We start from the raw sequence: 55,949 nt of genomic DNA on the forward strand, positions 1-55,949 counted from the left end.
CCACATCGCCATCACGGTAAGAAGAGCATAGCCAAGCCTGGCTGCTGAATTCGTGGAGATTTCCTCGTTACGCTCACGTTTTTCGGCGCTATGCTTAACGACAGGCTTTTTGATGCCATCACAAGGAGTGGATCCATGTCTGTTTTGATGACTTCCGATAATAAAACGCTGATAAACGAACTCTCTCGCCACGTTGGCTCGCACCATGTTTTAACCGACCCGGCCAAAACGGCCCGCTACCGCAAAGGCTTCCGTTCCGGCCAGGGGGAAGCGCTGGCCGTGGTCTTCCCCGGCTCTCTGCTGGAGCTGTGGCGCGTATTAAGCGCCTGCGTCGCGGCGGATAAAATCATTATTATGCAGGCCGCTAATACCGGCCTGACCGAAGGCTCGACGCCCAGCGGCAGCGATTACGATCGCGATATTGTGATTATCAGCACGCTGCGCCTCGACAAGCTGCATCTGCTGGATAAGGGCGAGCAGGTGCTAGCCTACCCTGGCACCACGCTTTACTCGCTGGAAAAAGCGCTGAAACCACTCGGGCGCGAGCCGCACTCGGTGATTGGATCATCCTGTATTGGCGCTTCGGTAATCGGCGGGATTTGCAACAACTCCGGCGGGTCGCTGGTGCAGCGCGGCCCGGCATATACAGAGATGTCTCTTTTCGCGCGCATTGATGAAAGCGGCAAGCTGCAGTTGGTAAACCATCTGGGGATTAACCTTGGCACCACGCCGGAACAAATTCTTGGCGCGCTCGACGATGAGCGCGTGAAAGACAGCGACGTGCAGCACGATGGCCGCCACGCTCACGACCACGATTATGTCACCCGCGTGCGCGACGTGGAGGCCGACACGCCCGCGCGTTATAACGCAGATCCGGACCGCCTGTTTGAATCTTCCGGCTGCGCGGGCAAGCTGGCGGTCTTCGCCGTCCGCCTCGACACCTTCCCGGCAGAAAAGCGCCAGCAAGTGTTTTACATCGGCACCGACCAACCTCGCGTGCTGAGCGAAATTCGCCGCCATATTCTGGCCAACTTCGAAAATCTGCCGGTTGCCGGGGAATATATGCACCGCGATATTTACGACATCGCGGAGAAGTACGGCAAAGACACGTTCCTGATGATCGACAAGCTCGGCACCGACAAAATGCCGTTTTTCTTCACCATGAAGGGGCGTACCGACGCGATGCTCGACAAAGTGTCGCTGTTTAAGCCGCACTTTACCGACCGCTTTATGCAGAAACTCGGCGGCGTCTTCCCGGCGCACCTGCCGGAACGGATGAAAACCTGGCGGGATAAATATCCTCACCACCTGCTGCTAAAAATGGCCGGGGACGGGATCGATGAAGCCAAAGCGTGGCTGAGCGAATATTTTAAAACCGCCGAAGGTGACTTCTTCGTTTGTACTGCGGAAGAAGGCAGCAAAGCCTTCCTGCACCGCTTTGCCGCCGCCGGGGCCGCCATCCGCTATCACGCCGTGCATGCGGATGAAGTGGAAGATATTCTGGCGCTGGATATCGCGCTGCGCCGCAACGACGAAGACTGGTTCGAAGAGCTGCCGCCGGAGATCGGCGATAAGCTGATCCACCGTCTCTATTACGGCCACTTTATGTGCCATGTCTTCCACCAGGATTACATCGTCAAAAAAGGCGTGGACGTGCACGAACTGAAAGAGCAGATGCTAGCCCTGTTGCACGAACGCGGGGCGCAGTATCCCGCCGAGCATAACGTCGGCCATCTCTACAAAGCGCCGGAAACGCTGAAGCAGTTCTACAAGGCCAACGATCCGACCAACAGCATGAACCCGGGGATTGGTAAAACAACCCGGCGTAAAGGCTGGGCCGAAGACAACAGCGCGCAGGAGCACGGCTGACGGAGATAAGTTTCTCCTATGACGGGCAAACTATGTTTCGCGCTTTTTTGGGCATAGATTAATGAAGCAGGGTGGAGGCCATCTTCACCCTTTTTCTGCCCAAGGAGCGAAAGATGTCCGCAGTAGAAACTCTGCCTTTCCCTGCCGTACTCATCAGGGAAGCCACCCCCGACGATATCCCCGCTATGACAACGATTTATGCCTGGCACGTGCTGCACGGCAAAGGATCGTTTGAAGAAACCCCGCCTGATAAAAAACAGATGGCCGAGCGACTGGCGGCGGTTCGCGCTCATGGCCTGCCGTGGCTGGTCGCGGTGATTGATAATCAAGTGGTGGGTTACTGCTACGCCACGCTGTACCGCCCTCGCCCCGGCTACCGCTACACGGTTGAGGATTCGGTATATATCGACGCTGCTATGACCGGGCGTGGAATAGGCAAAGCCCTGTTGAGCCAGCTCATCGCGCTGTGTGAAAAAGGGCCCTGGCGGCAGATGATTGCGGTGATTGGCGACGGGGAAAATAATACCGGATCGTGCAAATTACACCGCCAGCAGGGGTTTGAAACCGTCGGATGTTTGCGAAGCGTTGGCTTTAAGCTGGGTGACTGGCGAGACACGGTGATGATGCAGCGCCCCCTCAACGGTGGAGACGGGACGCTGCCGGACTGATTACTCTTCTTCTGAACCTGCTGGGGTGTTGTTCGCCATTTGCGCCGCTTTAGAGCGCTTGTAGCTTAACGCCGCCGCCGGAACCGGGGTCACTTTGCCGGTTTCCATCCAGTTTCGCAGGCGGTTGGCGTCGGCGAAGTGGGTGTATTTCCCGAACGCGTCCAGCACCACCAGCGCCACAGGGCGGCCGTTGATGACCGTGCGCATCACCAGGCAGTGGCCCGCGTTATTGGTAAAACCGGTCTTAGTCAGCTGAATATTCCAGTTTTCGCGGTACACCAGATGGTTGGTGTTGCGGAACGGCAGCGTATAAGCCGGGTTGCGGAAGGTGGCCATATCTTCATGCGTGGTGCTGAGCTGGCCCAGCAGCGGGTATTTCTGTGTGGCCACCAGCAGTTTGGTCAGGTCGCTCGCGGTTGAGACGTTCTCAATGGACAGGCCGGTCGGCTCCACATAACGGGTGTGGGTCATGCCAAGGGACTTCGCCTTCGCATTCATCGCGCGAATAAACGCGTCGTAGCCGCCAGGGTAGTGATGTGCCAGGCTCGCCGCCGCGCGGTTTTCTGACGACATCAGCGCCAGCAGCATCATGTTTTTGCGGCTGATTTCGCTGTTCAGGCGAACGCGAGAGTAAACGCCCTTCATTTCAGGCGTGTGGCTGATGTCCACTTTCAGCATTTCATCCATCGGCAGGTGGGCGTCCAGCACTACCATCGCGGTCATCAGCTTGGTGATGGAGGCAATAGGACGAACCAGATCCGGATGGCTGGAATAGAGAATCTTGTTAGTTTGCAGATCGACAATCATGGCGCTGCCGGAGGCAATCTCCTGACCGGCGCTGGCCGCGTGGGTGGCGACCTTACTGGCCTCTGCCTGCGGGGCAAAAGGCACAGTCATCATCAGCGCAAGGCTGAACAACGATAAACGGATTTTTGTCGGCATGGTGACACTTCTGTAATGATTCCGGAAAAGTAGAGGCTCACCGCTAAGCGTCATCGGGATGACATAAACGTGCGGGGCGCCGGAATCATACTCCGCCGCCCCGCTTGACTGCCAGTTAAGAATCGTAACGTTATATCAAAACTTTCTGTTAATTCGCCCCGTCAGAACAAACGGTAGCCATAACCCCACAGAATCACCGCGACGGCCAGCAGTACTTCCAGCACCAGCACGCCAATGGCCAGGGTTGAGCTGGAAAAACTCATCCCCTCTTCTTTGTCGATGCCGAGGAAGTCCGGCACGCCAACGTAGAGCAAATAGCCGGTGTAGACCAGCGCCAGGGCGCCTACCGCCACGCACAGCCAGACCAGCGGATAAAGTGCCACAATCCCGCTTAAGAACAGCGGCGTGGCCACGTACCCTGCGAAAACCATACAGCGGGCAAGCGACGGACGCTGCGGATAGTTACGCGCCATCCACCAGATAACCCGGCCCATCACCGCGACGCCGCCCAGCATCAGAGCGTAGAAAAGAATGCCCAGATACAGGCCGGTAAACATAGAGAGCTGAACGTAGGTGCCGTCCCCGAAGTTCCAGCCGATTTGCGTGGTGCCGATAAACGCGCAGATGACGGGAATGGCCGCCATCAACAGCACATGGTGAGTGTAGTGATGCGAGACGGATTCGTTCTCGCGCTTAATTTCCTGCATTTCCCGATTAGGATGGGAAAACAATCCCCAGACATGGCTCATACAACCTCCGGACCTGCGGCGCAAATGCTTGCGATACTCCAAGTATAATTCACCTTCAGGTTATTATTTAACCAGACGAAAAATATCTCCGATTCTGTACAAGCCCGGCGGCGATGAGTTGTATGCTTTAGGTAAGTATTTTACATGGAGGAGAGTCCAGCTTAATGGATATCAATGGCTTAATAGAACAGTATGGCTACGCCGCGCTAATTATCGGCAGTATGGCAGAGGGGGAAACCATTACCCTGCTAGGCGGTGTGGCCGCGCATCAGGGGCTTTTAACCTTCCCATTAGTCGTCCTGTCTGTCGCCCTGGGCGGCATGATTGGCGATCAGGTGCTGTTCCTGGTCGGCAGGCATTTCGGCAGCGCCCTGCTGGCTCGCTTTAAGAAGCATCAAAAGAAAGTGGCCAAGGCGCAGGCGCTGATCAACCGCCATCCCTATTTGTTCGTGATTGGCAGCCGCTTTATGTACGGGTTTCGCATCGTCGGGCCGATTATCATCGGCGCCAGCAAGCTGCCGCCAAAGCTATTTATCCCGCTGAATATCTGCGGGGCTATCTTGTGGGCCACGCTGTTTACGACGCTCGGCTATCTCGGCGGTGAAGTCGTCGGCCCGTGGCTGCACAGCCTGGATACGCACCTGCGCCACTGGATTTGGCTTATTGTTGCCGTGGTGCTGGTCGTGGCCGCCCGCCTGTGGTTCAAGCACCGGCAAAAAGAGGATTAACCCTCTGCTGCGGGCAGCAGCGCCAGCCATGCCCGCAGCAGCAGAAGCGCCTCTTCACCGCGGCCATCGCGCTGGGCTTTGACTATCGCCCCGTCAATCACCAGCGCCAGCATTGTTGCCTGCTGCCTGCCTTCGGCATTATCGGGCAAATAACCCGCCAGACATTCCACCATCGCCTGCTTATGGGCCCGGGCAATCGGCAGCGTGTCCGGCAGAGCCTCGGCCATTTCCACCGCCGAGTTGATAAACGCACAGCCGCGAAATGCCTCGTCGTCAAACCAGTTTTGCAAGGTGGCCGCTAACGCTTCCATCACCCCTTTCCCTTCTCCGGTTTGCGCTTCCAGCGTGCGGCTAAACCACGTCATCCAGCGCTGATGGCGGTAGTCCAGAAAGGCACGGATCAGGTCGTCTTTGGCCGGAAAATGCCGGTAGAAGGTCACTTTGGTGACGCTGGCTTCTTTGATGATTCGGTCTATGCCGGTGGCACGAATACCGTCGCGGTAAAACAAGTCGTGCGCGGTGTGCAAAATACGGTCACGGGCGCCGGGGGTCGCAGCAGTAGGCATGATTTCTCCTGTTAAAAATCTATCATGACGTATGTAGACAAATCTGTCTACCCAGGATAGCTTAGAAGAGTAGACAGACCTGTCTACATTTCACAGGAGCAGACCATGACAGTAAAACCCCCGGTTCCCCCGTTTACGCTCGAGACGGCAAAACAAAAAGTTCGCCTGGCGGAGGACGCCTGGAACAGCCGCGATCCTGAACGCGTCTCGCAGGTTTACGCCCTGAATACCCACTGGCGCAACCGCGCCGAGTTTGTTGCTGGCCGTGAAGCCGTCGTCGGTTTTTTAACCCGCAAATGGCAGCGGGAGCTGGACTACCGGCTGATCAAAGAGATCTGGGCACACGACGGGAACCGCATTGCGGTGCGCTTCGCCTACGAATGGCACGATGATTCCGGCAACTGGTTCCGCAGCTTTGGCAACGAAAACTGGGAATTTGATGAACAGGGCCTGATGATTAACCGCCACGCCTGTATCAACGACACGCCAATCAAAGAGAGCGAGCGAGCCTTTTTCTGGCCGCTGGGCCGCCGCCCGGACGATCATCCAGAGCTCAGTTACTTCGGTTTTTAACGGTTTTGCCGCCGGAGCCGGTTTTCTTTCCGGCGGCGTCGCGTCTAAAATTCCTGCTGGCCAATGATGGCCTCAGTAATTAAGAGGATTTATGACGCAAAATATCTATGACGATCCGGCCTTTTTTGCCGGCTATGCCACGCTGGACCGCTCTGTTAAAGGTCTGGATGGCGCGCCTGAATGGGCAAAAGTTCAGGCGATGCTGCCGCCACTGGCGGGCAAGCAGGTGCTGGATTTAGGCTGCGGCTACGGCTGGTTTTGCCGCTATGCAAGAGATGCTGGCGCGGCAAAAACAGTCGGGCTGGATGTATCGACGCTCATGCTCGCCAAAGCCCGTGAAATGACCGATGGCCCCGGGATCGAATATCGCCAGGAAGATCTTTCCGCCCTGCAACTGCCGGCAAACAGTCTCGATCTGGCCTACAGTTCGCTGGCGCTTCACTACCTGGAAGACATTCGCCCGCTGTTTACCACGCTTGAACAGGCGCTGGTGCCGGGCGGCAAGCTGGTCTTTACCGCCGAGCACCCGATCTATACCGCCCCCGCAACGCAGGCCTGGCTGCAGGATCGGGCCGGGCAACGCAGCTGGCCGGTGAATCATTATCAGCAGGAAGGCGAGCGTCTCAGCAACTGGTTTGCCGAAGGCGTGAAAAAGCAGCACCGCAAGCTGGCCACCTGGATTAATGCCCTGATTGAAAGCGGCTTTGTGATTGAAAAGCTCGACGAATGGGGCCCGGAAGCCGAACAAATTGCCCTCAACCCCGGGCTGGCAGAAGAGGCCGAACGACCAATGATCTTCCTGCTCGCGGCAGGTAAACCCCAACGCTAAAGCGCAGTGGTACCTTTTTTTCGATTATTCCGTCTACGGGGAGGCAACTCCCCCGTCTTCGTATCCTTGCCTATACTCAAAAAGAGCCAACTAAAAGGTAAGGAGCGCTAATGAAAATTATTTTATGGGCCATTCTGATTATCTTCCTCATCGGGCTGCTGGTGGTGACCGGCGTATTCAAAATGATCTTTTAAAAACGCGTGGCGCCACGTTGTTGTGGCGCCTTTAGTTATCAATCCGATCGGCTGCTGTAGTTTACCGGCACCCAGCGCCAGGCTTTGCCTTCTTGTTTCACATGACCAATTCCCGGGAAAGCAATGTGCGCCGCCGCGACCCAGTCGCCTTCCTGAGCCGCCAGTTTTAACACCTTCTCACGCGTGGCAACCGCCTGCTGCTGGTTAACATCGAAATGAATCGCCACTTCGGGATCGGGCATCTGCACCGCTTTGGCATGAATAATATCGCCCCACATCAGCATGTTTTGGCCGCCACGGCTAACACGATAAATCACGCTGCCCGGCGTGTGGCCTGCGGCAGGAATGGCTTCGATGCCCGGAAGGATTTCAGCCGGGGCATGAAAAGTGGTGAGCTTACCGGCGTCAATTACCGGACGCAGCGAACGTTCAGATTCAGCAAAGGTATGCCGCTGGCCCGGCTCAACGTCGCTGAGGTGAGCGGGGTTGAGCCAGAAATCGACATCTTTCTGCTCCACGCGAACCGTCGCGTTGGGGAAAGCAGGCTTGCCACGGTATTCCACCCCACCGGAATGATCGGCATGAATATGGGTTAGCAACACCAGAGAAATATCTTCAGGGGCAATACCTGCCGCCCGTAAATTCTCCAGCAGGTGCCCACCCGCAGAGCCAAATAATTCCCCGGCTCCCGTATCAACCAGAATCAGCTCGCGCCCCGTATTGATAACAAAGGCATTGATCGACGTTTCTGCGGCGGGCGTCATCGCGTCCTCCGCCATACGCTGGCGTAACTTCTGCGGCGTGATATGCGTCAGCAATTTATCCAGCGGTACGACTACCGTGCCGTCCGACACCGCCGTAATTTGCCAGTCTCCCAGCATCATGCGGTAATATCCAGGCGATTGCTGCTGCGTTATAGCCTGCGGCGTGGCAAGGACAGAAACGGATATTGTGCCGCCTAAAAGCGTTAGCAGCATGAGGAAAGTTTTCATTTCATTCTCCAGGCAGGTGTTCAGCTTGCCGCCAGTATCCCGTCGGGCGTATCATCACGCCAATTGATTGGAGAAATGATGACTATCAAAGAAAATGATTTCCGAAAAATCGATCTCAACCTGCTGATCGCTTTTGCCGTGCTGTTCCGCGAGCAAAGCGTCTCGCTGGCGGCCGACAAGCTGCACCTCGGGCAGCCTGCGGTCAGCGGCGCGCTGGCAAGATTGCGGGATATGTTCGACGACCCGCTGTTTATTCGCAGCGGCCACCGCATGCAGCCCACCGCGCGCGCAAGCGAACTGCACACCGAGCTGATGCCTCTGCTGGAGCAGCTGCAAAGCGCTCTTTTCCAGCAGGCTGAGTTTTGCCCGGCCAGCGCCAAAGCGACCGTGACCATCGGCATGACCGACTGGGTGGAAATGTGGCTGATGCCAAAACTCATTCCCGCGCTGAAGCAGGACGCGCCGGGGATGCGCATTAACGTTGTCGCCAGTGACCCGTTTACCGACGCCCAAAGGCTGGAAGGCGGCGAGCTGGATATGGCGATCAGCGTGGCGAACCAAAGCGCCCGCTGGCTGGAGCGTGAAGTGTTGACCAGCATGAATTTTGTGACGCTCTGGCACCCGCAGCACATCGAGGCCAGTGCACCGCTGTCGCTGGAAGAATACGTCGCCCATCAGCACGTGCTGGTCAGCTATCGTGAAGCCAACAGCAGCCAGATAGACACCCTGCTGGCAAAGCTCGGGCAGACGCGCCACATCAGCTACACCACGCCGCATTTTGCTGCGCTGCCGGGATTGCTGATGCAAATGCCCGCGCTGGCTACCGTGCCGGCAGGATTATCAGCCAGTTGGCAGAAAACCTGGGGTTTGGCTGCAAGCCCGGTTCCGGTAGACGTTCCGCCGTTTGAGGTTGCTTTATTGTGGCATCAGCGCCATAACAGCGATGCCGCGCTGATGTGGCTGCGCGGGTTTATTCAGCGGCTGGTGAATGTGGCGTAATAGAGCAGAAAGGGAAGAGGGAAACGTATTTCCCTCTTTTAGACTGAATGTAAATTTGCTTTATTTCAGTTAGTTAGCGCTTCAGGCTGCCGCCATTCGTGGCAATCACCTCTTTATACCAGTGGAAGCTTTTCTTTCTCGATCGCGCAAGCGTGCCGTGCCCCTGGTCATCGCGATCAACGTAGATAAACCCGTAGCGCTTCGACAGTTCGGCTTTCGACGCACTAACCAGATCGATTGGCCCCCAGCTGGTGTAGCCCATCACGTCTACGCCATCCTCAATCGCCTCGCCCACCTGCACAAGATGATCGTTCAAATAGCTGATGCGGTAATCGTCGTTGATCGTGCCGTCAGCTTCGGGCTTATCTTTCGCCCCCAGGCCGTTTTCGACAATAAACAGCGGTTTCTGGTAGCGATCCCACAGTATATTGAGCAGGATGCGCATGCCGGTCGGGTCAATTTGCCAGCCCCATTCAGACGCTGGCAAATGCGGGTTTGGCACCATGCTGAGAATATTGCTGCGGGATTTCGCGTTAAGCTCCGCATCTGCCGTCACGCAGCCCGTCATGTAATAGCTGAATGAGATAAAATCAACGGTGTTTTTCAGAAGTTCGCGGTCGTTCTCGCTGATTTCAAGCTGAATGCCGTTATCGCGGAAATAGCGCTGCATATAGCCAGGATAGCGGCCCCGACACTGGACGTCGCCGAAGAACAGCCAGCTGCGGTTTTCCTGCAGCGTTTCCAGCACGTCTTCCGGTTTACAGGTGAGCGGGTACATCAGGCCGCCCAGCAGCATATTGCCGATTTTCGCCTCCGGGATGATTTCGTGGCAGGCTTTCACCGCCAGGCTGCTGGCAACCAGCTGATGATGGATAGCCTGATAAATTTCGCCTTTGTTCGGCTCGCCTTCCAGCCCGACGCCGGTCAGCGGCGCATGAAGCGACATGTTGATTTCATTGAAGGTCAGCCACAGCTTCACTTTATGCTGATAGCGGATGAAAACACAGCGGGCGTAACGCTCAAAGTAGTCAATGACTTTGCGATTGCCCCAGCCGCCGTATTGCTTCACCAGCCACCACGGCATTTCGTAGTGAGACAAGGTCACCATCGGCTGAATCCCGTGCTGCGCCAGCTCATCAAACAGTTTGTCGTAATACGCCAGCCCGGCTTCGTTTGGCTCAGACTCGTCGCCCTGCGGAAAAATGCGCGTCCAGGCGATGGAAATACGCAGGCAGCTAAACCCCATTTCGGCAAACAGCGCAATGTCCTGCGGGTAGCGGTGGTAAAAATCGATGGCGATATCTTTAATACCGCTGTCTCCCGGCACGCGCTCCTTCAATGGGCCAAATACCCCCTGCTGCATGACATCCGAGGTAGAAATGCCCTTTCCGCCCTCCTGCCACGCGCCTTCAACCTGGTTTGCGGCGATAGCCCCGCCCCACAGAAATGTCTTCGGAAATGCTGTCATGTCACTCTCCTTTGCTTAACGTTCTACCGTCAGGAACGGCATACCTGAATTGATGCTGGACTGCTGCGTCACGCGGGTGACTTCCCGGTAATCCTCGCTATTGCTGACAATTATCGGCGTAGCGAGGTCGTACCCGGCGGCGAGGATGGCCTCGCGGTCAAACGTAATGAGCAGATCGCCGGGTTTAATTTTGTCTCCCGGCTGGACGTGGGCAGTGAAGTGCTGTCCCTCCAGCTTCACCGTGTCGATGCCAATATGGATTAAGACTTCAATACCGCTGTCGCTCAGCAAGCCAATGGCATGCCGGGTCTGAAATAGCGAGGCGACTTCACCGTAAAACGGCGCGCGGACTTCGTTTGTCAGTGGAATAATGGCCGCGCCCTTACCCAACAACCCCTCTGCAAACGTAGCATCAGGAACCTGGTCCATCGCCAGTACCGTGCCGCTCATCGGTGCCAGAATGTCTTCATCTCCGGCAATGGCCGTGGGTGATGATGAAGCTGGCGCGCTGCGCGGCAGACCAAAAGCCCAGGTCAGTGCACAGGCCAGCAGCAGTGATAACAGAGTACCGATGATGGCCCCCCACACGGTGCTGTCCATGCCGCCCGGTGGAAGCATCTGCGCCAGGCTGAAAATACTCGCCAGCCCGAAGGAATAAAGATGGCTTTGGCTAAAGCCGACAATGGCCCCGCCAATGCCCCCGGCGATGCAGCCAAAAATGAAGGGACGGCGGTTAGGCAGCGTCACGCCATACACCGCTGGTTCAGTGATACCGAAGATCCCCGCGGTCACCGCTGAGCCCGACAGAACTTTGAGCTTTGTATCACGCGTAGAGAGAAAGACCCCCAGCGCGGCACCGACCTGCCCCATTACCGCCGGCAGCAGGAGCGGCATCAGCGTGTCCTGCCCCAGTACGCTGAGGTTGTTGATCATGATGGGGACCAGGCCCCAGTGCAGGCCGAATATGACGCAGACCTGCCAGATAGCCCCCATAACGGTGCCCGCCAGCCACGGCGCAAAGGCATAAATGGCCTGATAGCCATGCGCCAGCATTTGGCTCAGCCAGGTTGCTGCCGGTCCAATAATCAGGAAAGTCAGCGGCACTACGGCGCCCAGGCAAACCAGAGGCGTGAAAAAGTTCTTCATGGCTGCCGGGAATACCTTATTGCAACGTTTTTCCAGCCAGCAACTCACCCAGGCGGCAAAGATAATTGGGATCACCGAGGAGCTGTAGTTGATAAAGGTGACGGGCAGACCAAGAAAACGTTCAGACTGAGAGGCAGATTCGAAAGCCTGCATAATCAGCGGATGCGTAAGTGCTCCCCCAATGGCCATCGTCAAAAACGGGCTGCCACCAAATTTTTTCCCGGCCGTATAACCCAGCACCAACGGGAAGAAGTAAAACAGCGAATCGCTGGCAGCGAACCAGATTGTATAGGTGGCCGATTCGGTATTTAGCCAGCCGCAAACAACGCTGAGCGCCAGCATCCCTTTCAGGATACCCGAGGCGGCCATCACGCCCAGGAAAGGGGTAAAAATTGCCGAAACGATATCGATAAGCCGGTTCAATAAGTTGCTTTTTTCGCCCTGGATTTCTTTTGTTACGGCCTCTTCACTGATGCCCGCCGCAGCACAGACCGCCGTATAAACATCGTGAACGTGGTTGCCAATCACAACCTGGAATTGCCCCCCGCTCTCCACCACCGTGATAACACCCGGGTTGCTCTTCAGCGCCTGAGGCTCTGCGAGCGAGGAATCATTCAGTTTGAAACGCAGCCTGGTCGCACAGTGCACCAGACTGACGATGTTTTCCTTGCCACCGACATGTTTCAGGATAGCCTGCGCCAGCCCTTGATAGTCCATAACCCTGTTCCTTTTACGTCCCGCCCGCGGGCGATGTCTGCTGAGTAAAGTTAAAAAAAAACCTGAGCCAGCCGCCCCGCAGGGAAGCTAACGCTCAGGTTTTGCCTGCCGAAGCAGTCACAATCCGTTTTGTTATTTAAGCCTTGCGGCTCTCTTTGCGCACTCGCTCAATATGGATAGCGAGGAACATAATTTCTTCGTTGGTCAACTCGCGCTGGTAGCTTTTGGCCAGATGCCGCTGAAGTTTCTCTGCACAGCGCCACGCCAACGGGTAGTTATCTTTCACCGCCGCATGCAGAGCTTCATCATCATCCGCCACGGTGGTGCGGTTCAGCATTCTTTGAGCAAAAAACTTCAAATGCGTGACAAAGCGCTGATAGCTCAGACTCTCGGTCTGGTATTCAATTTGCAGCTGGTACTTCACGATATGCAGGATCTCCTGCATTACGCGGGTGATATCCATCACCTCTGGCATTTCGCCTTCAAGCTGGGCTGTCACCAGATGCAGCGCAATAAACCCCGCTTCATCTTCAGCAAGCAGCACGCCGAGACGCCGGTGAATAATGCCAATGGCTTCCAGCCCCAGAGCAAACTCTTTGGGATATAACCGCTTGATTTCCCACAACAGCACGTTGCGTATCGCCATGCCTTTTTTCTGCCGCTCAATCGCGAAGTGACAGTGATCCGTCAGCGAAATATAGAGACTTTCCTGTAGCTTACCGAGGCGTTCGCGCGCCAGTTGAATAATACGATCGCAGGCGGTCATCACCTCCAGCGGGATCTGGTTCAGCAGCTCGCTTAATCTCGCCACCAGCTCATCGCTTTGCAGGGCAAACACTTTTTCTATTTTGCTGCGATCGAGGTCATCTCCGGGCTTTTTTTGGAAGCCCAGCCCCTTCCCCATCACCACCTGTTCGCGCTGGTGCTCGTCGAGAATAACCACTACGTTATTGTTCAGTATCTTGGCGATTTCCATGGTTACCCCAGAAACAAAAAAACCTGACCTCTGGCAGAGCCAGATGATCAGGTTTTGCCTGCTAAGCGCAGTAACAATCCAACATATGCACTCTATCACGGAGGATATATCGCTCAAGCTCGTAGGGCGAAAACCGTGATAGCGATCGCGACACTGCCTGACTAGTTAGCCGCGGTTTCTGCTGCAAACAGTTTGCGATACTGTTCGTCAAACTGCGGCGCATTCCACTCTCCGTCAAAGACGGTCCAGGTAATATATCCACGGTTTAGCCAGCCGGTATCGGTATCAGCGTCCACCGGCGTCAACACTTTCTCACTCATGATTTGCTGCGCTTTACCGTCAGGCAACAGTTTGTAGTAGTGCTGAGGCACCGGATTTTGCTCATTTTCAACAAATTTCATGCCCTTAATGGCCTGCTTTTCTAACGGCGGATAGTTAATGCTTAACCCCGAACCGGCGGGTAGCAGCGGCTGACCCGGTTGCCAGGTTTTCGCGAGCGTATCCACAAGGCCAACCACGTAGTCGACTGAGTCCGGCCAGAATTTATGCGTACTTGGCCACCCGGCCTTCATCTCCTGCTCGTTGAGAATATAGCCAATACTGGCGGCAATCGACGGATAACCATACCGAACCGCGCGGGCTGCGGCACCGATGGTGCCAGAGTTCAGCTGCGCAACGCCGGTATTGGGACCGTCGTTCACGCCGGAGATAACCAGGTCAGGCGGCGTATCTTTCATCACGCCCAGCACGCCGAAGTCAAGGGCGTCGGCGGGGGTGCCAGGGAAGCAGTAGCGCTTGTCGGCCACCTTTTTAACGTCGAATATTTTATTCGGTTTAAAGGTAATGGCCGAACCAATACCACTTTGATTGGTGGACGGTGCCACCATCCAGACGTCATATCCTTTGGCCACCAGCTTCTCCTGCAGTGAGGTTGTCCCAACCGACTCACAGCCATCATCATTGACGACCAGAATACGCATGGGGCGCTCAGCGGCAAAAGCGGAACCTGCAACTAACGTGAGCACCAGCCCGGCGATGATGTTCTTTTTCATATTCACTCCTTATTTATGACGTAATCAAAATAAATTAAACCGATATTCAACGCGTACGCTTCCCCCTACGCCTTTCGCACGGCGGAAACTATGATTGTTTTCGTCCAGGGATGGCATTCTGCCAGACGTTAATTTCCAGCTATAGCTCGGCCCAAACCCGGCGAATACGTTCAGACCTTTAACCTGCGGGCTATGCCAGAGAAAATAACCCCCATACTCCCACTCTTTTAAATCAACACCTTTGTATTGCATGCCAAAACCGTAATTGCCGTAGATGCCCACTAATAATTCAGGCAAGATCTGATACTGGCTGTATAAATACAGCATTTGTTCACCGTCGTTAATGTAGTCATTGCCCTCGCCATCGGCTTTGCTATTAAAGGCACCCCGGGTGTTTTTACCAAAGTGCCAATAAAAATGACCTAAACCATTATCCAGCGGCGCTCGAGTGTATGACCAACCGAGGCCAGATTCCGCTCGCCCGTATTGATAGCCGACAAGGGCAAAAAGATGTTGTGCGCTGCGGCTGAACCCTCGAGCCCCCTCCCAATCGCTGAGGCCCCGAGCATAGTAGTAAGTGCTTCGCGCCAGGAGATTGAAATCTTTACTAAACGGCACTACGGCATTCGCTTCAAGCCCGTGGCGGAGAAGATAGCTATCGCTCTCAGCGGCAATGTAGCTGATTTTGCTACCTTTTGCCGGAGACCAGCTCAGTTCACTGGTCGCAATGTAGTCAATTTGCTTGTTAGTTTTTAGGGTGCGAAAGCGGCGTTTTTCTGGCTCATCGCGCTCAGAAAAGCGGTTCACAACGGCGGCCTTTGCGCCAAAGTCGTCCCATGCAAACTCGGCGCTAACGCCTTCCCAGGTACTGGGGGCGGCACGGCTGCGGGTGACGTTTAACGCGCCGAATTTATAGAGTTGACGCCAGCCAGCCCAAAGAGAGAGATGCCGCTCAGCGTCGCCCCATCGCGCTTTGGCATACAGTTGCCCAAGCTTATTGAAGCCTTGCGCTTTGCCGTTTTTGTCCCGCAACAAGTCTCTACCGTAGAAGGCATCGTTGGCGTACAGCTTCGCTACGCCATACCACGAGGCATCGACCCCAACGTGATCCCACAGCCAGCCGCTTTGCCAGTCCAGATGCACCGCCTGAGCCCAGGCATTTTGGTCACCAATGTCCTGATCTGCCATCGCGTCGGTAGTATTCAGCATCCAGACATTTTTTAAGGTGGCATCGAGATGACTGTCCATTAGCAGGCCGCCGTCAAAGTGAGCATAACTGGCCAACGCATCGGGCATACCTCCCAAGGCAAACAGCAGCATCATGCCACCGGTTATTTTTGTGCGTGAGTACATGATAAACGTCCCTTGTTTTAATAAAAAAGAAGCAAAAAAAAACCTAAATTCACTTCCCGGCACGCGGAGAATGAATTTAGGTTTTGCCTGTTAGACAGTAGCAATCCTGGATGTAATTTATGGGACTATATTGGCATCATGCAGAAACCAGCTCCAGCACTAAATAAAATAAAAATGAAATTTTGTGAACTCTATTCAGGAAATAATGAAAGAAGATAAATTAATTTAGAGAAAATGCCCGCCAATTAAAAGTTCAATTAACGGGTTATCTAAAAGAAATTATTTTAACGCGCCAATAACATTGGCGATTTCACCGGACGTTTTTAACGTGCGAATGAGGGCAAACAGCTCCGTTGCTTCGGCGTATTCTTTACGCAAATAACCAAGCCACTGTTTAATCCTTGCCACGTGATACAGCCCGGTATCGCCCTGCTTTTCGAGACGGCTGTATTTTTGCAACAAGGTAACAACCTCGGCCCATGGCATTCGCGCCTCATTGTATTTGATAACCCGGCTCAGGTTTGGCACATTCAGCGCCCCGCGCCCAATCATCACCGAATCACATCCCGTAGCCGCAAGGCAATCCTGCGCGCTTTGCCAGTCCCAGATTTCGCCGTTAGCGATGACCGGGATCGACAGCCGCTGACGAATCTCACCGATGGCACCCCAGTTGATAAGCTCGGCTTTGTAGCCGTCTTCTTTAGTACGCCCGTGAACCACCAGCTCTGTCGCCCCCGCCTGCTGCACGGCATCAGCAATTTCAAACTGACGCGCACCGCTGTCCCAGCCGAGGCGAATTTTTACCGTGACCGGCAAATGCGCTGGCACAGCCTCACGCATGGCTTTCGCGCCGCGGTAGATGAGCTCGGGATCTTTGAGCAAAGTCGCCCCGCCGCCGCTGCCGTTGACCAGCTTTGACGGGCAGCCGCAGTTTAAGTCCACGCCCCAGGAGCCGAGTTCGACCGCACGAGCTGCGTTCTCAGCCAGCCACTGCGGGTATTGTCCCAGAAGCTGGACGCGAACCAGCGTACCGGATGGCGTGCGGCTGGCATGATCGAGTTCGGGGCAAAGTTTGAGGAAAGATTTAACCGGCAACAGCTGATCGACCACGCGAAGAAATTCGGTGATACAGAGATCGTAGTCGTTAACCTCGGTAAGAAGTTCGCGAACTAACGAGTCGAGAACGCCTTCCATCGGGGCAAGAAGAACACGCATGACGTATCCGAAAATATTAGTATTGTTATCCCCTCACCCCAACTCTCTCCCCAGAGGGGAGAGGCGGAAAACCTGGGATTCCGCTAGTTCCCACCTTCAAAGAAGCAGAAGAAATGCGGGGATCTTTAATCCCCTCTCCCTTTAAGGGAGAGGGTGAGGGTATGAAACTTACTGCGCTGCCGCTGGTTTACGCGGTGGACGACGGCGACGGGTATTGTCCCCTGCCGGCTTCGCAGCACCTTCGCCCTGCGGTTTACCGCTGCGACGCGGGCCGTTGTTACGCTCACCGGAAGCATTTGCGTTCCCGCCGTTGCCACCGCGACGCTGGCCCTGCCCCTGGCTTTGACCACCGCGACCGCCCTGACCGCCACGACCACCGCCGCCACGCTGCTGACGACCGTTGACGATTGGCTCGGCCGGAATGGACGGATCAACATCAAAACCTGGCAATGCGATACGTGGGATCTCGCGCTTCAGCAAACGCTCGATGTCGCGCAGCAGCTTATGCTCGTCCACGCACACCAGAGAAAGTGCTTCACCGGTGGCTGCCGCACGACCGGTACGGCCAATACGGTGCACGTAGTCTTCCGGCACGTTCGGCAACTCATAGTTAACAACGTGCGGCAGTTCTTCAATGTCCAGGCCGCGAGCCGCGATATCGGTCGCCACCAGCACGCGAATACCGCCGCTTTTGAAGTCCGCCAGCGCGCGTGTACGAGCGCCCTGGCTCTTGTTGCCGTGGATTGCCGCCGCGGTGATACCGTCTTTTTGCAGCTGCTCTGCCAGATGGTTAGCGCCGTGTTTGGTGCGGGTGAACACCAGCACTTGCTGCCAGTTGCCTTCGCCAATCATCTGCGACAGCAGTTCCCGCTTGCGCTTTTTGTCCACAAAGTGAACGTGCTGCGTGACCTGCTCAGACGCCGTGTTGCGGCGAGCCACTTCCACTTCTTCCGGGTTGTGCAGCAGCTTCTCAGCCAGCGCTTTAATGTCGTCGGAGAAGGTTGCGGAGAACAGCAGGTTCTGGCGGCGTGCAGGCAGTTTAGCCAGCACGCGACGAATGTCATGAATGAAGCCCATATCCAGCATGCGGTCGGCTTCGTCCAGCACCAGAATCTCGATCTGATCGAGTTTCACCGCATTCTGATGCTCAAGATCCAGCAGACGACCTGGGGTTGCTACCAGCACATCCACGCCGCCGCGCAGCTTCATCATCTGCGGGTTAATGCTCACGCCGCCAAAGACAACCAGCGAGCGGATATTTAAATATTTGCTGTAGTCGCGGACGTTCTCACCAATCTGTGCCGCCAGTTCGCGGGTCGGGGTGAGGATCAGCGCACGCACCGGGCGACGGCCCTTCAGGTGAGGCGCGCTGTCGGTCAGACGCTGTAACAGCGGCAGGGTAAAGCCTGCGGTTTTGCCGGTGCCGGTTTGGGCACTGGCCATCAGGTCACGGCCTGATAAGACTACCGGGATTGCCTGGCGCTGAATTGGGGTAGGCTCACGATAGCCCTGCTCTTCCACCGCACGCAAAATATCGGCATTCAGGCCGAGAGAATCAAAAGACATAGGAACTCCAGAACCGCCCTGACCGCATTGTGCGGTGTAGTTTCCAGGGGGAACATCACGCGCCAGCGCTAAGCTGGCGAAGAGAGGAGGCGCAAACCACGGCGCCGTTCGCGTGCAGTGTAGCAGTTTTTGTGATCTTCCGCATAAATTCTCATTTTCCTCTCCACAAGCAGAATAAAGCCTTGCACTGGACAGGGTTGATAACTTTGCTTACTCTTAATCAATCGATTGATTAACATTTTAAGAGGTCGGTATGACACCTTCGCCGACGCCGGTCACCAGCCGCGGAGAGCAGGCTAAAAATACGCTCATCACCGCCGCCATCGCGCAATTCGCTGAATATGGCATGCACGCCACCACGCGAGATATCGCCGCCCAGGCTGGGCAAAATATTGCCGCGATCACCTACTACTTTGGCTCCAAAGAAGCGCTGTATATGGCTTCCGCTCAGTGGATTGCCGATTTTATCAGCGGTAATTTTCACGAGCATGTTGCCCACGCAGAAGCCCTTCTGTGCCAGCCCGAACCGGACAAAGAGAAAATACGGCATCTTATTCATACCGCGCTCGGGCAAATGATCGCCCTGCTGACCGCCGACGACACGCTCAACCTGAGCAAATTTATCTCCCGCGAACAGCTTTCCCCGACCGCCGCTTATCAGCTTATTCACCAGCAGGTTATCGACCCGATGCACACTCTGCTGACCACGCTGGTGGCGCATTACACCGGGCGAGATCCTTTTGATACCGACACTATTTTGCATACCCACACGCTGCTCGGCCAGGTGCTGGCCTTCCGGCTTGGGCGAGAAACGATTCTGTTGCGCACCGGCTGGCCTCAGTTTGACCAGGCCAAAGTGCAGCAAATAAGCCGCGTGGTGCTGAGCCACGTTGATTTCATCCTGCAGGGATTATCCGTAAACAGAGGAAAAGCTAGTGATGAACAATAAGAAGCCGGTGATTGCCGTCATTGTGATTCTAGTGCTCGTGGCCGCGGCGTTTGGCGGCTGGAAATGGTATCAGAGCCAGCAAAACAGTGAGCTAACACTCTACGGCAACGTGGATATCCGCACCGTTAACCTTAGTTTCCGCGTGGGAGGGCGACTCGCGGCGCTTGAGGTAGATGAAGGCGATGCAATCAAAACCGGTGAACCGCTGGGGCTGATAGATAAAGCACCGTATGAAAATGCTTTGCGCCAGGCCGAAGCCAACGTTGCGGCCGCCCAGGCTAAGTACGATTTGATTATTGCGGGCTACCGCGACGAAGAAATAGCCCAGGCTGCAGCACAGGTTAACCAGGCGCAGGCGGCCTATGATTATGCGCAAAACTTCTACCAGCGCCAGCAGGGATTGTGGGCGACCAAAACCATCTCGGCGAATGATTTAGCCAACGCCCGCTCATCCAGCGACCAGGCAAAAGCCACGCTGAAAGCGGCCCAGGATAAGCTCAGTCAGTACCGCAGCGGCAACCGCCCGCAGGAAATCGCTCAGGCGCAGGCCAGCCTTCAGCAAGCCAAAGCACAGCTGGCTCAGTCGCAGCTAGATCTGCAGGACACCACTCTGATTGCGCCTTCTGACGGCACGTTGCTGACCCGTGCCGTTGAACCCGGCAGCATGCTTAACGCAGGCAGCACGGTACTCACCCTGTCGCTCACTCGCCCGGTGTGGGTTCGCGCCTATATCGACGAAACCAACCTCGGGCAGGCCAAACCCGGCAGCGAACTGCTGATTTACACCGATGGCCGCCCGGACAAGCCATACCACGGCAAAGTGGGATTTGTGTCTCCAACGGCGGAGTTCACGCCAAAAACGGTTGAAACTCCCGATTTGCGCACGGATTTAGTCTACCGCTTACGCATTATCGTGACCGATGCAGATGACGCGCTGCGTCAGGGCATGCCTGTTACGGTGAAATTCAACGGTGGAACTCAGCATGAGCAGCAATGACGCGGTCATTCATCTGCAGGGGCTGGAGAAGCGTTTCCCTGGCCTTGAAAAACCGGCCGTCGCCAGCCTGGATTGCGAAATTCATGCCGGGGCAGTCACCGGCCTGGTCGGCCCGGATGGCGCGGGGAAAACCACGCTAATGAGGATGCTGGCTGGATTGCTGCAGCCAAGCGAAGGCGCAGCCTCGGTGATCGGCCTCGACCCGATTAAAGACGATCGCGCTTTGCACGCTGAACTGGGCTACATGCCGCAGAAATTTGGCCTGTACGAAGATTTGACGGTAATGGAAAACCTGATGCTTTATGCCGACCTGCGCGGCGTGACCGGGGAGCAGCGTAAAAGCACCTTTGCCCGACTGCTGGAATTCACCTCTCTCGGGCCGTTTACCGAGCGGCTGGCGGGCAAACTCTCAGGCGGGATGAAGCAAAAGCTTGGTCTCGCCTGTACGCTCGTCGGCCAGCCGAAAGTCCTTTTGCTGGATGAACCTGGCGTAGGCGTAGACCCCATATCCCGGCGTGAACTGTGGCAAATGGTGCACGAGCTGGCGGGCGAAGGCATGCTGATCCTCTGGAGCACATCGTATCTCGATGAGGCCGAGCAGTGCCGAGAAATCCTGCTGATGAACGAAGGCGAGCTGCTTTATCACGGTGCGCCGAAAGCGCTGACGCAGAAGATGGCCGGGCGTTCACTGCTGGTCAGCCACGATCAGGAGAATAATCGCCAGCTACTTCAGCGCGCGCTGAAGCTGCCGCAGGTCAGCGACGGCGTGATTCAGGGGCGCTCTGTGCGGCTGATCCTTGCCAAAGAGGCGAAAGTGAACGATCTGGCAAATGCCCTGCACGTGCCCGAGTCCAGCCTGAAAGAAACTGACCCGCGCTTTGAAGACGCGTTTATTGATTTACTGGGTGGCGCCGCCGCGAACGAATCGCCGCTGGGCGATATTCTTCATACCGTTGACGGCAAGTCAGGTGAGACGGTGATTCAGGCCGAAGAGCTAACCAAAAAATTCGGCGACTTTGCCGCCACCGACCACGTTAACTTTGCCGTTAAGCGCGGTGAAATCTTCGGGCTGCTTGGCCCTAACGGCGCCGGCAAGTCCACCACCTTCAAGATGATGTGTGGTTTGTTAGTCCCCACTTCGGGCAAAGCCCTGGTGCTGGACATGGATTTGAAAACCAGCTCCGGTAAAGCACGCCAGCACCTGGGCTACATGGCGCAAAAATTCTCCCTCTATGGCAACCTGACGGTGGCACAAAATCTCCGTTTCTTCTCCGGTGTTTATGGCCTTCGCGGGCGCGCTCAGCAGGACAAAATTGCCCGCATGAGCGAGGCGTTTGCGCTGCAGCCTATCGCCAATAGCACGACAGATTCTCTGCCGCTGGGTTTTAAGCAGCGGCTGGCGCTTGCCTGCTCGCTGATGCATGAACCGGATATTCTGTTTCTCGACGAACCAACGTCCGGCGTGGATCCCATTACCCGCCGCGAGTTCTGGCTGCATATCAACAGCATGGTAGAGAAAGGCGTGACGGTGATGGTGACCACTCACTTTATGGATGAGGCCGAATACTGCGACCGCATCGGGCTGGTCTACCGGGGCAAGCTGATTGCCAGCGGCACGCCGGACGACCTAAAACAGCAGATAGCGGATGACGACACGCCCGACCCCACCATGGAGCAGGCGTTTATCGGGCTGATTCACGAGTGGGATAAGGAGCACAGCGATGAACGAACATAGCCAAAGGATATCGTGGCGCCGCGTCCGCGCCCTGTGCGTGAAAGAAACCCGGCAAATCGTGCGCGACCCCAGCAGCTGGTTAATCGCCGTGGTTATCCCGCTTCTGCTGCTGTTTATCTTCGGCTACGGCATTAATCTCGATTCCAGCCGCCTCCACGTCGGCGTGCTGATCGAGCAGCAGAGCGAAGACGCGCTGGATTTCACCCACGCCATCAGCGCCTCGCCGTTTATTGAGCCCACCATCAGCGATAACCGCGAGCAGCTGATTCAGCTCATGCAGGCCGGGAAAATTCGCGGCATGGTGACGATTCCGCCCGACTTTGCGCAGAACATGGCCCGCCCCGGTGCGACCGCCCCGATTCAGGTGATCACCGACGGCAGCGAGCCCAATACGGCTAACTTTGTTCAGGGCTATATGCAGGGGATCTGGCAGCTTTGGCAGCAGCAGCGGGCGGAAGATCGCGGGGAGCACTTTGAGCCCTTAATCGAGGTGCAGCTGCGCTATTGGTTTAACCCTGCGGCCATCAGCCAGCACTTTATTATTCCCGGCGCGGTGACCATCATCATGACGGTCATTGGCGCTATCCTGACCTCTCTGGTCGTGGCCCGGGAATGGGAGCGCGGCACCATGGAGGCTCTGCTTTCCACGCAGGTGACGAAGACCGAACTGCTGCTCTGCAAGCTGGTGCCCTATTATGTTTTGGGGATGTTAGCCATGCTGCTTTGTATGCTGGTGACGGTGTTTATTCTCGGCGTACCGTGGCGCGGCTCGCTGGTACTGCTGTTTCTGATCACCAGCCTGTTTTTACTCAGCACGCTGGGCATGGGGCTGCTTATCTCCACCATTACACGCAACCAGTTTAACGCCGCGCAGGTCGCGCTGAACGCCGCATTTTTACCGTCCATCATGCTGTCCGGCTTTATTTTCCAGATAGACAGCATGCCGGCGATTATCCGGGCGGTGACCTACGTCATCCCCGCGCGCTACTTCGTCAGCACCCTGCAAAGCCTGTTCCTGGCGGGGAATATCACCTCGGTGTTGATCGTCAACACGCTGTTTTTGATTGCCTCGGCGGGGATGTTTATCGGCCTGACGGCGCTGAAAACCAAACGTCGGCTCGATTAAGGGAGAAAGCATGTTTTATCGTTTATGGACGTTGATTCGCAAAGAGCTGCAGTCGCTGCTACGCGAGCCGCAGACCCGCGCCATCCTGATTTTGCCGGTGCTGCTGCAGGTGCTTTTGTTCCCGTTTGCCGCCACGCTTGAGGTCACCAATGCCACCATCGCTATCTATAACGAAGACAACGGCAACCACTCGATTGAGCTAACCCAGCGTTTTGCCCGCGCCAGTGCCTTCAGCCACGTGCTGCTGCTGAAAAGCCCGCAGGAAATACAGCCGACGATAGACAACCAAAAAGCCCTGCTGCTGATTCGTTTCCCGGCAAATTTCTCGCGCGATATTGCCAGTCAGAATCCGGCGAAGCTGCAGATTCTGCTCGACGGGCGTAACTCAAACAGCGCGCAGATTGCCGCGAATTACCTCCAGCAAATCGTCAATAACTATCAGCAAGAGCTGATGACCGGCCTGCCCAAACCCAACAACAGCGAGCTGACTATTCGCAACTGGTATAACCCTAACCTCGATTACAAATGGTTTGTGGTGCCGTCGCTGATTGCGATGATTACCACCATCGGCGTGATGATTGTAACGTCCCTCTCCGTGGCCCGGGAACGCGAGCAAGGCACGCTCGATCAGCTGTTGGTTTCTCCCCTGGCCACCTGGCAAATCTTTATTGGCAAAGCGGTTCCCGCGCAAATTGTCGCGTTGGTGCAGGCCACCATTGTGCTGGCGGTGGGAATTTGGGGCTACCACATTCCCTTCTCCGGCTCGCTGCTGCTGTTTTACTTCACGATGATTATCTACGGGCTGTCGCTGGTGGGGTTCGGGCTGCTGATTTCCGCCCTCTGTTCAACCCAGCAGCAGGCGTTTATTGGCGTGTTTGTCTTTATGATGCCGGCGATCCTGCTCTCCGGCTATGTCTCACCGGTGGAAAACATGCCGGTATGGCTGCAGGATTTGACGTGGATAAACCCGATTCGTCATTTTACCGATATCACCAAGCAGATTTACCTGAAGGATGCGAGCTTTGGGATTGTCTGGCAGAGTTTGTGGCCGCTGCTGGTGATTGCGGCCACAACGGGTTCAGCGGCGTACTGGATGTTTAGGCGTAAGATTGCGTGATTTGTCTTTCGCGAGCAGAGAGAAGATAGCTGGCCCGGCGAGCATTGCCAGGCCGGCGAGCGCCAGAAGAAGGTGACTCTGTACCACTCGAGACAGTAGCCACAGCGCAATCATTGCGTTGCCGAAATACCATGTAGTGGTCAGCTCTTCAAGAAAATCACCGATATCGCGCAGCAAGCCGGTGTGAAAACGCTGGAAGATAAACATCAGCACCACGGTGGCGACATAAAGCAGGCATAGCCCTACGCCCACGGGGATCAGGGTCGCGGTTTTCCAGCCAACGAGCAACGCAGCGACCACCGCAAGATGCAGCATAATCTGCCAGCAACCCAGTCCGGTTCTCACTCTTACACGTTGTTGCCACTTCATGCTTTATCTCCTGGAGTATTTCTTCCTGTTAATCAGAGTACGCAAGTGTACGGAAATTTCCTCAATACGCCCCCTTTTTGTGACAGATATTGCAATTTATTTCCGTTCAGGCAGGTAAAAGTCGCGCGAGGAAAAGCAAAACTGCGGGGAAAACTCCCTCCCCGCGAAGGGGAGGGAATGCGTAGATTAGCGGCGGTTACCGAAGATACGCAGCAGCATCAGGAACAGGTTGATGAAGTCCAGATACAGCGTCAGGGCACCCAGAATTGAGTATTTACGCAGCATTTGCGCGTCGCGGGTATCAATTTGCTCGCCGATGTTTTTCAGTTTCTGTGTGTCGTATGCGGTCAGGCCCACGAACACCACCACGCCGATGTAGGTGATGGCCCACATAAGCGCATCGCTTTTCAGCCAGAAATTAACCAGCGAAGCCAGTACAATGCCGATCAGCGCCATAAACAGCATGTTGCCGAAGCCGCTCAGGTCACGTTTGGTGGTATAGCCATAGAGGCTCATGGCCCCAAACATCCCGCCGGCCACCACAAATGTGCTGGCAATGGACGAATAGGTATAAACCAGGAAAATGCTCGCCATGGTCAACCCGGTCAGCGCCGAGTAAAGCATAAACAGCGACGTCGCCACGCCAGCGCTCAGCTTGTGCACCATGCCGGAGAGCACAAAGACCAGCCCCAGTTGAACGATGATCAGACCAAAGAAAGTGATTTTACTGGAGAAGACAAACTCCATCACCGCCGGGGTATTCGCCGCGTACCACGCGATAAAGGCGGTTAAAAGTAGACCGCAGGTCATCCAGCCGTAAACTTGCGCCATAAAGGTCTGAAGGCCCGTATTGGCACGCTGCACGATAGTCTCATTGGGACGCGGGAATCGGTCCATGATGCTTCCTCTGTGTTGTGAATTAAGCTTCTGACGCGAGCTGTTTGGCTCACCCGCTTTAAGATTAACACATCCCGCAGACCGCGTAGCCTACCAGCGTTTAGCCGCCTGCTTATCGCTGTCCCGGGCTTCGACCCAGCGGTCGCCTTCGGCGGTCGCTTCACGTTTCCAGAACGGGGCACGAGTTTTCAGGTAATCCATGATGAACTGGGCGGCTTCAAACGCTGAGCTGCGGTGCGCGCCCGTCACGCCGACAAAGACAATTTCATCGCCTGGCCACAGTTCGCCGATGCGGTGAATCACCGTCACGCGCTGCAGCGGCCAACGGCTTCTGGCCTCGGCGACAATTTCAGCCAGCGCTTTTTCGGTCATGCCCGGATAATGTTCAAGCGTCAGGGCACTAACGCTGTCGCCAAGGTTGTGATTGCGAACTTTACCGGTGAATGTCACGACCGCACCGTCTTCATCGCACTGAGAAAGCCACTGATACTCTTCGCCGACGTTGAAATTCTCGCGGCCAACAATAATACGGGTGCTGTCCACTTAACCTCCGGTCACCGGTGGGAAAAAGGCCACTTCGTCGCCCTTCGCCAGCGGATGATCAAAGCTTACCAGCGTTTGATTGACCGCGGCCAGCAGCTTGCCGGACTCCAGCGCCAGCGCCCAGCGGCTGCCTCTGTCGGCCAATGCCGCACGCAGTTGCTCCACATCGCCGTAGGCTTCATCCAGCGCCAGGCTGTCGCAGCCGACCAGTTCGCGTACTTGGGCAAAAAACAGAACATTAAGCATCGTTTGCCACCTTAAAATCGCCGGATTTTCCGCCGCTCTTTTCCAGCAGACGGACAGGGCCGATGACCATGTCTTTTTGTACGGCTTTGCACATGTCATAAATGGTCAACGCGGCGACGGAGGCCGCAGTTAATGCCTCCATTTCTACGCCGGTTTTTCCCGTCAGGCGGCACACGGACTCGATGCGAACTCGGTTTTGCTCAGTCTGAGCCTCAAGCTGCACTTCTACTTTGCTCAGTAAAAGCGGATGGCACAGCGGAATCAGTTCCCAGGTGCGTTTAGCGGCCTGGATCCCCGCGATACGTGCAGTGGCAAAAACGTCACCTTTGTGGTGGCTGCCGTCAACAATCATCGCCAGCGTTGTCGGCTGCATGGTCACAAACGCCTCGGCGCGGGCCTCACGAACCGTATCAGCCTTGGCGGACACGTCCACCATATGTGCTTCCCCGGCGGCGTTAATATGGGTCAAATGCGACATAACTTACTTCTTAATATGTGGGTGAAAATTGCACGGGCGCTGACGGGCATCCAGTTGAGGCTGAATGATATTTTCCCAGGCGGTTCGGCAGGCCTTCGTTGAGCCCGGCATGGCGAAAATCAGCGTTTTGTTCGCCATGCCCGCAACGGCGCGTGACTGCAGCGTAGAGGTGCCAATCTCTTCAAAGGAGAGCATACGAAACAGCTCGCCAAAACCTTCAACTTCCCGGTCAAACAGCGGGAGAAGCGCCTCCGGCGTCTGGTCTCCGTCGGTAAATCCGGTGCCGCCGTTGATCAACACCACCTGAACCTGCTCATCGGCAATCCACTGCGAAACTGCGGCCCGGATGGCATAACGGTTTTCTTTGACGATAGCTTTGTCTACCACCTGATGCCCCGCTTCCGTGGCGACTTCACTCAGATAGTGACCCGAAGTGTCGTCATCTTCACCACGACGGCTGGACACCGTCAAAATAGCAATACGTGCCGGGATAAACTCTGCGCTTACCTGACTCATCGATATTCTCCTTGTGGGCAGGCTCTAGCCGCCGATATACGACAGATTTTGGGTGATGCCGGTGTTACCGTCATGCAGGAAATGGGTTTGCTTTTTCTGCGCCAGCGCGGAAGAGATACGCCCCTCAAGTTCGCTTTGCTGGGCGTCATCCGCCAACAGATCCCGCAGCGCAATTCCCTGCTCGCCAAACAGGCAAAGGTGCAGGTTACCGACGGACGAAACTCGCAGCCGGTTGCAGCTGGCACAGAAATCTTTCTCATACGGCATGATGAGCCCGATTTCGCCTTTGTAGTCGGGATGGCAGAACACCTGGGCAGGGCCATCGCTGCGCTGACGCAATTGGTGAACCCAGCCGCGCTCAAGCAGCTGGTCGCGAATGGTTTTACCGGAAATATGGTGTTTGCGGAAAAGCGAGCCGCCGTCGCCGGTTTCCATCAGCTCAATAAAGCGGAGCTGGATGGGGCGCGGTTTGATCCAGGCAAGGAAGGTCTCGAGCTGATTGTGATTTACGTCGCGCATCAGCACGGTGTTCACTTTTACTCGCTCAAACCCCGCGCTGAAAGCCGCGTCAATGCCTTCCATCACCTGCCGAAATTTATCCTGGCCGGTAATGGCATGAAACTGACGAGCGTCCAGGCTGTCGACGCTAACGTTCAGGGCGGTCAGCCCCGCATCACGCCAGGCGTTGACATCCCGAGCCAGGCGATAGCCGTTGGTCGTCACCGCAAGCTGGCGAATTGACGTGTTTTCACGCACCGCGGCGATGATTTCGGTAAAGTCGCGGCGCAAAGAAGGTTCCCCGCCCGTCAGGCGCACCTTTTCGGTACCCAGAGCAGCAAAAGCCCGGGTAACGCGACGGATTTCATCGACGTTGAGGAAGCTTTTATTGGCCACGCCGTGCGGCTTATAGCCATCGGGCAGGCAATAGCTGCAGCGAAAGTTGCAGACGTCGGTAATTGATAAGCGCAAGTAATAGAACTTACGCGCAAAAGCATCGGTAAGCTGGGACACTGAATACACCTTTCCAAATACGGGAGATGCAGTCATTTCTTCCTGCACCCTGGCAACCTCAGGGGCTGCGGCCAGGGCACCTTATCTTGTGACTTAGGTACCAGGGCTTGAGTGTGTGTTACTGCGATAGTAGCGCGACATCTGGCTTCGCGCTATATCAGTTTTCGCTATATAAATCTATATATAACGAGATAATTGCTTAATTTCGCTACAGAGTACTTAAAAAACTAACTTTTACTTTGATATGTATCATTATCCACAGAGCAAGAATCGTCTTTTTGGCGCTTTTACGCTACCTTAAGCGCCTGTATGCCTCTTAAGGATTATCTTTTCTATGCGTAATCGCACGCTTGCAGATCTTGATCGGGTTGTCGCGCTGGGCGGTGGGCACGGCCTGGGTCGCGTCATGTCATCCCTTTCATCCCTCGGCTCACGTTTAACCGGCATCGTCACCACCACCGACAACGGCGGTTCAACCGGGCGTATTCGACGCTCTGAGGGCGGGATTGCCTGGGGAGATATGCGCAACTGCCTGAATCAGCTGATCACTGAACCAAGCGTGGCATCAACAATGTTTGAGTACCGTTTTGGCGGTAACGGCGAACTTTCAGGCCATAACCTCGGAAATCTAATGTTAAAGGCGCTGGATCACCTCAGCGTGCGCCCTCTGGAGGCAATCAATTTAATTCGCAACCTGCTAAAGGTCGATGCGCAGCTGATTCCGATGTCGGAGCATCCGGTCGATTTAATGGCTACCGACGACCAGGGCAACGCCGTGTATGGCGAAGTGAGTATCGACCAGTTGCTCAATCCACCGCAGGATCTGGCGGTCTACCCGAAAGTCCCGGCCACGCGTGAAGCCTTAGAAACCATCGCTGAAGCCGATTTAATTTTGATTGGCCCCGGCAGCTTTTACACCAGCCTGATGCCGATTTTGCTGCTTGAAGAGATGGATCAGGCGCTGCGCCGCACGCCAGCGCCGATGGTGTATATCGGCAACCTCGGCAAAGAGCTAAGCCCTGCCGCAGCCAGCCTTTCCCTGCGCCAAAAGCTTGAGTTGATGGAACAGCATATCGGAAAACGCGTTATCGATGCCGTGCTGGTTGGCCCACAGGTTGACGCCAGCGAAGTGGGCGACAGGTTGGTTATTCAACAGCCGCTGGAAGCCAGTGACATTCGGTATCGCCACGACCGCCAGCTGCTGCGGACAGCCCTTGAACAGGCCGTGCAGCAGCTCGGGTAAACCTCGCCGCTTATGAGGCGGCGATGAAGAGTTCGCGCAGCTTGTGAAGCTGGTCGCGAATCTGCGCCGCCTCTTCAAACTCCAGATTTTGCGCGTGTTCCAGCATCTTCGTTTCAAGCTGATGAATTTTCTGCTGCAGCGCTTTCGGCGTCAGCACAACTTCATCATCTTCAATCACGCTGCGTGCTTTGGTTTTAACTCGCCCTTTGGTCTTCGCCATGCCTTCGCCAAGCTGCAGAACGTCCACGACTCGTTTGTTCAGGCCCTGCGGCGTAATGCCATTTTCTTCGTTGTAGCGCTGCTGCTTCTCACGGCGGCGTTCGGTTTCACCAATCGCTTTGGCCATTGACGGCGTGATTTTATCGCCGTAGAGAATTGCCTTACCGTTAACGTTACGCGCCGCACGGCCAATGGTCTGAATAAGCGAGCGCTCGGAACGCAGAAAACCTTCTTTGTCCGCATCCAGAATGGCAACCAGCGACACTTCCGGCATATCAAGACCTTCTCGCAGCAGGTTGATCCCCACCAGAACGTCAAATTCACCGAGACGCAAATCGCGGATAATTTCCATGCGCTCTACGGTGTCGATATCCGAGTGCAGGTAGCGTACACGTTCACCATGCTCCTCTAAATATTCGGTCAGGTCTTCCGCCATCCGCTTGGTTAATGTCGTCACCAGCACGCGTTCATTGATGGCCACACGTTTACGAATTTCAGAAAGCAAATCGTCTACCTGCGTTGCCACCGGACGCACTTCAATCACCGGATCGAGCAGCCCCGTAGGACGAACAACCTGGTCAACGATGTCCTCGCCAGATTTTTCCAGCTCATAGTTGCCCGGCGTCGCTGAAACGTAGATGGTCTGCGGGGCCAGCGCTTCAAACTCTTCAAATTTTAACGGGCGGTTGTCCAGCGCCGACGGCAGGCGGAAGCCATATTCCACCAGCGTTTCTTTACGGGCGCGGTCGCCGCGATACATGCCGCCAATTTGCGGAATGGTGACGTGGGATTCATCCACCACCAGCAGGCCATCTGCCGGAAGATAGTCAAAAAGCGTTGGGGGCGGTTCGCCAGGCCCTCGCCCGGAGAGGAAGCGCGAGTAGTTTTCAATGCCCGAACAATAACCCAGCTCGTTCATCATCTCGAGATCAAACTGGGTACGCTGGGCAATACGCTGCTCTTCCAGCAGTTTATTATTTTCCAGCAGGAACTTGCGGCGCTCGGCCAGCTCAATTTTGATATCTTCCATCGCCTGCACAATACGCTCGCGCGGCGTAACGTAGTGCGATTTAGGGTAAATAGTAAAACGCTGAATAGTTTGATCGATTTGCCCGGTCAGTGGATCGAACAGCGACAGCCTTTCAACCTCTTCGTCGAACAACTCTACACGCAGCGCAAGATCGTCTGATTCAGCCGGGAAGATATCGACCACCTCCCCTCTTACGCGGAACGTACCGCGCTGGAATGCCTGATCGTTGCGGGTGTATTGTAGCTCCGTAAGACGGCGCAGGATCGCCCGCTGATCGATGATCATACCCTTCGTCAGGTGAAGCATCATCTTCAGGTACAGGTCCGGGTCACCCAGACCGTAGATCGCCGACACGGATGCCACCACGATGACGTCCCGTCGCTCAAGCAACGCTTTGGTCGCCGACAGACGCATCTGCTCAATGTGTTCGTTCACCGACGCATCTTTTTCAATGAAGGTGTCCGAGCTTGGCACATAAGCTTCAGGCTGATAGTAATCATAGTAAGAGACAAAAAACTCAACGGCGTTGTCAGGGAAGAACTCTTTCATTTCACCGTAAAGCTGCGCCGCCAGCGTCTTATTTGGCGCCAGTACCATCGTGGGGCGCTGAAGGTCGGCTATCACGTTTGCTACCGTGAAGGTTTTACCCGATCCCGTTACGCCCAGCAGCGTCTGGTGCGCCAGCCCGTTTTCAAGCCCGTCTTTCAGGCGAAGGATTGCTTCAGGCTGGTCGCCAGAAGGTTTAAATGCGGAATTCAGTTTGAACGCTTTACTCATGAACGGGCTACCTGATGAAGAAACGAGCGGGCCGGAGAGTAATTTTACCCGGCAGCGGGATTTTTGCCAGTATAAAAACTGTATAAAACACCAGTTCTCATTTTTACTACGCCTGCTAACGACTGCTTTTTGCCACTTTGTTTGCCCAGAATTTGCCCCTTCACCAGATAAATCTCCAGCCACGACCGGTTATCCCCAAATTTTTTCGCCTTTTAACATTTGTCAAGGGAGGTAAGGATACCTCCGGCCGAATGTTTGACAGTTTTATTGCAGCTGTTGCTTTTATTTAACAACTTGAATTCAAATGAATATTTCACAAAGACCGGTTTCGCGCCAATTTGGCCGCAGGCCGCGCCCGCTCTCGCTTTCGTCAAGTTTTCTAACTCTAATACACAAGGTTATCCACAGGAATGGTGGATAACTGCAGCAAGCCCTTTTGCTTAGCCACTCGGAAAAATCCCTGATCTTCCTGTGCCAGGGGCGAAAAAAAAATTTCGCTAATTTTTTTGCTTTTATTCATTCGATTTCGCTATACCCGGCCATATTGAGCAAGATCCCGAAATCGAGATATATCCTGAGGTTAAAAGGCATTTTATTGCACCAAATTCGTACTTTTTAGCACCCGTCGAGTGCAGCAAGATCTCATCTTGCACGTCGGCTTTATCCTTTCAGGAAACCGATACTCAGCTTTATCCTGAATAGCGTGATGCTTTCAGGCATTATCACCAAGCTGGCAAGCTAATTGCAGCATATCCAGGAGGGAAACGACTCCCCAACCCAGGAGATGAGCCATGCTTAGCTTACGTGCTGTTAATCAGTTTTACGGTGACCACCACATACTGTGGAACCTCGACCTCGAGCTGACCCCGGGAGAATGCACCTGCGTGCTTGGCGCGCCAGGCCAGGGCAAAACCACGCTCGTAAACTGCATTACCGGCTATTTGCCAGTGCAAAGCGGCAGTATGCTGTGGCAACAGGCGGGACAGCCGCCTGAAGACCTGGTGAATAAACCCGTGGAGCGCAGAACTGCGCTTGGGATCGGCTACGTTCCCCAGGACAGGCGCATCTTCTCCCAGCTTAGCGTTGAGGAAAATCTTCAGATAGCGATGATGGCGGGCCATCATCGACCCCGGGTCATTCCTGCGCTGATTGATGACCTTTTTCCCGAGCTCTATAGCCTGCGGCAGGTAAAAAGCGGCGAACTTAGCGGGGATATGCAGCAACAGTTAGCGCTTGCCCGGGCACTGGTTTTAGAGCCCAGTCTGCTGATACTGGATGAACCCACTCTCGGCGGAGGGCACCGCTTTATCACAGAAATGGGCAACCTCATCCGGCGCTTAAACCGCGACTTCGGCCTGACCATTTTACTGGTCGAACAGCGGCTGCCTTTTATACGCCGGGTTGCAGACAAGTTTTGCCTGTTGCATAAAGGCCGAAATGTCGCGCAAGGGAATGTCTCCCAGCTGGACGACAAGCTCGTGGCGAGCTGGTTAGATCCCTGAAGGCAGTCTCTACTACAAATTTTTCAATTTTTCCTGAAAAACCGGGTTGAGCTCCGTCATCGCCCGATGCAGGTTGCACTGCCGCGTCACTTTCGCGATATCCAGCAAAGGCGAAGGTATGGACTTCACGCCAGAGCTGTTCATCCAGCGTAAAACCGCGTCGAGATTCCATAGTGCAGTTTTCCCGTCATGTACTGGCGCTGGAAACGCCTCCCGGGAAACCATAACTTTGCGAATATACTGCCGGGACACGCCTAGCAGTTCCGCTACGTCACTCAACCCCACTAAATCAGGGGCAGCTTCAACCAATAACGCGCCTTGAATAATGCCTGAAACGTCCTTCAGCGCGCTCAGTAAGGCTTCTTCTGCTGTGTCGGCCTCGCGGATGAAATTCAGCGCAATACGCCCCGTCACACCGATGCCAACAAGGGCATCATCACACCCTCCTGCGCCCAGCGCAGCAACCCACTTCTCCGGATCTTTTTGCCCTTCAGGTAGAGTAAAAACAAGCGTGAATGTATATTCCGCCATGGAGCCTTCTCCTTGTTAATGCAGGACGCTACGTGATGCCCTATTGGCGCATCCATCCACAAGCCTGCGAATTTGTCTGGCATGGTTCTCTGCGTTGCGAGGCGTGCTCCAGACACAGCTGATACAAAACTCGCCGCACCGGCATGTTTTATCGTTCCAGGGGCAATACATTTTTCCCCAGCAATGCGAACCGCCCTCTTTGACCCGCCAACCCTGGCATTCTGCGTAGCTTAGCGCCGCCTCTATCTGTTTTTGCGGGTGCCGTTTTCTGGCCATATATCCTCCGGCTAAAAAAGCATCTCATAACGGTTGTCATGTGACAACTCAAAGTATGAAATACTCTATAGACGTTGCAGCCTGGAAAGAATCTTTGTCTGTGGGGAAAATGTTAAAGCGGGAGCCAGCCCGAGGCTTTGCTGCGGGCCTGGCTTTTGTTGCAGTCGCCTTGCGGCTTAGATCGTAATAACGGAGAGATCGAGGTAGTGACCGAGCTCGGTTTGATCGCTGATACCCTTAAGCCAGGGAATTTCCCCCAGCAGCGGGGCCGGCAGCCGCTGTTTGAGCGTGACAAGATATTCCGCATGCCTTTTTCCTGCGGGTTGAACACCGTTTGCTACCCAGCCCGCCAGCGGTAAACCGGCGGCCAGCACCGCCTGTACCGTGAGCATTGCATGATTAATGCAGCCAAGTTTCACGCCCACCACTAAAATAACCGGCAGTTGCTCGCTGATGGCCCATTCGGCAAATGTCGTGGTGTCAGACAGCGGGGTAAACCAGCCTCCAGCCCCCTCAACCTGAACCCAGTCGGCTTTTCCGGTAAGATTCTTTAGGCCTTCAGACATTACAGAAAAAGTGATGGGGCGCTGCTCTTCAGCACTAATGATGTGCGGGGAGGTCGGCTCAAGAAAAGCCAACGGGTTGATCTCCTCATACGGCAATTTAACCGAACTATTGCGCTGCAGCGCTAACGCATCACTGTTGCGAATGCCTTCAGGGGTCATTTCACTGCCAGAGGCCACAGGCTTATAGCCCACAGAGCGATACCCTGCGGTATTCGCCGCCTGAAGCAGCGCGCAGCTGGCGATGGTCTTCCCAACTTCAGTGTCGGTGCCGGTCACAAACCATTTTTTAATCACGTTCAATTACTCCAAAAATTATCTGCCAGCTAAGAGAGAACTGACCGTCTTGTCGGGGCCACGCTTCGCTCAGCCGCTGCAGTTGCCCACGCGTCAGCAGAGTGTTTTTGCGGCCATCGTGCAGGTGTGTTGCCCCAACGCCTTTTAGCGAACGCATGGCGCTCATGACGTCAGGAAAACGCTGGCTGACGGTGCGGCTGGTTAATACGTAACGCCATGGGCGACACGCCTGGTCAATTTCGGCCAGGGATAAAAACTGGTTGGCATGCGCCCGTTCGTCTACCCCGCGCCAGGCCTCGTGCAGTTCAGGCAGTGAACCTGCCGCAAGCGTGCTGAACGCAATGCACCCACCCGGTTTCGTCACGCGATAAAGCTCGGATAAGCCTTGCTGCAGATCGCTGCACCACTGAACGGCAAGATTACTCCAGGCCAGATCCACCTGGTCATCCGCCAGCGGAATAGACTCGATATCCCCCTCAAGAAAGCGATGCGCCGACTGGGTTTGCTGGCACCGCTCAAGCATCGCTTTCGAGATGTCCAGCGCCAGCACTTCGCTTCCTTTGTCCCGCCAAATTCGGCTGTACCAGCCGGTACCGCAGCCTGCATCCAGCACGCTTACGGCGCGGCGGTTTTCCAGCTCGGCCAGCAGGTTATCACCGCAGATACGCTGCAGCTCGGCGAAACGCTCGTAGCTGCCTGCCGCTCGGCTAAACGCTGCGGCGACGGCGGCTTTATCAACAAGCTGCGTCATAAAGCGCCTCCAGCAATGCGTCTATGTCGCCAGAAGTATGCGCGGCCGTAAGGGTGATGCGCAGGCGGGCGCTGCCGGGGGGAACGGTAGGCGGGCGAATGGCTGTTAACCAGAAGCCCCGCTCTTTCAGGCGGGAGGCGAGATCCAGCGTGCGCTGATTCTCCCCCACAATCAGAGGTTGTATCGCGCTACCTGAATCCGCCAGATTCAGCGAGAGTCGGGCAGCACCCTGCCGAAAACGCAGAATATTTTCAGCAAGCCTTGCTCTGTACTCATCGCCATGCTGAACCACCTTTAACGCGGCCTGAAGCGACACGGCCTGCGCCGGCGGCATCGCGGTGCTGTATATCAAGTGGCGGGCAAACTGCAGCAGGTAAGTTGCAACGTCTTCGTCGCACAATACCGCCGCACCGCTGCCGCCAAACGCTTTGCCAAAGGTAACGACAAGAATATCCGGTTTGATTTTTTGCCGATCGCAACTGCCACGCCCCTCTTTGCCGAGGACACCAATACCGTGCGCGTCGTCGACCATTAACCAACCGTCTGCTTGTCTTGTTGCCTGCGCTATTTCAGCCAGCGGCGCGCTGTCCCCGTCCATGCTGAAGATGCCTTCGGTCAGAACAAGCCGTTCACCTTCATGCGGTTTACCCAGCTGCGTGGCAAGGGCCTGAACGTCGTTGTGATGAAATCTGCGTAGCTGAGCCGGACTTTGCATCGCCGCTTCCATCATTGAGGCATGGCAAAGTTTATCGGCGATAAGCGTGTCCGTTTTTTGCGCCAGCGCGGAGATCACCGCCTGGTTTGCGCTATAGCCGGAGATAAACAACAGCGCTCGCTCAAAGCCGAGCCAATCCGCCAGCTGTTCCTCAAACGCCTGATGTGCACGGCTATACCCCGTGACGTGGCCAGACCCGCCGCTACCAACGCCGAACTGCGTCGCGCCTTTTTGCCAGGCCTCCGTAATCTGCGGGTGATGACTCAGTCCCAGATAATCGTTGCTGGAAAAATTCAAATATTCCCGACCGTTGGCCGAAAAAATACGCCCGTTACCGAGCGTATTGGCCTGTCGGGTGCGAAGGCTGGCGCTGCTCCGCCGTTCGCTTAAAGCCCCGGAGATTCGCTGTGGCCAGCTCATACCGCCGCCGCGTTGTAGTAATTGTCGGTATCGGCGTTCAGGATCTGCCCGGCGAGCTGCTCCTGCTGTTCGTTGTCACCCATTTCGGTGGTGGTTTGCTGCGGATTAAGGCCCAGCTTGCGAAACAGCTGCAGATCTTTGTCCTCTTCTGGGTTCGGCGTCGTCAGCAGTTTGCAGCCGTAGAAAATAGAGTTTGCCCCGGCCATAAAACACATTGCCTGCGTCTGCTCGCTCATCTGCTCACGTCCTGCGGAAAGGCGCACGTAGGAGGTTGGCATCATGATACGGGCCACCGCGATGGTACGAATAAAATCAAAGGCATCCACGTCTTCGTTATCCGCCAGAGGCGTGCCTTTAACTTTCACCAGCATGTTGATAGGGACGCTTTCTGGTGGCGTTGGCAAATTTGCTAATTGCAGCAGCAGTCCGGCGCGGTCGGTGACGGTTTCACCCAGGCCGACAATCCCACCGGAGCAAACTTTGATCCCTGCGTCACGGACTTTATCCAGCGTGTCCAGACGTTCCTGATAGGTTCGGGTCGTAATGATGTTGCCGTAAAATTCCGGGGAGGTATCCAGATTGTGGTTGTAATAGTCCAGCCCAGCGGAGGCCAGGCGCTGCGCCTGTTCATTGGTTAGCGTACCGAGCGTCATACAGGTTTCCAGCCCCATAGCGCGAACGCCCTGCACCATCTGCTCAAGGTAAGGCATATCGCGCTCATGCGGGTTCTTCCAGGCAGCCCCCATACAAAAACGTGTCGAGCCTGCGTTTTTAGCCTTGCGGGCGGAGTCCAGCACCTGCTCAACTTCCATCAGGCGTTCAGACTCCAGGCCTGTTTTATATCTGGCGCTTTGTGGGCAATATTTACAGTCTTCCGGGCAAGCACCGGTTTTTATAGACAGCAAGGTGCTGACCTGTACCTGTCGGGGATCGAAATGCTGGCGATGCGTCTGCTGCGCTTCAAACAACAGATCCAACAAAGGTTTTTGAAATAAAGCAGTGACCTGCGACATTGTCCAGCGTGCGTGGTGAGCCATGGGGCCTCTCCAAAAGGGGTGTTATAGGAAATCGATTGACGTTATACTTGTAAACCTAAATGTTTTTCAAATGGTTTACAAGTCACCCTATGACCCCTGATGATTTAGCGTTCGACCAGCGACATATCTGGCACCCGTACACCTCGATGAGCCAGCCGCTCCCGGTTTATCCCGTTGTGGCCGCGGCGGGCTGTGAGCTGCAGCTGGCTGACGGACGCATGCTCGTCGACGGCATGTCCTCCTGGTGGGCGGCTATTCATGGCTACAACCACCCGCGACTGAATCAGGCCATGAAGCGCCAGATTGATAGCATGTCACACGTGATGTTCGGCGGTATTACGCACCCACCTGCCGTTGAGCTGTGCCGCAAGCTGGTCGCGATGACACCTGCCCCGCTGGAATGTGTGTTTCTGGCGGACTCCGGTTCGGTCGCCGTTGAGGTCGCCATGAAAATGGCGCTGCAGTACTGGCACGCCAGGGGACAGCCTCGCCAGCGTTTTCTGACCTTCCGCAATGGCTATCACGGCGATACGTTTGGTGCGATGTCGGTCTGCGATCCTGATAACTCGATGCACAGCCTGTGGCAGGGCTATTTGCCCGAACATCTTTTTGCCCCTGCTCCGCAGTGCAGATTTGGTGATGAATGGAACGAGATGGATATCGTGCCGTTTGCCCGCCTGATGGCTGCACATCGCGAAGAGATTGCCGCCGTTATTCTGGAGCCTGTCGTCCAGGGCGCGGGGGGCATGCGTTTTTACCACCCTGAATGGCTGCGCCGCCTCCGCCGCATGTGCGACCGGGAGGGGATTCTGCTGATCGCCGACGAGATCGCGACAGGTTTTGGCCGCACCGGGAAACTGTTTGCCTGCGACCACGCGGATATTTCACCGGATATCATGTGTCTCGGCAAAGCGCTAACCGGCGGCACAATGACGCTCTCCGCGACGCTTGCCACCCGCCATGTCGCAGAAACCATCAGCGACGGTGAAGCCGGCTGCTTTATGCACGGCCCAACTTTTATGGGGAACCCGCTCGCCTGCGCGGTTGCCAGTGAAAGCCTGGCGCTCCTGGCGGAAGGAGACTGGCAGCAGCAGGTTCTGGCGATTGAGCAGCAGCTTCGGGAAGGTTTGCTGCCGCTGACGGCGAACGAAAACGTAGCCGGCGTGCGCGTCCTGGGTGCTATTGGCGTGGTGGAAACACGCCGGACTGTAGATATGGCCGCTTTGCAGCGTTTCTTTGTCGAACAGGGCGTGTGGATCCGGCCGTTTGGCCGCCTGATCTACCTGATGCCGCCTTATATCATCGGCCCTGAACAGCTGGATAAATTAATTGTGGCCGTCGCGCAGGCGGTAAAAAATCCTGAGTTTTTCCACTAGTTTCTGTTTCAACCGGGCCGGTATCGCTTGCCGGCCTGGCCTGCCCTTCCGCTAATCGATTTCTGAAATTAATTTACTCAAATAAATCCAGTTAAGTTATTAATCCCTTCCCGTCTCGCTGCCGATTAACCTTTCACCAGATTCACATCACAGAGAGACAGAAATGAAGAGAACCGTTGTACTCAGCTTCTGCCTGATGGCAGGCAGCGCCCTGGCCGATACCGGCTCGCCCCAGCTAAAGGCGGAGACACAGTCAGTGATTCGCCAGGCGGGTTATCAATGCGATACCGTGAACAGCGTGTACCCCGCCGCATTCGGAGGTTCACTTACCGTCTCCTGCGATGATGACCACAAATATATTATTCGCAAAAAGAACGGTCAGTATGAAGTAGAAAAAGAATAACAAATCGCTTTTTCATCGCCGAAAAATACCCTCTCCCCCCTTTCTGAAGCCGATTTGCACAAATCGGCTTCCCGTTTCGCTCAACTTAGTATAAAAAGCAGGTTTTGAAATAACCCTCTATTCCACCGTACAGCAAGGAGCAACCTTGAACACATTATCGGTTTCTCGTCGCGCCGCAGCCCTGGCTTTCGCCGTGGCGCTGAGTGCATGTAGCTCAACCCCACCCCAGGACAAACCGTCTACTCAGGTGGCGCCGGGAACCCAGTCCCGCCCTATCCTGGCGGCTGACGAAGCACAGAATTTTGTGGCAGCGCGCTACTTCACCGCGATGAACCCAAATGAAGCCCCGTGGACGCCGTCCTCAATTCGCACGCCTCAGCAGCCTGATTTTGTGGTTGGCCCTGCCGGTACGCCTGGCGTCACCCACACATCAGTCCAGGCCGCGGTGGACGCTGCTATTATCAAGCACAGCAGCTCTCGCCTGTATATCGCCATTATGCCAGGTCAATATGAAGGTACGGTGTATATTCCTGCGGCTTCCGGTAGCGTGACGCTGTACGGCACCTCCGGCAACGCAGATGATGTCAAAATCGGCCTGACGCTGGACTCTGAAATCGACCCGACAACCTGGCGTCGCACCGTTAACCCGGGCGGGAAATACATGCCAGGGAAACCCGCCTGGTACATGTTCGATAACTGCCAGAGCCGCCGCGGCGCGACCGTGGGCGTGATGTGTTCCGCTGCCGTTTGGTCACAGAATAATGGCCTGCAGCTCCAGAACCTGACCATCCAGAACACCCTGGGTGACAGCGTGGACGCCGGCAATCACCAGGCCGTGGCGCTGCGCAGCGATGGCGATAAAGTACAGCTGAATAACGTTCACCTGCTGGGCCGCCAGAACACCTTCTTCGTCACCAACAGCGATGTTCAGAACCGCATGTTGACCAATCGCCAGCCGCGCACGCTGGTGACCAACAGCTACATTGAAGGCGATGTGGATGTGGTCGCAGGCCGCGGTGCCGTGGTGTTTGATAACACCGATTTCCGCCTGGTGAACAGCCGCACCAAAGAAGGTTCCGTGTTCGCACCAGCCACGCTGCCAAACATCTACTACGGCTTCCTGGCAATCAACAGCCGCTTTACCGCAGCCGGTGACGCTCAGCTGGGTCGCTCATGGGATTTAGGCCAGGCCGCAAATGGCCAGGTTGTGATCCGCGACAGCGTGATCAACGAAGGTTTCAACACGGCTAAACCGTGGGGCGATGCGCTGGAGTCCAAGCGTCCGTTCGCGGGCAACATTGGCACCAAAGACGATAAAGGCGCGATCAAACGCGATCTGAATGACCCGAGCTTCAACCGCATGTGGGAGTTCAATAACCGTGGTGTAGGCAGCCCGGTCGTCGAAGAGAAGTAATTTTTAGTTCAGTAATAAAAAACCTCGCCGCGGCGAGGTTTTTTTATGGCTGACAATCAGTGCGCGTTAATCACAACCCACATTGGGCCCTGCCCGACGGCGTAGCGGCCTTTCTCTTCCAGCAGCCCCTGCTCGCCGTTAATTTTGTACACGGCGGCATGATGGGATTTCTGCCCAACGGCAACCAGGTACTTACCGCTGTGGTCAACGTTGAAGCCGCGAGGCTGCTCTTCCGTAGGCTGGTAGCCTTCGATATTCAGCACGCTGCCATCTTCGGAAACGCTGAAGACGGTAATGATGCTGGCGGTGCGGTCACAGGCATAAAGATGGCGACCGTCCGGGGTGATGTGGATATCGGCAGCCCAGCGGGTACCGGTGAAACCTGGCGGCATAAAGTCCAGCGTCTGCACGCATTCAATTTTGCCGTGCGGGTCGCGCAGTTCCCAGACATCAACGGTGCTGTTCAGCTCGTTCACGCAATACACATACTGCTGGTTCGGGTGAAATGCCATGTGGCGCGGGCCTGCGCCCTCAACCGTCGTGACCTCAGCAGGCGTTTGCGCCACCAGCTTGCCGTCATCGGACAGCGTGAACAGGCAGATACGATCCTGCTTCAGCGCAGGCGTCCAGAGCGTGCGGTTATCCGGGGAAATATTCGCCGAGTGGCAGCCGTCCAGCCCTTCAACCACATCGACGGTTTCGCCCGGCAGGCCATCGTTTTCAAGGCTAATCACCGCCACGTTTGCCGCGTTGTATGACGCGCTGAACAGGAAGCGGCCTTTGCGATCGGTAGAAATGTGGGTTGGGCTGCCCGGCAGAGGTGCCACGCCAGCTTCTGTCAGAGAGCCATCATCCGGCGTAATGCGGTAAGCCACTACGCGAAACTCGGGGCGCACGCCAACGTACAGGAAGCGTTTATCCGGGCTGATAACCATCGGCTGAACTTGCCCTGGGGCATCAACCACCTGCACAAGGGTCATTTCACCGCTGGCATGCAGCGTCCAGACGTGGATCTGCTGGCTTTCCGGGCTGGCGGTATAAACTGTCTGTTTCATGACTTTACTTTCCTCCTGACGTCGTAAGTAAGCATCATAAGGCCGGCTCACGGCGCGAGCTATTTTGCGCTATAGCGTGAGCGGTGTACCATCGGAACGAACCTTATGAATAATGACTGGAACCCTAAATGAGTTATCGCGTAATTGCTCTCGATCTCGATGGCACCCTACTGACCCCGCAAAAAACCATTCTCCCGGAGTCCATTACGGCCCTTCAGCAAGCTCGCGAAGCGGGCGTGAAAGTGGTTATCGTAACGGGTCGCCATCATGTCGCCATACATCCTTTTTATCAGGCACTGGCTTTGGATACACCTGCAATTTGCTGCAATGGCACTTATTTGTATGATTATCATGCAAAAAAGGTTCTGGCGTCCGATCCTCTTCGCCCGGAGCAGGCCGCACAAATGGTGGATTTACTGGCAGCTCACCGGGTACATGGCCTGATGTACGTAGACGATGCGATGCTTTATCTCGAAAGCTCAGAACACGTCAAAGCCCACGTCGCCCGCACCCAAACCTGGGCGCAATCATTACCTGAACAGCAGCGCCCGGTTTTCCGTAGCGTGCCTTCATTCAAAGAGGCGGCTCAGGATGTGGAGGCTATCTGGAAATTCGCCCTGACGGATTCAGATATTCCTAAGCTCAAGCAGTTTACCGTTGAGGTAGAGCGCGAACTGGATCTCTCCTGCGAGTGGTCGTGGCACGATCAGGTTGACGTCGCCCAGCGTGGCAACAGTAAAGGCGCCCGTCTGGCTCAGTGGGTAGCGTCCCAGGGTCTGGCCATGGATCAGGTGATTGCCTTCGGTGACAACTACAACGATCTGAGCATGCTGGAAAGTGCCGGGATGGGTGTAGCTATGGGTAATGCTGATGACGCAATTAAATCCCGTGCCGATATGACTATCGGCACGAATCTGGAAACCGGAATCGCCGAAACGCTCTATAAGTACGTGCTGTAATCAGGTTGCGATCGACACGCTTTTCACTTGCGCATACAGCCACTGGCCGGGTTTTACCGCCAGTTCGTCCCGGGCCCAGGGGCTGATGCGCGCCCACAGCGTGCGGGAGCCCACTTCGAGCTGAACCTCCACCTGCCCTTCGTCATCAAAACATTGAGCAACCTTTGCCCGCAGCACGTTACGAATGCTGCTGTTAACCGGCGGCTGAAGCACCAGCGAGACGTCAGAGGCCTGGATGCGAATGCGCAGCGGGGCCTGCACCGGTTTGTCGATTTTGTTCACCCACAGGTGCTGATCGCCAAGCGCCAGCGCCGTCATAGCGTAATGAGGATGATGCTCGAGCACGGTCACTTTCAGCACGCTGCTTTGCTGCTCTTTAGGCAGCCACGGATGCATCACGCTGCTGCCCCAAACCTCTTCAAGATTGCCAAACGCTTTAACATTTCCCGCATCCAGCACCAACACTTTATCCGCCAGATGTAAGATTTCCTCCAGCGAGTGGCTCACGTACAGCATGGGAATATTGATCTCGCGGGCGAGCCGCTGGAGATAAGGCAACAATTCACGTTTACGGGGAATATCCAGAGAGGCTAGCGGCTCGTCCAGCAGCAGCAGTTCCGGCGCGGTCAGAAGTGCCCGTCCAATGGCAACACGCTGCTTTTCGCCGCCGGAAAGGCTCCAGGGAAAACGCTCCAGCAACTCTTCGATGCCGAGCAATGCCACCAGCTTATCAAACTGGCCGGCCATGCTTTTTGCCATGCCGTATTTTAAATTGCCGCGAACTCGGTAGTGCGGGAACAGGCGCGCATCCTGAAAGACATAGCCCACCCGGCGTTTTTCCGGCGGCAGATAAAGCTGTTTTTCGGCATCACTCAGAACGCGATCGTTCAGCACGATACGCCCCTTCTCCGGCTTAGTCAGGCCGCTAATCGCATTGATTAATGAGGTTTTCCCTGCCCCAGAAACGCCAAAAACAGCCGTGATGCCCTGGCCCGGCAGGGTTTCGTTGATTTCCAGCCGGTGCGTACCCAGCGTCTGAACGAAGTTAAGTTCCAGCATCAGTTTGCCCCCATACGCTTGCGGCTGACTCTCGCCAGCCATTCGGCCACCAGCAGCGAGGCCATCGCCAGGGCGATAGCGATCAGGCACAAACGTGCGGCGGCGCTTTCTCCGCCGGGGGTTTGAATCAGGGTATACATGGCCGAAGGCAGCGTTCGGGTTTCACCGGGAATGTTGGACACAAAAGTAATTGTCGCGCCAAACTCACCCAGCGAGCGGGCAAAGGCCAGTACGGTACCCGCAATAATCCCCGGCAACGTTAACGGCAGAGTAATGGTGCAAAAGACACGCCAGCGCCCTGCGCCCAGCGTTCTGGCGGCCTGCTCAAGACGGAGATCAACCCCTTCCAGCGCAAGGCGGATTGCCCTGACCATCAGCGGGAAAGACATAACCGCCGCCGCCAGCACCGCCCCTCGCCAGCTAAAGGCGAAGGTAATGCCAAACCAGTCATACAGCCAGGCACCAATAAAACCACGGCGGCCAAAAGCCACCAATAGCAAATAGCCCACCACCACCGGCGGCAGGACTAAGGGAAGATGAATCAGGCTATCGAGCAAGGCTTTGCCCGGGAAGCGGCAACGAACCAGCACCCAGGCAAAGAAGATCCCGACAGGAAGGCTGAAGAGTACCGCAATAGATGAGACTTTTAGGCTTAGCAGTACCGCCTGCCACTCGGGATCGCTCAATATCATTGTTTCGTCGTAAATCCGTATTTTTGGAAGACTTTCGCCGCTTCCGGTCCTTTCAGATAGCTATAGAACGCGGTCACTGACGGGTTATCGTGGCCTTTCACAATCGCAATCGGGTATTCCACTTTCTTATGGGAATCTTCCGGGAAGGTCCCCACGACTTTTACGCCTTTTCCAGCGACGGCGTCAGAACCGTAAACGATGCCCAGCGGGGCTTCGTCGCGCTCAACCAGCGCCAGCGCACCACGGACATCTTCCGCCGGAGCAAGTTTACTGGATAAGCTGTCCCATGCGCCCAGCTTTTGCAGCGCCTCTTTGGCGTAAATCCCAGCAGGAACATGATCGGGATCGCCCACGGCCAGACGGCCACCTTTCAGCAGCGATGCCCAGTCGGTTTTCGCATCAATGGTGATGTCGCCCTGCTTGCTGGCGGTCGGCGCGACGACAACCAGGCTGTTACCCAGTAGCGTTTCGCGAGTGTCCGTTTTGATAGTGTCTTTCTCAACAGCATAATCCATCCATTTCTGGTCGGCAGAAATAAACAGATCGGCCGGCGCCCCCGCTTCAATCTGGCGAGCCAGCGTGGAGGAAGAGGCAAAAGAAGAAGCGATCTCAACTTTCTTCTCTTTCTGATATTGCGTGGCAATATCCTGCATCGCATTGGTTAACGACGCCGCCGCAAAGACGGTAATTTTACTACTTTCAGCCAGTGCCTGGCCTGCCAGAGAAACAGATAATGCCGCGCCCAGGGCAAGGCGAACCCAACGTTGTTTCATGTTTTCACTCCGTTTGTTTCGTTATGTAACGTGAAATATAACGATTGCAATGCGGAAGATACAGAATTTATCGGCAGAAAGAAGAAGGGCTTTAAAGTTCTTGACGGAGATCAACGGAAAGAGCGTATGTAGAGGGCGCTAAGGCGGCAGAAAGAGAAAACCCGGCAAATGCCGGGCCTTCAGGGAATCAGTGATGCTGTTTCGGCTGTTGGTCGCGATGACCGACTTTTGAAAAGACGTTAAACACTTCACCCAATCCGTAGATGAGACCGAGGATCACTGCCATCACTACCGGCACCATGACCACGGCAAACACCAGGCTTTTCAATAACTCGAACATAGTTGCCTCCGGCAAAAGCGAGAGTGATTATTCTAGCGTCAGTTGAGAAAAACGCACTCTCCTTTTGTGCCATTTGCCCGCCCGCCCCGGCTTATCCGGCAGACCAGGTATAAGGAGCAGCAATACCGAGCGGTATTTCAAGCCCCCACCATACCAGCAGGAAGAGGCTCCAGCTCACCAGGAAGGCGATAGAATAAGGCATCATCATCGACACCAGCGTGCCCACGCCAGCGCCTTTCACATAGCGCTGGCAGTAAATCACGATCAGCGGGAAGAACACCATCATCGGCGTGATAATGTTTGTGGAAGAATCACCGATGCGGAATGCCGCCTGCGTAAGCTCTGGCGATATTCCAACGGCCATAAGCATCGGCACCATAATAGGCGACAGCAGCGCCCATTTTGCGGAAGCCGAACCAATCAGCAGATTAACCAGCGCCGTCAGCAGCACCATGCCGATGATTGTAGCCTCTCCCGGCAGCGCCATGGCTTTCAGGCCGTCCGCCCCCGCCAGCGCCACCAGCGTACCAATATTCGAATCGCTGAAGGCTTTGATAAACAGCGCACAGAAAAACGCCATCACCATATAAGAACCCATTTTGCTCATTGAGTCGTTCATCGCCCCAATGACGTCTTTCCCCGATTTAAAGGTACCTGCCGCAAAACCATAGACAATGCCCGGCAGGATAAAAATAAGGAAGATAAGCGGCACGATTGACTTCATGATAGGCGCGCCGAAGTCGGTTAACGCGCCTTCAGGGCTGCGCAGCGTTGAGCTTTCAGGCCAGGCGGCAGCGGCAAGCCCCAGTAAACTAAGGAGCATCACCAGCCCCGCACGACGGAATGCCCGGCTCTCTTCTGACGTGACGCTGGACATATCTTCATCATGCTTAAAGTCGCCATCAACCGCCATTTTACTGACCCGGGGCTCAACGATTTTCTCCGTCACCCACCAGCCAACAAGAGTAATCAATATTGTTGAGCCGATCCCGAAGAACAGATTACACAGCGTGTTCACGGTATACGTTGAGTCGAGCAGCTGAGCGGCGGCCTGGGTGAAACCTTGCAGCAGCGCGTCGTTCCCGGTTGGCACCATATTGGCCGCAAAGCCACCGGATACGCCGGAAAATGCCGCCGCGATCCCCACCAAAGGATGGCGCCCGGCAGACATAAAAATAATGGCGCCGAGAGGGATCACCAGCACATATCCCGCATCCGCCGCGACGTGGCTAAACATAGCGACAAAAATCAGCATCGGCGTCAGCAGTTTTTTCGGCGTAACGCGCAGCATTTTTTTCAACGCAACGTTAATAAAGCCGGAGCTTTCGGCAACGCCGACGCCCAGCATCGCCACCAGAACAATGCCTAAAGGAGCAAAGCTGGTAAAAGTGGTCACCATCGTGGAAAGCGTAAGCGTTAGCGCCTCGGCGGAAAGCAGGTTATTGACCTGCACGGCCTGCTGCGTTACCGGATTAACGATGTCAAACTCCAGCTGTGACAGCACGGCGGATAGCCCCATCACAACCAGTAAAAAATAGAAGAAAATCAGCGCGGGTTCCGGCAGTCGGTTACCAGCTTTTTCGATGGCGTTAAGAAAACCGTTCAGTAAGCGGTTCTCTTTTGCCTCACTTCCTTTTGTTGTCGACGTACTCATAGTTGCCCCCAATCCCGACAAATGTCTGTTATGTCATCCAATGTACGGCAGGGATAATAGAGGTAATGACACGATGAAACTATTCTTTTAATGAAATTAATCTCTAAATAAGACCGGGTTAATAAAAATTAAAATCTAATAAACAGATAAAATCTGGTTATTAATTCGATATAATCGAACAGTAACCATGAAATTGCTGTGCTCAATCAGGAACGATTTGTCCCCTGGCGGCGAGCTGATATAATTTTCCCCATGATTACAAAGGGAAACGCTGAGCCGGTTTGCGGCGCGGAGAAACTATGCAGGCTGAAATTTTATTAACGCTGAAACTCCAGCAACGGCTGTTCGCCGACCCGCGACGCATTGCGCTGCTTAAACAAATTCGCCACACGGGCTCCATTAGCCAGGGTGCAAAACTGGCGGGTATCAGCTACAAAAGCGCCTGGGATGCCATTAACGAAATGAACCAGTTGGCAGAATCAAGCCTGGTTGATCGCGCCACCGGCGGCAAAGGCGGCGGCGGTGCCGTCCTGACACGGTACGGCGAGCGCCTTATTCAGCTTTACGATCTGCTCGCGCAAATTCAACAAAAGGCCTTTGATGTTCTGCAGGATGATGCCCTGCCTTTAGACAGTCTGCTCGCCGCAATTTCTCGCTTTTCGCTGCAAACAAGCGCCCGCAATCAGCTGTTTGGTACGGTACTTAAACGCGATGACGAACAGGTTCAGCAGCACGTCGATATTCTGCTGGCTGACGGTGAAACTCGTCTGAAAGCGGCGATTACCCGCCAAAGCGCAGAGCGGCTTGGGCTGGACGAAGGCAAAGAAGTATTGGTGCTTATCAAAGCGCCGTGGATAGACGTCACGACTGATGCTAATGCGGCGGGCAATGCCGATAACCAGTTGCCGGGCAAAATCAGCAGCATTGAGCAGGGCAAAGAACAAAGTGAAGTGCTGGTTCAGTTGGCGGATGGCCAGACGCTGTGCGCCACTCTGCCGAATATCCACGTAGAACAACAGGCGCTGGCAGAAGGTGCTAAGGTCACAGCATATTTCAATGCAGACAGGGTGATTGTCGCGACACTCTGCTAAAAGTCCGCTTCTCATTGACATCAACGCAGACACGCCGTATTTCTGTAGCTTCATCGCTGCAAAAAATGGGATAAAACATGTCTGCGTTGCAAATTTCGCAAGGTACGTTTCACCTTAGCGACATAAAAACCCTTACCCTGAACGACCTTACCCTTCGCGCCGGAGAAAGCTGGGCCTTTGTTGGGGCGAACGGCAGCGGCAAATCCGCTCTTGCCCGTGCGCTGGCCGGTAGCCTGCCCATCATGAAGGGCGAACGCCACTGCGGCTTCACCCGCATTGCTCATCTCTCTTTTGAACAGTTGCAAAAGCTGGTCAGCGACGAATGGCAGCGTAATAACACCGATATGCTAAGCGCCGACGAAGACGATACCGGCCGCACCACCGCAGAAATTATACAGGAAGAGGTGGTCGATGAGGCTCGTTGCGGCGAACTGGCCGCGCTGTTTGGCATTGAACATCTGCTCACTCGCCGCTTTAAATACCTGTCGACGGGGGAAACGCGTAAAACGCTGCTTTGCCAGGCGTTGATGTCAGAGCCAGAACTGCTGATCCTGGATGAGCCGTTCGACGGGCTGGACGTGAAATCCCGTCAGCAGTTGGCAAGCCTTCTCGAGCAGCTTAGCGCCCAGGGCTACACCCTGGTTCTGGTCCTGAACCGATTCGATGAAATCCCGGATTTTGTGCAATTTGCCGGCGTGCTGGCGGACTGCACGCTGACAGAAAGCGGTAAAAAGCAGGCGCTACTTGAGCAGGCGCTCATCGCTCAGTTGGCCCACAGCGAGAAGCTGGCGGGCGTGGCGCTTCCGGAAGCTGACGATCCGTCCGCTCGCTATACGCTGCCGGAAAACCAACCTCGTATTGTGCTTAACGATGGCGTGGTGGAATACAACGATCGCCCTATCCTGCACAAACTTAGCTGGTCAGTGAACCCCGGCGAGCACTGGCAAATTGTCGGCCCTAACGGCGCAGGAAAATCAACGCTACTCAGCCTGATCACTGGCGATCATCCGCAGGGCTACAGCAACGATCTGACGCTGTTTGGCCGCCGCCGGGGCAGCGGCGAGACAATCTGGGATATCAAAAAACACATTGGGTACGTCAGCAGCAGCCTGCATCTGGATTACCGCGTGAGCACCACCGTGCGAAACGTTATTCTGTCCGGCTATTTTGACTCCATTGGGATCTACCAGGCCGTTTCGGATCGTCAACAGAAGCTGACCCGCGAATGGCTGCATATGTTAGGGATGGATAACGCCACCGCCGATGCGCCATTCCATAGTTTATCCTGGGGGCAGCAGCGCCTGGCGTTAATCGCCCGCGCGCTGGTTAAGCACCCCACATTGCTGATCCTCGATGAGCCTTTGCAAGGGCTGGATCCGCTCAACCGGCAGCTGATACGCCGCTTTGTCGATATTTTGATTGGCGAGGGAGAAACGCAGCTGCTGTTTGTGTCCCACCACGCCGAAGATGCGCCGCAGTGCATTACCCATCGGCTGACGTTCATACCCGACGGCGACAAATACGGCTACCAGCTGGAAAAAATTCTTCCCTCATAATCTCGCAACACGCGGCGGCTATTCCTGACCTGACTTTCGGAATAGCCGTACGCTTTTATTCTACCTGTCTGTTTTACAATGCCTTGTATACTGCTTTAGCCGTATTACTGACGCAGTGTAAACGATACCACTAATCTGGTGCATATCACATTTTTCAGCCATCTGTTATGCTATGGTTATCTTAACCCATAGGCTATATGGAGCGAAAAATGAGAGTTTTGGTCACAGGTGGTAGCGGTTACATTGGAAGTCATACCTGCGTACAATTGCTGCAAAACGGTCATGACGTGGTGATCCTCGATAACCTCTGCAACAGCAAACGCAGCGTACTGCCAGAAATTGAACGTCTGGGCGGCAAGCATCCGCTGTTTATCAATGGTGATATTCGCGACGAAGCCCTGCTGGCAGAAATTTTCCACGATCATCGTATTGACGCCGTGATCCATTTTGCCGGTCTGAAAGCCGTCGGCGAATCGGTGAATAAGCCGCTGGAGTATTACGACAACAACGTGACCGGCACCCTGAAGCTTATCGCCGCCATGCGCGCGGCAAATGTCACTAACTTCATATTCAGCTCTTCCGCTACCGTTTACGGTGACCAGCCTCAAATCCCTTATGTAGAAAGTTTCCCTACCGGTAAACCCGCCAGCCCTTACGGCCAAAGCAAGCTGATGGTTGAGCAAATTCTTACCGACCTGCAAAAAGCCCAGCCAAACTGGAGCGTTGCGCTGCTGCGCTACTTCAACCCGGTTGGCGCCCATCCGTCGGGTGATATGGGCGAAGATCCTCAGGGCATCCCAAATAACCTGATGCCGTACATCGCGCAGGTTGCCGTAGGCCGCCGTGACTCGCTGGCTATCTTTGGTAACGATTACCCAACCGAAGATGGCACCGGCGTGCGTGATTACATCCACGTGATGGATCTCGCCGACGGTCACGTGGCCGCTATGCAGGCACTGAACGGTAAACCAGGCGTCCATATTTACAACCTGGGCGCAGGCGTCGGCAGCAGCGTGCTCGACGTGGTGAACGCCTTCAGCAAAGCCTGCGGTAAACCGGTGAACTACCACTTTGCCCCTCGTCGTGATGGCGATCTGCCGGCCTACTGGGCCGACGCCACCAAAGCCGACAAAGAACTCAACTGGCGTGTCAGCCGTTCGCTGCAGGAAATGGCAGACGATACCTGGCGCTGGCAGTCACGCCATCCCCAAGGTTATGAAGATTAAGGATATGTGATGGAGCAGTTTAACCCGGTCGATCACCCGCATCGCCGCTATAACCCGCTAACGGGTCAATGGATTTTAGTTTCGCCACATCGGGCGAAACGCCCCTGGCAGGGCGCGCAGGAAACTCCTGCACAAGAAAAACTTCCGGCACACGATCCGGACTGTTTTCTTTGCCCAGGGAATACGCGCGTTACCGGGGATAAAAATCCCGAGTACACCGGCACTTTCGTTTTTACCAACGATTTTGCGGCGCTGATGACGAACACGCCCGATGCCCCAGCGAACCAGGATCCCTTGATGCGTTGCGAAAGCGCGCGCGGAACCAGCCGGGTTATCTGCTTCTCTCCCGATCACAGTAAAACATTGCCAGAGCTTACGCTTCCCGCTCTGGAAGAAGTCGTACAAACCTGGCAACAGCAGACCACTGAGCTGGGGCAGACATACCCGTGGGTTCAGGTATTTGAAAACAAAGGTGCGGCCATGGGCTGCTCCAACCCACATCCTCACGGACAGGTTTGGGCCAACAGCTTTTTGCCTAATGAAGTTGCCCGTGAAGATACCCTACAGCGTGAATATTTCGCCCACCAGGGCACCCCAATGCTGCTGGACTACGTGCAGCGTGAACGGGCGGACGGTAGTCGCACCGTGGTTGAAACCGAACACTGGCTGGCCGTCGTCCCTTACTGGGCAGCCTGGCCGTTCGAAACGCTGCTGCTGCCCAAAACCCACGTCCTGCGTATCACCGACCTCAGTGCAGAACAAGGTGCTGACCTGGCGTTAGCGCTGAAAAAACTCACCAGCCGCTATGACAACCTCTTCCAGTGCTCCTTCCCCTACTCAATGGGCTGGCACGGCGCGCCGTTCAACGGTGAAAGCAATCAGCACTGGCAGCTTCACGCGCATTTCTACCCGCCGCTGCTGCGCAGCGCCACGGTACGTAAATTTATGGTCGGCTATGAAATGCTGGCCGAAACCCAACGAGATTTAACCGCAGAGCAAGCCGCAGAACGCTTGCGTGCCGTCAGTGATATCCATTTCCGCCAGTCAGGAGCATCATTATGAGTCTGAAAGAGAAAACCCAGCGTCTGTTCGCTGAACAATTTGGCTACCCGGCCACCCACGCTATTCAGGCCCCAGGCCGTGTAAACCTGATTGGTGAGCACACCGATTACAACGATGGTTTCGTGCTGCCCTGCGCCATTGATTACCAGACGGTTATCAGCTGTGCCAAACGAGACGACCGTATCGTGCGAGTTGTTGCCGCCGATTATGACAATCAACAGGACAGCTTCTCCCTTGATGCCCCTATCGTCTCGCATAACACGCAACAGTGGGCTAACTATGTTCGCGGCGTAGTGAAGCATCTGCAAAAGCGAGATAAAAACTTTTCCGGCGTGGATATGGTGATCGGCGGCAATGTGCCGCAGGGCGCAGGGTTAAGCTCGTCAGCCTCGCTGGAAGTCGCGGTCGGCAAAGTCTTCCAGCATCTGTACCACCTGCCTCTGGATGGCGCTCAGCTGGCTCTCAATGGCCAGGAAGCAGAGAACCAGTTTGTCGGCTGCAACTGCGGCATTATGGATCAGCTGATTTCCGCCCTTGGCAAGAAAGACCACGCCCTGCTGATTGATTGCCGCTCCCTGGGAACGAAAGCTGTGTCCATGCCAAAAGGCGCTGCAGTAGTCATCATCAACAGTAACTTCAAGCGCACGCTGGTGGGTAGCGAATACAACACCCGCCGCGAACAGTGTGAAACCGGTGCCCGTTTCTTTAGCCAGAAAGCCCTGCGCGACGTTGAGCTGGCAAAATTCAATGCCGTAGCGCACGAGCTTGATCCAATTGTTGCCAAACGCGTTCGTCATGTGCTGACCGAAAATATCCGTACCGTGGAAGCCGCAGATGCACTTGCCAAAGGTGACCTGGTTCGCATGGGGCAGCTGATGGCCGAATCTCACGCTTCCATGCGCGATGATTTCGAAATCACCGTGCCACAAATCGATACTCTGGTAGAGATCGTCAAAGCGACGATTGGCGAGAAAGGTGGCGTACGTATGACCGGCGGTGGTTTTGGGGGCTGTATTGTCGCCCTGGTGCCTGAAGATCTCGTCCCGGCCGTGAAACAGGCTGTGGAAGAACAGTACGAGAGCAAAACCGGGGTTAAAGAAACCTTCTACGTTTGCAAGGCCTCCGAAGGAGCAGGCCAATGCTAAAAGAGACACCGCAGCTGGCGCCGGACGGTCAGCCGTTTCGGCTTACCACCCTGCGCAATAACGCGGGGATGGTTGTCACCCTGATGGACTGGGGCGCGACCTTGCTTTCCTGTCGGGTGTCGCTCAAAGACGGTAGCGTGCGGGAAACGCTGCTGGGCTGCGCTTCGCCTGAGCAGTATTTACAGCAAAGTGCCTTTATGGGTGCGACCGTCGGGCGCTACGCTAACCGTATTGCCGGAGGGAAGCTTACCGTTGGCGGCGAAATGCTCCAGCTTGAGATTAACCAGGGCGAAAATCAGCTTCACGGCGGGCCGGAAGGCTTCGACAAACGCCGCTGGCGCATTGCCGTGCAAAATGAGCAGGCTGTGACGTACGCGCTGGATTCCTGCGACGGCGATCAGGGTTTCCCCGGTAAATTACACACTACGGCGCGCTATGCCTTAACGGAAGATAACCGCATCAGCATCGAGCTTCGTGCCACCGTCGATAAGCCGTGCCCGGTCGGCCTCACCAACCACGCCTACTTCAATCTTGACCGCGTTCAAAGCGATGTGCGGCAGCATAAACTTCAATTGCTGGCCGACAGCTATTTGCCCGTCGACGCCAGCGGCTTGCCGTCGGGCAGCCTGAAAAAAGTGGCCGACACCAGCTTTGACTTTCGTGAACCTAAGACGCTTGCACAAGATTTTCTGGCCGACGCCGAGCAGCAAATCACCAAAGGCTACGACCATGCTTTCCTGCTGCAGGCCAAAGGCGATCTCAGCCAGCCCGTGGCACGAGTCTGGTCCACCGACGGTGCGCTGGAAATGAACGTGTTTACGACGGCGCCTGCGTTACAGGTCTATAGCGGAAACTATCTGGCGGGCACCCCTGCACGTGACAAAGAAAACTACAGCGACTGGAACGGTCTGGCGCTGGAGAGCGGCTTCCTGCCGGACAGCCCAAATCACCCGGAATGGCCGCAGCCGGACTGCTGGTTAAACCCGGATGAGACGTATCTCAGCATTACGGAATACCAGTTTCTGCCACATTAAAACCTATTGCCCTTTTCAATAAGGGCAATTTCTCACCAAATTGCTGACTTTCCCGCCAGATCGCGCCAAAAATATAACAACCTTTTACAACCACCTTACACTCCACGCGCTTTTTCGCTATGTTAAACGTTTATCATTGCCGTGGCTTATGGCGCGGCAATATAATGATAATTGTTATCATTAATCCCAGGCTCATTAAGGAGTAAATCATGGCTGTTACTAAGCTGGTACTGGTTCGTCACGGCGAAAGCCAGTGGAACAACGAAAACCGCTTCACTGGTTGGTATGATGTTGATCTGTCTGATAAAGGTCGTACCGAAGCTAAGGCTGCCGGTAAGCTTCTGAAGGATGAAGGCTTCACTTTCGACTTCGCTTACACCTCTGTGCTGAAACGTGCCATCCACACTCTGTGGAACATCCTCGATGAACTGGACCAGGCCTGGCTGCCGGTCGAGAAATCCTGGAAACTGAACGAGCGTCACTACGGCGCCCTGCAGGGTCTGAACAAAGCTGAAACCGCTGAAAAATACGGTGACGAGCAGGTTAAACAGTGGCGTCGCGGCTTCGCGATCACCCCACCAGAGCTGTCTAAAGACGACGAGCGCTTCCCTGGCCACGATCCACGTTACGCTAAACTGACCGACAGCGAACTGCCAACTACCGAAAGCCTGGCGCTGACCATCGACCGCGTAACGCCGTTCTGGAATGAGTCCATTCTGCCACGCATGAAATCCGGCGAGCGCGTTATCGTTGCGGCTCACGGTAACTCCCTGCGCGCACTGGTTAAATACCTGGATAACCTGAGCGAAGATGAGATCCTCGAGCTGAACATCCCTACCGGCGTACCGCTGGTTTATGAGTTCGATGAAAACTTCAAACCGCTGAAACGTTACTACCTGGGCAACGCTGACGAAATCGCAGCGAAAGCCGCCGCAGTAGCCAACCAGGGCAAAGCGAAGTAATTCGCCGCCCATAAAAAAAGGCGTGGTAAGCACCACGCCCCAAGACTGCTGACAAACCTATGGTTATAGAAGAAATACCAGAAGGCTTGTTGAAAAACAGGAAAATCAATTCATTGATTTTCGGCTGATAACCACAAAGAGGGAAAAACCACGATTTTTCCCTCTTTGTCAGCAAACAAAAGGCGTGGTAAACACCACGCC

The 55,949-nt window shown here is 55.3% G+C and carries 56 protein-coding genes and 1 riboswitch; of the genes, 25 read left to right on the plus strand and 31 right to left on the minus strand.

All coding sequences use genetic code 11. The features are described 5' to 3' along the window. Window positions 1-135 precede the first annotated feature (135 nt). Window positions 136-1,869, plus strand: coding sequence for a D-lactate dehydrogenase (gene dld / locus F3J28_RS10580; protein WP_166875660.1), 1,734 nt, complete (start codon window positions 136-138; stop codon window positions 1,867-1,869). A gap of 113 nt (window positions 1,870-1,982) precedes the next feature. Then, window positions 1,983-2,537, plus strand: a complete 555-nt coding sequence (locus F3J28_RS10585; protein WP_166875663.1) for a GNAT family N-acetyltransferase — start codon at window positions 1,983-1,985, stop codon at window positions 2,535-2,537. Here the strand turns inward: F3J28_RS10585 and pbpG are convergent, their stop codons facing one another. Then, window positions 2,538-3,479 (minus strand): D-alanyl-D-alanine endopeptidase, encoded by a 942-nt coding sequence (gene pbpG / locus F3J28_RS10590; RefSeq protein ID WP_166875666.1) that lies wholly within the window; start codon window positions 3,477-3,479, stop codon window positions 2,538-2,540. It lies immediately after the preceding gene. Window positions 3,480-3,640: 161 nt separating this feature from the next. Beyond that, the gene (locus F3J28_RS10595) at window positions 3,641-4,228 is read right to left on the minus strand and encodes a Yip1 family protein (protein ID WP_008456316.1); all 588 of its coding nucleotides are present in this window, start codon (window positions 4,226-4,228) and stop codon (window positions 3,641-3,643) included. A gap of 164 nt (window positions 4,229-4,392) precedes the next feature. Here F3J28_RS10595 and F3J28_RS10600 point away from each other — a divergent pair, with 164 nt between their 5' ends. Then, on the plus strand, window positions 4,393-4,956 hold the full coding sequence (locus tag F3J28_RS10600; protein ID WP_166875669.1) for a DedA family protein: 564 nt from the start codon (window positions 4,393-4,395) through the stop codon (window positions 4,954-4,956). Here the strand turns inward: F3J28_RS10600 and F3J28_RS10605 are convergent. After that, window positions 4,953-5,522: a TetR/AcrR family transcriptional regulator gene (locus tag F3J28_RS10605; RefSeq protein ID WP_166875672.1), complete on the minus strand. Its 570-nt coding sequence runs from the start codon at window positions 5,520-5,522 to the stop codon at window positions 4,953-4,955. The genes F3J28_RS10600 and F3J28_RS10605 overlap by 4 nt on opposite strands. Before the next feature lie 105 nt (window positions 5,523-5,627). On the opposite strand from F3J28_RS10605, the gene F3J28_RS10610 reads away from it, so the two are divergent. The 3 genes from F3J28_RS10610 (at window position 5,628) to yohP (ending at window position 7,118) form a co-directional block, all read left to right on the plus strand. After that, a complete protein-coding gene (locus F3J28_RS10610) occupies window positions 5,628-6,095 on the plus strand; it encodes a nuclear transport factor 2 family protein (protein ID WP_166875675.1) in 468 nt (155 codons plus the stop codon). Between the two features lie 91 nt (window positions 6,096-6,186). Continuing rightward, window positions 6,187-6,924: a class I SAM-dependent methyltransferase gene (locus tag F3J28_RS10615; protein WP_166875678.1), complete on the plus strand. Its 738-nt coding sequence runs from the start codon at window positions 6,187-6,189 to the stop codon at window positions 6,922-6,924. Window positions 6,925-7,034: 110 nt separating this feature from the next. Next, a complete protein-coding gene (gene yohP / locus F3J28_RS10620; RefSeq protein ID WP_008456306.1) occupies window positions 7,035-7,118 on the plus strand; it encodes a small membrane protein YohP in 84 nt (27 codons plus the stop codon). Between the two features lie 38 nt (window positions 7,119-7,156). On the opposite strand, the gene F3J28_RS10625 is transcribed toward yohP, so the two are convergent. Next, window positions 7,157-8,110 carry an MBL fold metallo-hydrolase gene (locus F3J28_RS10625; RefSeq protein ID WP_166875681.1) on the minus strand — a complete coding sequence of 318 codons (954 nt, stop codon included), beginning with the start codon at window positions 8,108-8,110 and terminating at the stop codon, window positions 7,157-7,159. 78 nt (window positions 8,111-8,188) lie between these two features. On the opposite strand from F3J28_RS10625, the gene F3J28_RS10630 reads away from it, so the two are divergent. Next, window positions 8,189-9,109, plus strand: coding sequence for a LysR family transcriptional regulator (locus F3J28_RS10630; protein ID WP_166876599.1), 921 nt, complete (start codon window positions 8,189-8,191; stop codon window positions 9,107-9,109). A gap of 73 nt (window positions 9,110-9,182) precedes the next feature. On the opposite strand, the gene F3J28_RS10635 is transcribed toward F3J28_RS10630, so the two are convergent. The 7 genes from F3J28_RS10635 to rhlE form a co-directional block, all read right to left on the minus strand. Next, window positions 9,183-10,577, minus strand: a complete 1,395-nt coding sequence (locus F3J28_RS10635) for a glycoside hydrolase family 1 protein (protein WP_166875684.1) — start codon at window positions 10,575-10,577, stop codon at window positions 9,183-9,185. 15 nt (window positions 10,578-10,592) lie between these two features. Beyond that, window positions 10,593-12,440 (minus strand): PTS beta-glucoside transporter subunit IIABC, encoded by a 1,848-nt coding sequence (gene bglF / locus F3J28_RS10640; protein ID WP_166875687.1) that lies wholly within the window; start codon window positions 12,438-12,440, stop codon window positions 10,593-10,595. A 136-nt stretch (window positions 12,441-12,576) separates the two neighbouring features. After that, window positions 12,577-13,416 carry a BglG family transcription antiterminator LicT gene (licT, locus tag F3J28_RS10645; protein WP_166875690.1) on the minus strand — a complete coding sequence of 280 codons (840 nt, stop codon included), beginning with the start codon at window positions 13,414-13,416 and terminating at the stop codon, window positions 12,577-12,579. 161 nt (window positions 13,417-13,577) lie between these two features. Next, complete coding sequence (surE, locus tag F3J28_RS10650) at window positions 13,578-14,468, minus strand: 5'/3'-nucleotidase SurE (protein ID WP_166875693.1); 891 nt, start codon at window positions 14,466-14,468, stop codon at window positions 13,578-13,580. 24 nt (window positions 14,469-14,492) lie between these two features. Next, window positions 14,493-15,821, minus strand: a complete 1,329-nt coding sequence (locus tag F3J28_RS10655; protein WP_166875696.1) for an OprD family outer membrane porin — start codon at window positions 15,819-15,821, stop codon at window positions 14,493-14,495. Window positions 15,822-16,100: 279 nt separating this feature from the next. Further along, complete coding sequence (gene dusC / locus F3J28_RS10660) at window positions 16,101-17,036, minus strand: tRNA dihydrouridine(16) synthase DusC (protein ID WP_166875699.1); 936 nt, start codon at window positions 17,034-17,036, stop codon at window positions 16,101-16,103. Window positions 17,037-17,204: 168 nt separating this feature from the next. After that, a complete protein-coding gene (gene rhlE / locus F3J28_RS10665) occupies window positions 17,205-18,602 on the minus strand; it encodes an ATP-dependent RNA helicase RhlE (protein ID WP_008456288.1) in 1,398 nt (465 codons plus the stop codon). 253 nt (window positions 18,603-18,855) lie between these two features. On the opposite strand from rhlE, the gene cecR reads away from it, so the two are divergent. From cecR to F3J28_RS10690, 5 genes are read left to right on the plus strand one after another with little or no spacing between them, the layout of a single operon-like run. Beyond that, complete coding sequence (gene cecR, locus F3J28_RS10670) at window positions 18,856-19,551, plus strand: transcriptional regulator CecR (RefSeq protein WP_166875702.1); 696 nt, start codon at window positions 18,856-18,858, stop codon at window positions 19,549-19,551. Beyond that, entirely contained in the window at window positions 19,541-20,548 is a 1,008-nt protein-coding gene (gene hlyD, locus F3J28_RS10675; protein WP_166876602.1) for a secretion protein HlyD, read from the plus strand. Before cecR ends, hlyD begins: the two co-directional genes overlap by 11 nt. After that, window positions 20,535-22,283, plus strand: a complete 1,749-nt coding sequence (locus F3J28_RS10680) for an ATP-binding cassette domain-containing protein (protein WP_166875705.1) — start codon at window positions 20,535-20,537, stop codon at window positions 22,281-22,283. The genes hlyD and F3J28_RS10680 overlap by 14 nt, the downstream gene beginning before the upstream one ends. Beyond that, window positions 22,270-23,409 carry an ABC transporter permease gene (locus F3J28_RS10685; protein ID WP_166875708.1) on the plus strand — a complete coding sequence of 380 codons (1,140 nt, stop codon included), beginning with the start codon at window positions 22,270-22,272 and terminating at the stop codon, window positions 23,407-23,409. Before F3J28_RS10680 ends, F3J28_RS10685 begins: the two co-directional genes overlap by 14 nt. 10 nt (window positions 23,410-23,419) lie before the next feature. Next, window positions 23,420-24,526, plus strand: coding sequence for an ABC transporter permease (locus F3J28_RS10690; RefSeq protein WP_166875710.1), 1,107 nt, complete (start codon window positions 23,420-23,422; stop codon window positions 24,524-24,526). Here F3J28_RS10690 and F3J28_RS10695 read toward each other — a convergent pair. The 7 genes from F3J28_RS10695 to moaA all read right to left on the minus strand — a co-directional run bounded on the left by F3J28_RS10695 (window position 24,488) and on the right by moaA (window position 28,622). Continuing rightward, window positions 24,488-24,895 (minus strand): YbhQ family protein, encoded by a 408-nt coding sequence (locus F3J28_RS10695; protein WP_008456275.1) that lies wholly within the window; start codon window positions 24,893-24,895, stop codon window positions 24,488-24,490. The two genes, F3J28_RS10690 and F3J28_RS10695, sit on opposite strands and share 39 nt — an antisense overlap. Window positions 24,896-25,081: 186 nt before the next feature. Continuing rightward, window positions 25,082-25,792, minus strand: a complete 711-nt coding sequence (locus tag F3J28_RS10700) for a Bax inhibitor-1/YccA family protein (RefSeq protein WP_008456273.1) — start codon at window positions 25,790-25,792, stop codon at window positions 25,082-25,084. A 90-nt stretch (window positions 25,793-25,882) separates the two neighbouring features. Beyond that, the gene (gene moaE / locus F3J28_RS10705) at window positions 25,883-26,335 is read right to left on the minus strand and encodes a molybdopterin synthase catalytic subunit MoaE (protein WP_008456271.1); all 453 of its coding nucleotides are present in this window, start codon (window positions 26,333-26,335) and stop codon (window positions 25,883-25,885) included. After that, entirely contained in the window at window positions 26,336-26,581 is a 246-nt protein-coding gene (gene moaD / locus F3J28_RS10710) for a molybdopterin synthase sulfur carrier subunit (protein WP_008456269.1), read from the minus strand. Beyond that, window positions 26,574-27,059, minus strand: a complete 486-nt coding sequence (moaC, locus tag F3J28_RS10715) for a cyclic pyranopterin monophosphate synthase MoaC (RefSeq protein ID WP_166875713.1) — start codon at window positions 27,057-27,059, stop codon at window positions 26,574-26,576. Before moaC ends, moaD begins: the two co-directional genes overlap by 8 nt. Window positions 27,060-27,062: 3 nt before the next feature. Then, on the minus strand, window positions 27,063-27,575 hold the full coding sequence (gene moaB / locus F3J28_RS10720; RefSeq protein ID WP_008456265.1) for a molybdenum cofactor biosynthesis protein B: 513 nt from the start codon (window positions 27,573-27,575) through the stop codon (window positions 27,063-27,065). A gap of 24 nt (window positions 27,576-27,599) precedes the next feature. Further along, window positions 27,600-28,622, minus strand: coding sequence for a GTP 3',8-cyclase MoaA (moaA, locus tag F3J28_RS10725; protein WP_166875716.1), 1,023 nt, complete (start codon window positions 28,620-28,622; stop codon window positions 27,600-27,602). After that, window positions 28,578-28,712, minus strand: a riboswitch (molybdenum cofactor riboswitch). Its footprint overlaps the gene before it by 45 nt. 208 nt (window positions 28,713-28,920) lie before the next feature. On the opposite strand from moaA, the gene yvcK reads away from it, so the two are divergent. Further along, on the plus strand, window positions 28,921-29,829 hold the full coding sequence (gene yvcK, locus F3J28_RS10730; RefSeq protein ID WP_166875719.1) for a uridine diphosphate-N-acetylglucosamine-binding protein YvcK: 909 nt from the start codon (window positions 28,921-28,923) through the stop codon (window positions 29,827-29,829). 10 nt (window positions 29,830-29,839) lie between these two features. Here yvcK and uvrB read toward each other — a convergent pair whose 3' ends face one another. Next, window positions 29,840-31,855, minus strand: coding sequence for an excinuclease ABC subunit UvrB (uvrB, locus tag F3J28_RS10735; protein ID WP_166875722.1), 2,016 nt, complete (start codon window positions 31,853-31,855; stop codon window positions 29,840-29,842). 791 nt (window positions 31,856-32,646) lie between these two features. Between uvrB and F3J28_RS10740 the strand changes: the two genes are divergently transcribed. Further along, window positions 32,647-33,357: an ABC transporter ATP-binding protein gene (locus tag F3J28_RS10740; RefSeq protein WP_166875725.1), complete on the plus strand. Its 711-nt coding sequence runs from the start codon at window positions 32,647-32,649 to the stop codon at window positions 33,355-33,357. Window positions 33,358-33,369: 12 nt separating this feature from the next. Here F3J28_RS10740 and F3J28_RS10745 read toward each other — a convergent pair whose 3' ends face one another. From F3J28_RS10745 to bioB, 6 genes are all read right to left on the minus strand, one after another. After that, complete coding sequence (locus F3J28_RS10745) at window positions 33,370-33,888, minus strand: helix-turn-helix transcriptional regulator (RefSeq protein WP_166875728.1); 519 nt, start codon at window positions 33,886-33,888, stop codon at window positions 33,370-33,372. A gap of 15 nt (window positions 33,889-33,903) precedes the next feature. Next, window positions 33,904-34,164, minus strand: a complete 261-nt coding sequence (locus F3J28_RS22485; protein WP_166875730.1) for a hypothetical protein — start codon at window positions 34,162-34,164, stop codon at window positions 33,904-33,906. Between the two features lie 176 nt (window positions 34,165-34,340). Beyond that, window positions 34,341-35,024: a dethiobiotin synthase gene (gene bioD, locus F3J28_RS10755; RefSeq protein ID WP_166875733.1), complete on the minus strand. Its 684-nt coding sequence runs from the start codon at window positions 35,022-35,024 to the stop codon at window positions 34,341-34,343. Further along, complete coding sequence (gene bioC, locus F3J28_RS10760; RefSeq protein WP_166875736.1) at window positions 35,017-35,775, minus strand: malonyl-ACP O-methyltransferase BioC; 759 nt, start codon at window positions 35,773-35,775, stop codon at window positions 35,017-35,019. Before bioC ends, bioD begins: the two co-directional genes overlap by 8 nt. Continuing rightward, window positions 35,759-36,910, minus strand: a complete 1,152-nt coding sequence (bioF, locus tag F3J28_RS10765) for an 8-amino-7-oxononanoate synthase (RefSeq protein WP_166875739.1) — start codon at window positions 36,908-36,910, stop codon at window positions 35,759-35,761. The genes bioC and bioF overlap by 17 nt, the downstream gene beginning before the upstream one ends. Continuing rightward, on the minus strand, window positions 36,907-37,947 hold the full coding sequence (bioB, locus tag F3J28_RS10770) for a biotin synthase BioB (RefSeq protein WP_008456235.1): 1,041 nt from the start codon (window positions 37,945-37,947) through the stop codon (window positions 36,907-36,909). The genes bioF and bioB overlap by 4 nt, the downstream gene beginning before the upstream one ends. Window positions 37,948-38,036: 89 nt before the next feature. On the opposite strand from bioB, the gene bioA reads away from it, so the two are divergent. From bioA to F3J28_RS10785, 3 genes are all read left to right on the plus strand, one after another. After that, complete coding sequence (bioA, locus tag F3J28_RS10775; RefSeq protein WP_166875742.1) at window positions 38,037-39,323, plus strand: adenosylmethionine--8-amino-7-oxononanoate transaminase; 1,287 nt, start codon at window positions 38,037-38,039, stop codon at window positions 39,321-39,323. A gap of 163 nt (window positions 39,324-39,486) precedes the next feature. Beyond that, complete coding sequence (locus tag F3J28_RS10780) at window positions 39,487-39,726, plus strand: hypothetical protein (protein WP_008456230.1); 240 nt, start codon at window positions 39,487-39,489, stop codon at window positions 39,724-39,726. A 145-nt stretch (window positions 39,727-39,871) separates the two neighbouring features. Beyond that, window positions 39,872-41,140, plus strand: coding sequence for a putative acyl-CoA thioester hydrolase (locus F3J28_RS10785; protein ID WP_008456229.1), 1,269 nt, complete (start codon window positions 39,872-39,874; stop codon window positions 41,138-41,140). A gap of 56 nt (window positions 41,141-41,196) precedes the next feature. On the opposite strand, the gene pgl is transcribed toward F3J28_RS10785, so the two are convergent. Then, window positions 41,197-42,195, minus strand: a complete 999-nt coding sequence (pgl, locus tag F3J28_RS10790; RefSeq protein WP_008456226.1) for a 6-phosphogluconolactonase — start codon at window positions 42,193-42,195, stop codon at window positions 41,197-41,199. Between the two features lie 128 nt (window positions 42,196-42,323). On the opposite strand from pgl, the gene F3J28_RS10795 reads away from it, so the two are divergent. After that, the gene (locus F3J28_RS10795; RefSeq protein WP_166875745.1) at window positions 42,324-43,154 is read left to right on the plus strand and encodes a pyridoxal phosphatase; all 831 of its coding nucleotides are present in this window, start codon (window positions 42,324-42,326) and stop codon (window positions 43,152-43,154) included. Here the strand turns inward: F3J28_RS10795 and modC are convergent, their stop codons facing one another. From modC to F3J28_RS10820, 5 genes are all read right to left on the minus strand, one after another. Next, complete coding sequence (gene modC / locus F3J28_RS10800) at window positions 43,155-44,213, minus strand: molybdenum ABC transporter ATP-binding protein ModC (RefSeq protein WP_166876605.1); 1,059 nt, start codon at window positions 44,211-44,213, stop codon at window positions 43,155-43,157. It lies immediately after the preceding gene. Beyond that, window positions 44,213-44,905 carry a molybdate ABC transporter permease subunit gene (modB, locus tag F3J28_RS10805; RefSeq protein ID WP_008456216.1) on the minus strand — a complete coding sequence of 231 codons (693 nt, stop codon included), beginning with the start codon at window positions 44,903-44,905 and terminating at the stop codon, window positions 44,213-44,215. The genes modC and modB overlap by 1 nt, the downstream gene beginning before the upstream one ends. After that, window positions 44,902-45,678, minus strand: coding sequence for a molybdate ABC transporter substrate-binding protein (gene modA, locus F3J28_RS10810; RefSeq protein ID WP_166875748.1), 777 nt, complete (start codon window positions 45,676-45,678; stop codon window positions 44,902-44,904). Before modA ends, modB begins: the two co-directional genes overlap by 4 nt. A gap of 187 nt (window positions 45,679-45,865) precedes the next feature. Continuing rightward, window positions 45,866-46,018 carry an AcrZ family multidrug efflux pump-associated protein gene (locus F3J28_RS10815; RefSeq protein WP_008456213.1) on the minus strand — a complete coding sequence of 51 codons (153 nt, stop codon included), beginning with the start codon at window positions 46,016-46,018 and terminating at the stop codon, window positions 45,866-45,868. A gap of 91 nt (window positions 46,019-46,109) precedes the next feature. Next, window positions 46,110-47,672 (minus strand): AbgT family transporter, encoded by a 1,563-nt coding sequence (locus F3J28_RS10820; RefSeq protein WP_166875751.1) that lies wholly within the window; start codon window positions 47,670-47,672, stop codon window positions 46,110-46,112. A 299-nt stretch (window positions 47,673-47,971) separates the two neighbouring features. On the opposite strand from F3J28_RS10820, the gene modE reads away from it, so the two are divergent. The 7 genes from modE (at window position 47,972) to gpmA (ending at window position 55,748) form a co-directional block, all read left to right on the plus strand. Further along, window positions 47,972-48,763 carry a molybdenum-dependent transcriptional regulator gene (gene modE / locus F3J28_RS10825; RefSeq protein WP_008456206.1) on the plus strand — a complete coding sequence of 264 codons (792 nt, stop codon included), beginning with the start codon at window positions 47,972-47,974 and terminating at the stop codon, window positions 48,761-48,763. Between the two features lie 77 nt (window positions 48,764-48,840). Continuing rightward, window positions 48,841-50,319, plus strand: coding sequence for a molybdate ABC transporter ATP-binding protein ModF (gene modF, locus F3J28_RS10830; RefSeq protein WP_166875755.1), 1,479 nt, complete (start codon window positions 48,841-48,843; stop codon window positions 50,317-50,319). Between the two features lie 209 nt (window positions 50,320-50,528). Beyond that, window positions 50,529-51,545, plus strand: a complete 1,017-nt coding sequence (galE, locus tag F3J28_RS10835) for a UDP-glucose 4-epimerase GalE (RefSeq protein ID WP_008456192.1) — start codon at window positions 50,529-50,531, stop codon at window positions 51,543-51,545. Between the two features lie 9 nt (window positions 51,546-51,554). Beyond that, entirely contained in the window at window positions 51,555-52,607 is a 1,053-nt protein-coding gene (gene galT / locus F3J28_RS10840) for a galactose-1-phosphate uridylyltransferase (RefSeq protein ID WP_166875758.1), read from the plus strand. Further along, window positions 52,604-53,752 carry a galactokinase gene (gene galK, locus F3J28_RS10845; RefSeq protein WP_166875761.1) on the plus strand — a complete coding sequence of 383 codons (1,149 nt, stop codon included), beginning with the start codon at window positions 52,604-52,606 and terminating at the stop codon, window positions 53,750-53,752. The genes galT and galK overlap by 4 nt, the downstream gene beginning before the upstream one ends. Then, the gene (gene galM, locus F3J28_RS10850; RefSeq protein ID WP_166875764.1) at window positions 53,746-54,786 is read left to right on the plus strand and encodes a galactose-1-epimerase; all 1,041 of its coding nucleotides are present in this window, start codon (window positions 53,746-53,748) and stop codon (window positions 54,784-54,786) included. Before galK ends, galM begins: the two co-directional genes overlap by 7 nt. A gap of 209 nt (window positions 54,787-54,995) precedes the next feature. Continuing rightward, a complete protein-coding gene (gene gpmA / locus F3J28_RS10855; protein ID WP_008456186.1) occupies window positions 54,996-55,748 on the plus strand; it encodes a 2,3-diphosphoglycerate-dependent phosphoglycerate mutase in 753 nt (250 codons plus the stop codon). The last annotated feature ends 201 nt before the right edge of the window (window positions 55,749-55,949 follow it).

Source organism: Enterobacter sp. Ap-1006 (assembly GCF_011752835.1).
Lineage (GTDB): Bacteria > Pseudomonadota > Gammaproteobacteria > Enterobacterales > Enterobacteriaceae > Cedecea.

What these genes read in the sequence shown, in the direction of transcription:
- yvcK (WP_166875719.1), top strand. Translation starts at nt 28,921, where the DNA reads ATGCGTAATCGCACGCTTGCAGATCTTGATCGGGTTGTCGCGCTGGGC.
- F3J28_RS10655 (WP_166875696.1), bottom strand. Translation starts at nt 15,821, where the DNA reads ATGTACTCACGCACAAAAATAACCGGTGGCATGATGCTGCTGTTTGCC.
- F3J28_RS10605 (WP_166875672.1), bottom strand. Translation starts at nt 5,522, where the DNA reads ATGCCTACTGCTGCGACCCCCGGCGCCCGTGACCGTATTTTGCACACC.
- moaD (WP_008456269.1), bottom strand. Translation starts at nt 26,581, where the DNA reads ATGCTTAATGTTCTGTTTTTTGCCCAAGTACGCGAACTGGTCGGCTGC.
- uvrB (WP_166875722.1), bottom strand. Translation starts at nt 31,855, where the DNA reads ATGAGTAAAGCGTTCAAACTGAATTCCGCATTTAAACCTTCTGGCGAC.
- galM (WP_166875764.1), top strand. Translation starts at nt 53,746, where the DNA reads ATGCTAAAAGAGACACCGCAGCTGGCGCCGGACGGTCAGCCGTTTCGG.
- F3J28_RS10625 (WP_166875681.1), bottom strand. Translation starts at nt 8,110, where the DNA reads ATGAAAACTTTCCTCATGCTGCTAACGCTTTTAGGCGGCACAATATCC.
- gpmA (WP_008456186.1), top strand. Translation starts at nt 54,996, where the DNA reads ATGGCTGTTACTAAGCTGGTACTGGTTCGTCACGGCGAAAGCCAGTGG.
- F3J28_RS10680 (WP_166875705.1), top strand. Translation starts at nt 20,535, where the DNA reads ATGAGCAGCAATGACGCGGTCATTCATCTGCAGGGGCTGGAGAAGCGT.
- yohP (WP_008456306.1), top strand. Translation starts at nt 7,035, where the DNA reads ATGAAAATTATTTTATGGGCCATTCTGATTATCTTCCTCATCGGGCTG.
- F3J28_RS10695 (WP_008456275.1), bottom strand. Translation starts at nt 24,895, where the DNA reads ATGAAGTGGCAACAACGTGTAAGAGTGAGAACCGGACTGGGTTGCTGG.
- surE (WP_166875693.1), bottom strand. Translation starts at nt 14,468, where the DNA reads ATGAAAAAGAACATCATCGCCGGGCTGGTGCTCACGTTAGTTGCAGGT.
- F3J28_RS10700 (WP_008456273.1), bottom strand. Translation starts at nt 25,792, where the DNA reads ATGGACCGATTCCCGCGTCCCAATGAGACTATCGTGCAGCGTGCCAAT.
- F3J28_RS10585 (WP_166875663.1), top strand. Translation starts at nt 1,983, where the DNA reads ATGTCCGCAGTAGAAACTCTGCCTTTCCCTGCCGTACTCATCAGGGAA.
- modE (WP_008456206.1), top strand. Translation starts at nt 47,972, where the DNA reads ATGCAGGCTGAAATTTTATTAACGCTGAAACTCCAGCAACGGCTGTTC.
- moaA (WP_166875716.1), bottom strand. Translation starts at nt 28,622, where the DNA reads ATGACTGCATCTCCCGTATTTGGAAAGGTGTATTCAGTGTCCCAGCTT.
- rhlE (WP_008456288.1), bottom strand. Translation starts at nt 18,602, where the DNA reads ATGTCTTTTGATTCTCTCGGCCTGAATGCCGATATTTTGCGTGCGGTG.
- moaB (WP_008456265.1), bottom strand. Translation starts at nt 27,575, where the DNA reads ATGAGTCAGGTAAGCGCAGAGTTTATCCCGGCACGTATTGCTATTTTG.
- bioC (WP_166875736.1), bottom strand. Translation starts at nt 35,775, where the DNA reads ATGACGCAGCTTGTTGATAAAGCCGCCGTCGCCGCAGCGTTTAGCCGA.
- bioA (WP_166875742.1), top strand. Translation starts at nt 38,037, where the DNA reads ATGACCCCTGATGATTTAGCGTTCGACCAGCGACATATCTGGCACCCG.
- bioF (WP_166875739.1), bottom strand. Translation starts at nt 36,910, where the DNA reads ATGAGCTGGCCACAGCGAATCTCCGGGGCTTTAAGCGAACGGCGGAGC.
- hlyD (WP_166876602.1), top strand. Translation starts at nt 19,541, where the DNA reads ATGAACAATAAGAAGCCGGTGATTGCCGTCATTGTGATTCTAGTGCTC.
- galK (WP_166875761.1), top strand. Translation starts at nt 52,604, where the DNA reads ATGAGTCTGAAAGAGAAAACCCAGCGTCTGTTCGCTGAACAATTTGGC.
- F3J28_RS10815 (WP_008456213.1), bottom strand. Translation starts at nt 46,018, where the DNA reads ATGTTCGAGTTATTGAAAAGCCTGGTGTTTGCCGTGGTCATGGTGCCG.
- F3J28_RS10740 (WP_166875725.1), top strand. Translation starts at nt 32,647, where the DNA reads ATGCTTAGCTTACGTGCTGTTAATCAGTTTTACGGTGACCACCACATA.
- modF (WP_166875755.1), top strand. Translation starts at nt 48,841, where the DNA reads ATGTCTGCGTTGCAAATTTCGCAAGGTACGTTTCACCTTAGCGACATA.
- licT (WP_166875690.1), bottom strand. Translation starts at nt 13,416, where the DNA reads ATGGAAATCGCCAAGATACTGAACAATAACGTAGTGGTTATTCTCGAC.
- F3J28_RS22485 (WP_166875730.1), bottom strand. Translation starts at nt 34,164, where the DNA reads ATGGCCAGAAAACGGCACCCGCAAAAACAGATAGAGGCGGCGCTAAGC.
- F3J28_RS10595 (WP_008456316.1), bottom strand. Translation starts at nt 4,228, where the DNA reads ATGAGCCATGTCTGGGGATTGTTTTCCCATCCTAATCGGGAAATGCAG.
- bioB (WP_008456235.1), bottom strand. Translation starts at nt 37,947, where the DNA reads ATGGCTCACCACGCACGCTGGACAATGTCGCAGGTCACTGCTTTATTT.
- F3J28_RS10600 (WP_166875669.1), top strand. Translation starts at nt 4,393, where the DNA reads ATGGATATCAATGGCTTAATAGAACAGTATGGCTACGCCGCGCTAATT.
- modB (WP_008456216.1), bottom strand. Translation starts at nt 44,905, where the DNA reads ATGATATTGAGCGATCCCGAGTGGCAGGCGGTACTGCTAAGCCTAAAA.
- bglF (WP_166875687.1), bottom strand. Translation starts at nt 12,440, where the DNA reads ATGGACTATCAAGGGCTGGCGCAGGCTATCCTGAAACATGTCGGTGGC.
- F3J28_RS10635 (WP_166875684.1), bottom strand. Translation starts at nt 10,577, where the DNA reads ATGACAGCATTTCCGAAGACATTTCTGTGGGGCGGGGCTATCGCCGCA.
- dld (WP_166875660.1), top strand. Translation starts at nt 136, where the DNA reads ATGTCTGTTTTGATGACTTCCGATAATAAAACGCTGATAAACGAACTC.
- F3J28_RS10630 (WP_166876599.1), top strand. Translation starts at nt 8,189, where the DNA reads ATGACTATCAAAGAAAATGATTTCCGAAAAATCGATCTCAACCTGCTG.
- F3J28_RS10610 (WP_166875675.1), top strand. Translation starts at nt 5,628, where the DNA reads ATGACAGTAAAACCCCCGGTTCCCCCGTTTACGCTCGAGACGGCAAAA.
- F3J28_RS10780 (WP_008456230.1), top strand. Translation starts at nt 39,487, where the DNA reads ATGAAGAGAACCGTTGTACTCAGCTTCTGCCTGATGGCAGGCAGCGCC.
- pbpG (WP_166875666.1), bottom strand. Translation starts at nt 3,479, where the DNA reads ATGCCGACAAAAATCCGTTTATCGTTGTTCAGCCTTGCGCTGATGATG.
- galE (WP_008456192.1), top strand. Translation starts at nt 50,529, where the DNA reads ATGAGAGTTTTGGTCACAGGTGGTAGCGGTTACATTGGAAGTCATACC.
- galT (WP_166875758.1), top strand. Translation starts at nt 51,555, where the DNA reads ATGGAGCAGTTTAACCCGGTCGATCACCCGCATCGCCGCTATAACCCG.
- F3J28_RS10795 (WP_166875745.1), top strand. Translation starts at nt 42,324, where the DNA reads ATGAGTTATCGCGTAATTGCTCTCGATCTCGATGGCACCCTACTGACC.
- F3J28_RS10745 (WP_166875728.1), bottom strand. Translation starts at nt 33,888, where the DNA reads ATGGCGGAATATACATTCACGCTTGTTTTTACTCTACCTGAAGGGCAA.
- moaC (WP_166875713.1), bottom strand. Translation starts at nt 27,059, where the DNA reads ATGTCGCATTTGACCCATATTAACGCCGCCGGGGAAGCACATATGGTG.
- dusC (WP_166875699.1), bottom strand. Translation starts at nt 17,036, where the DNA reads ATGCGTGTTCTTCTTGCCCCGATGGAAGGCGTTCTCGACTCGTTAGTT.
- pgl (WP_008456226.1), bottom strand. Translation starts at nt 42,195, where the DNA reads ATGAAACAGACAGTTTATACCGCCAGCCCGGAAAGCCAGCAGATCCAC.
- F3J28_RS10615 (WP_166875678.1), top strand. Translation starts at nt 6,187, where the DNA reads ATGACGCAAAATATCTATGACGATCCGGCCTTTTTTGCCGGCTATGCC.
- modC (WP_166876605.1), bottom strand. Translation starts at nt 44,213, where the DNA reads ATGCTGGAACTTAACTTCGTTCAGACGCTGGGTACGCACCGGCTGGAA.
- modA (WP_166875748.1), bottom strand. Translation starts at nt 45,678, where the DNA reads ATGAAACAACGTTGGGTTCGCCTTGCCCTGGGCGCGGCATTATCTGTT.
- F3J28_RS10690 (WP_166875710.1), top strand. Translation starts at nt 23,420, where the DNA reads ATGTTTTATCGTTTATGGACGTTGATTCGCAAAGAGCTGCAGTCGCTG.
- F3J28_RS10685 (WP_166875708.1), top strand. Translation starts at nt 22,270, where the DNA reads ATGAACGAACATAGCCAAAGGATATCGTGGCGCCGCGTCCGCGCCCTG.
- cecR (WP_166875702.1), top strand. Translation starts at nt 18,856, where the DNA reads ATGACACCTTCGCCGACGCCGGTCACCAGCCGCGGAGAGCAGGCTAAA.
- F3J28_RS10820 (WP_166875751.1), bottom strand. Translation starts at nt 47,672, where the DNA reads ATGAGTACGTCGACAACAAAAGGAAGTGAGGCAAAAGAGAACCGCTTA.